Origin of the sequence: Gemmatimonas sp. (assembly GCF_044344655.1) — a bacterium.
Lineage (GTDB): Bacteria > Gemmatimonadota > Gemmatimonadetes > Gemmatimonadales > Gemmatimonadaceae > Gemmatimonas.
Genome location: NZ_JBIJCN010000001.1, coordinates 1 through 55,729 on the forward strand (window position 1 = coordinate 1; position 55,729 = coordinate 55,729).

General features: G+C 66.1%; 53 protein-coding genes and 1 riboswitch (1 of these 54 cut by a window edge). Of the genes, 22 read left to right on the forward strand and 31 right to left on the reverse strand.

Annotated elements, in window-relative coordinates:
* The 7 genes from ACIQ51_RS00005 to ACIQ51_RS00035 form a co-directional block, all read left to right on the forward strand.
* Positions 1 to 787 (forward strand): BMP family protein (locus tag ACIQ51_RS00005; protein WP_396202934.1); only part of this gene is annotated, 787 nt, incomplete at its 5' end.
* Positions 784 to 2,340, forward strand: a complete 1,557-nt coding sequence (locus ACIQ51_RS00010; protein ID WP_396202935.1) for an ABC transporter ATP-binding protein — start codon at positions 784 to 786, stop codon at positions 2,338 to 2,340. The genes ACIQ51_RS00005 and ACIQ51_RS00010, both read left to right, overlap by 4 nt.
* Complete coding sequence (locus tag ACIQ51_RS00015) at positions 2,337 to 3,461, forward strand: ABC transporter permease (protein WP_396202936.1); 1,125 nt, start codon at positions 2,337 to 2,339, stop codon at positions 3,459 to 3,461. The genes ACIQ51_RS00010 and ACIQ51_RS00015 overlap by 4 nt, the downstream gene beginning before the upstream one ends.
* A complete protein-coding gene (locus ACIQ51_RS00020; protein ID WP_396202937.1) occupies positions 3,458 to 4,336 on the forward strand; it encodes an ABC transporter permease in 879 nt (292 codons plus the stop codon). The genes ACIQ51_RS00015 and ACIQ51_RS00020 overlap by 4 nt, the downstream gene beginning before the upstream one ends.
* A gap of 10 nt (positions 4,337 to 4,346) precedes the next feature.
* Positions 4,347 to 5,603 (forward strand): MFS transporter, encoded by a 1,257-nt coding sequence (locus tag ACIQ51_RS00025; RefSeq protein WP_396202938.1) that lies wholly within the window; start codon positions 4,347 to 4,349, stop codon positions 5,601 to 5,603.
* Positions 5,604 to 5,647: 44 nt separating this feature from the next.
* Complete coding sequence (locus tag ACIQ51_RS00030; RefSeq protein ID WP_396202939.1) at positions 5,648 to 7,654, forward strand: S9 family peptidase; 2,007 nt, start codon at positions 5,648 to 5,650, stop codon at positions 7,652 to 7,654.
* Positions 7,655 to 7,685: 31 nt separating this feature from the next.
* Positions 7,686 to 8,081 carry a (deoxy)nucleoside triphosphate pyrophosphohydrolase gene (locus ACIQ51_RS00035; RefSeq protein ID WP_396202940.1) on the forward strand — a complete coding sequence of 132 codons (396 nt, stop codon included), beginning with the start codon at positions 7,686 to 7,688 and terminating at the stop codon, positions 8,079 to 8,081.
* 3 nt (positions 8,082 to 8,084) lie between these two features.
* On the opposite strand, the gene ACIQ51_RS00040 is transcribed toward ACIQ51_RS00035, so the two are convergent.
* Both ACIQ51_RS00040 and ACIQ51_RS00045 read right to left on the reverse strand, forming a co-directional pair.
* Positions 8,085 to 8,690 carry a hypothetical protein gene (locus tag ACIQ51_RS00040; protein ID WP_396202941.1) on the reverse strand — a complete coding sequence of 202 codons (606 nt, stop codon included), beginning with the start codon at positions 8,688 to 8,690 and terminating at the stop codon, positions 8,085 to 8,087.
* A gap of 155 nt (positions 8,691 to 8,845) precedes the next feature.
* Positions 8,846 to 10,183, reverse strand: coding sequence for a VWA domain-containing protein (locus ACIQ51_RS00045; RefSeq protein ID WP_396202942.1), 1,338 nt, complete (start codon positions 10,181 to 10,183; stop codon positions 8,846 to 8,848).
* A 274-nt stretch (positions 10,184 to 10,457) separates the two neighbouring features.
* On the opposite strand from ACIQ51_RS00045, the gene malQ reads away from it, so the two are divergent.
* Positions 10,458 to 11,948: a 4-alpha-glucanotransferase gene (malQ, locus tag ACIQ51_RS00050; RefSeq protein ID WP_396202943.1), complete on the forward strand. Its 1,491-nt coding sequence runs from the start codon at positions 10,458 to 10,460 to the stop codon at positions 11,946 to 11,948.
* 37 nt (positions 11,949 to 11,985) lie between these two features.
* On the opposite strand, the gene ACIQ51_RS00055 is transcribed toward malQ, so the two are convergent.
* The gene (locus ACIQ51_RS00055; protein WP_396202944.1) at positions 11,986 to 12,282 is read right to left on the reverse strand and encodes a superinfection immunity protein; all 297 of its coding nucleotides are present in this window, start codon (positions 12,280 to 12,282) and stop codon (positions 11,986 to 11,988) included.
* A gap of 113 nt (positions 12,283 to 12,395) precedes the next feature.
* Between ACIQ51_RS00055 and ACIQ51_RS00060 the strand changes: the two genes are divergently transcribed.
* Entirely contained in the window at positions 12,396 to 13,112 is a 717-nt protein-coding gene (locus ACIQ51_RS00060) for a hypothetical protein (RefSeq protein WP_396202945.1), read from the forward strand.
* Between the two features lie 126 nt (positions 13,113 to 13,238).
* Here the strand turns inward: ACIQ51_RS00060 and ACIQ51_RS00065 are convergent, their stop codons facing one another.
* A complete protein-coding gene (locus ACIQ51_RS00065; RefSeq protein WP_396202946.1) occupies positions 13,239 to 14,651 on the reverse strand; it encodes a TldD/PmbA family protein in 1,413 nt (470 codons plus the stop codon).
* Positions 14,648 to 16,279 (reverse strand): metallopeptidase TldD-related protein, encoded by a 1,632-nt coding sequence (locus ACIQ51_RS00070; RefSeq protein ID WP_396202947.1) that lies wholly within the window; start codon positions 16,277 to 16,279, stop codon positions 14,648 to 14,650. The genes ACIQ51_RS00065 and ACIQ51_RS00070 overlap by 4 nt, the downstream gene beginning before the upstream one ends.
* A 203-nt stretch (positions 16,280 to 16,482) precedes the next feature.
* On the opposite strand from ACIQ51_RS00070, the gene ACIQ51_RS00075 reads away from it, so the two are divergent.
* Entirely contained in the window at positions 16,483 to 17,928 is a 1,446-nt protein-coding gene (locus tag ACIQ51_RS00075) for a M20/M25/M40 family metallo-hydrolase (RefSeq protein ID WP_396202948.1), read from the forward strand.
* A 38-nt stretch (positions 17,929 to 17,966) separates the two neighbouring features.
* On the opposite strand, the gene ACIQ51_RS00080 is transcribed toward ACIQ51_RS00075, so the two are convergent.
* Positions 17,967 to 18,569: an ANTAR domain-containing response regulator gene (locus ACIQ51_RS00080; protein WP_396202949.1), complete on the reverse strand. Its 603-nt coding sequence runs from the start codon at positions 18,567 to 18,569 to the stop codon at positions 17,967 to 17,969.
* Positions 18,570 to 19,064: 495 nt separating this feature from the next.
* Here ACIQ51_RS00080 and ACIQ51_RS00085 point away from each other — a divergent pair, with 495 nt between their 5' ends.
* Positions 19,065 to 20,738 (forward strand): sodium:solute symporter, encoded by a 1,674-nt coding sequence (locus ACIQ51_RS00085; protein ID WP_396202950.1) that lies wholly within the window; start codon positions 19,065 to 19,067, stop codon positions 20,736 to 20,738.
* Positions 20,739 to 20,758: 20 nt separating this feature from the next.
* Here ACIQ51_RS00085 and ACIQ51_RS00090 read toward each other — a convergent pair whose 3' ends face one another.
* From ACIQ51_RS00090 to ACIQ51_RS00100, 3 genes are read right to left on the reverse strand one after another with little or no spacing between them, the layout of a single operon-like run.
* The gene (locus tag ACIQ51_RS00090; RefSeq protein ID WP_396202951.1) at positions 20,759 to 23,443 is read right to left on the reverse strand and encodes a PIG-L family deacetylase; all 2,685 of its coding nucleotides are present in this window, start codon (positions 23,441 to 23,443) and stop codon (positions 20,759 to 20,761) included.
* A 5-nt stretch (positions 23,444 to 23,448) separates the two neighbouring features.
* Positions 23,449 to 26,232 (reverse strand): 2-oxoglutarate dehydrogenase E1 component, encoded by a 2,784-nt coding sequence (locus tag ACIQ51_RS00095; protein WP_396202952.1) that lies wholly within the window; start codon positions 26,230 to 26,232, stop codon positions 23,449 to 23,451.
* 23 nt (positions 26,233 to 26,255) lie between these two features.
* Positions 26,256 to 27,563 carry a sensor histidine kinase gene (locus ACIQ51_RS00100; RefSeq protein WP_396202953.1) on the reverse strand — a complete coding sequence of 436 codons (1,308 nt, stop codon included), beginning with the start codon at positions 27,561 to 27,563 and terminating at the stop codon, positions 26,256 to 26,258.
* A gap of 38 nt (positions 27,564 to 27,601) precedes the next feature.
* On the opposite strand from ACIQ51_RS00100, the gene ACIQ51_RS00105 reads away from it, so the two are divergent.
* A complete protein-coding gene (locus ACIQ51_RS00105) occupies positions 27,602 to 27,772 on the forward strand; it encodes a DUF2256 domain-containing protein (protein WP_396202954.1) in 171 nt (56 codons plus the stop codon).
* 1 nt (position 27,773) lies between these two features.
* Here the strand turns inward: ACIQ51_RS00105 and ACIQ51_RS00110 are convergent, their stop codons facing one another.
* Both ACIQ51_RS00110 and ACIQ51_RS00115 read right to left on the reverse strand, forming a co-directional pair.
* Complete coding sequence (locus tag ACIQ51_RS00110) at positions 27,774 to 29,318, reverse strand: M20/M25/M40 family metallo-hydrolase (protein WP_396202955.1); 1,545 nt, start codon at positions 29,316 to 29,318, stop codon at positions 27,774 to 27,776.
* Positions 29,319 to 29,405: 87 nt separating this feature from the next.
* The gene (locus tag ACIQ51_RS00115) at positions 29,406 to 31,535 is read right to left on the reverse strand and encodes a TonB-dependent receptor (RefSeq protein ID WP_396202956.1); all 2,130 of its coding nucleotides are present in this window, start codon (positions 31,533 to 31,535) and stop codon (positions 29,406 to 29,408) included.
* A riboswitch (TPP riboswitch) is annotated at positions 31,528 to 31,633 on the reverse strand. It overlaps the preceding gene by 8 nt.
* 103 nt (positions 31,634 to 31,736) lie before the next feature.
* On the opposite strand from ACIQ51_RS00115, the gene pnuC reads away from it, so the two are divergent.
* The 3 genes from pnuC to ACIQ51_RS00130 are packed head-to-tail and all read left to right on the forward strand — an operon-like array spanning position 31,737 to position 33,373.
* Complete coding sequence (gene pnuC / locus ACIQ51_RS00120; protein WP_396202957.1) at positions 31,737 to 32,363, forward strand: nicotinamide riboside transporter PnuC; 627 nt, start codon at positions 31,737 to 31,739, stop codon at positions 32,361 to 32,363.
* Positions 32,360 to 32,899 carry an AAA family ATPase gene (locus ACIQ51_RS00125; RefSeq protein WP_396202958.1) on the forward strand — a complete coding sequence of 180 codons (540 nt, stop codon included), beginning with the start codon at positions 32,360 to 32,362 and terminating at the stop codon, positions 32,897 to 32,899. The genes pnuC and ACIQ51_RS00125 overlap by 4 nt, the downstream gene beginning before the upstream one ends.
* Before the next feature lie 33 nt (positions 32,900 to 32,932).
* Positions 32,933 to 33,373, forward strand: a complete 441-nt coding sequence (locus ACIQ51_RS00130; protein WP_396202959.1) for a DUF6526 family protein — start codon at positions 32,933 to 32,935, stop codon at positions 33,371 to 33,373.
* Between the two features lie 40 nt (positions 33,374 to 33,413).
* Here ACIQ51_RS00130 and ACIQ51_RS00135 read toward each other — a convergent pair whose 3' ends face one another.
* The 3 genes from ACIQ51_RS00135 to msrP form a co-directional block, all read right to left on the reverse strand.
* Entirely contained in the window at positions 33,414 to 34,784 is a 1,371-nt protein-coding gene (locus tag ACIQ51_RS00135; RefSeq protein ID WP_396202960.1) for a class I SAM-dependent RNA methyltransferase, read from the reverse strand.
* Positions 34,781 to 35,380: a sulfite oxidase heme-binding subunit YedZ gene (locus tag ACIQ51_RS00140; RefSeq protein WP_396202961.1), complete on the reverse strand. Its 600-nt coding sequence runs from the start codon at positions 35,378 to 35,380 to the stop codon at positions 34,781 to 34,783. Before ACIQ51_RS00140 ends, ACIQ51_RS00135 begins: the two co-directional genes overlap by 4 nt.
* A 76-nt stretch (positions 35,381 to 35,456) precedes the next feature.
* A complete protein-coding gene (gene msrP, locus ACIQ51_RS00145) occupies positions 35,457 to 36,383 on the reverse strand; it encodes a protein-methionine-sulfoxide reductase catalytic subunit MsrP (protein ID WP_396202962.1) in 927 nt (308 codons plus the stop codon).
* A gap of 96 nt (positions 36,384 to 36,479) precedes the next feature.
* Here msrP and ACIQ51_RS00150 point away from each other — a divergent pair, with 96 nt between their 5' ends.
* Positions 36,480 to 37,463, forward strand: coding sequence for an aldo/keto reductase (locus ACIQ51_RS00150; protein WP_396202963.1), 984 nt, complete (start codon positions 36,480 to 36,482; stop codon positions 37,461 to 37,463).
* 1 nt (position 37,464) lies between these two features.
* Here the strand turns inward: ACIQ51_RS00150 and ACIQ51_RS00155 are convergent, their stop codons facing one another.
* Genes ACIQ51_RS00155 through ACIQ51_RS00165 form a run of 3 tightly spaced genes read right to left on the reverse strand, consistent with a single transcriptional unit; the run spans position 37,465 to position 40,348 of the window.
* On the reverse strand, positions 37,465 to 38,598 hold the full coding sequence (locus ACIQ51_RS00155) for an ABC transporter permease (protein WP_396202964.1): 1,134 nt from the start codon (positions 38,596 to 38,598) through the stop codon (positions 37,465 to 37,467).
* Entirely contained in the window at positions 38,595 to 39,359 is a 765-nt protein-coding gene (locus tag ACIQ51_RS00160) for an ABC transporter ATP-binding protein (RefSeq protein WP_396202965.1), read from the reverse strand. The genes ACIQ51_RS00155 and ACIQ51_RS00160 overlap by 4 nt, the downstream gene beginning before the upstream one ends.
* Before the next feature lie 2 nt (positions 39,360 to 39,361).
* The gene (locus ACIQ51_RS00165; RefSeq protein WP_396202966.1) at positions 39,362 to 40,348 is read right to left on the reverse strand and encodes an HlyD family secretion protein; all 987 of its coding nucleotides are present in this window, start codon (positions 40,346 to 40,348) and stop codon (positions 39,362 to 39,364) included.
* Between the two features lie 96 nt (positions 40,349 to 40,444).
* On the opposite strand from ACIQ51_RS00165, the gene ACIQ51_RS00170 reads away from it, so the two are divergent.
* From ACIQ51_RS00170 to ACIQ51_RS00180, 3 genes are read left to right on the forward strand one after another with little or no spacing between them, the layout of a single operon-like run.
* The gene (locus ACIQ51_RS00170; protein ID WP_396202967.1) at positions 40,445 to 40,882 is read left to right on the forward strand and encodes a SufE family protein; all 438 of its coding nucleotides are present in this window, start codon (positions 40,445 to 40,447) and stop codon (positions 40,880 to 40,882) included.
* A 38-nt stretch (positions 40,883 to 40,920) separates the two neighbouring features.
* Positions 40,921 to 41,163: a CDGSH iron-sulfur domain-containing protein gene (locus ACIQ51_RS00175; RefSeq protein ID WP_396202968.1), complete on the forward strand. Its 243-nt coding sequence runs from the start codon at positions 40,921 to 40,923 to the stop codon at positions 41,161 to 41,163.
* Between the two features lie 9 nt (positions 41,164 to 41,172).
* Entirely contained in the window at positions 41,173 to 41,946 is a 774-nt protein-coding gene (locus ACIQ51_RS00180) for a lysophospholipid acyltransferase family protein (RefSeq protein WP_396202969.1), read from the forward strand.
* Between the two features lie 39 nt (positions 41,947 to 41,985).
* On the opposite strand, the gene ACIQ51_RS00185 is transcribed toward ACIQ51_RS00180, so the two are convergent.
* From ACIQ51_RS00185 to ACIQ51_RS00250, 14 genes are all read right to left on the reverse strand, one after another.
* A complete protein-coding gene (locus tag ACIQ51_RS00185; RefSeq protein ID WP_396202970.1) occupies positions 41,986 to 42,486 on the reverse strand; it encodes a hypothetical protein in 501 nt (166 codons plus the stop codon).
* 9 nt (positions 42,487 to 42,495) lie between these two features.
* Positions 42,496 to 43,476, reverse strand: a complete 981-nt coding sequence (locus tag ACIQ51_RS00190) for a prohibitin family protein (RefSeq protein ID WP_396202971.1) — start codon at positions 43,474 to 43,476, stop codon at positions 42,496 to 42,498.
* Positions 43,460 to 43,720 (reverse strand): hypothetical protein, encoded by a 261-nt coding sequence (locus ACIQ51_RS00195; RefSeq protein WP_396202972.1) that lies wholly within the window; start codon positions 43,718 to 43,720, stop codon positions 43,460 to 43,462. The genes ACIQ51_RS00190 and ACIQ51_RS00195 overlap by 17 nt, the downstream gene beginning before the upstream one ends.
* A gap of 172 nt (positions 43,721 to 43,892) precedes the next feature.
* The gene (locus tag ACIQ51_RS00200) at positions 43,893 to 45,275 is read right to left on the reverse strand and encodes a TIGR01777 family oxidoreductase (RefSeq protein WP_396202973.1); all 1,383 of its coding nucleotides are present in this window, start codon (positions 45,273 to 45,275) and stop codon (positions 43,893 to 43,895) included.
* Between the two features lie 10 nt (positions 45,276 to 45,285).
* Positions 45,286 to 45,972, reverse strand: coding sequence for a DNA-3-methyladenine glycosylase family protein (locus tag ACIQ51_RS00205; RefSeq protein WP_396202974.1), 687 nt, complete (start codon positions 45,970 to 45,972; stop codon positions 45,286 to 45,288).
* 8 nt (positions 45,973 to 45,980) lie between these two features.
* Positions 45,981 to 46,589, reverse strand: a complete 609-nt coding sequence (locus ACIQ51_RS00210) for a hypothetical protein (protein WP_396202975.1) — start codon at positions 46,587 to 46,589, stop codon at positions 45,981 to 45,983.
* A gap of 95 nt (positions 46,590 to 46,684) precedes the next feature.
* The gene (locus tag ACIQ51_RS00215) at positions 46,685 to 47,017 is read right to left on the reverse strand and encodes a hypothetical protein (RefSeq protein WP_396202976.1); all 333 of its coding nucleotides are present in this window, start codon (positions 47,015 to 47,017) and stop codon (positions 46,685 to 46,687) included.
* A gap of 44 nt (positions 47,018 to 47,061) precedes the next feature.
* Positions 47,062 to 47,346: a flagellar biosynthesis anti-sigma factor FlgM gene (locus ACIQ51_RS00220; RefSeq protein WP_396202977.1), complete on the reverse strand. Its 285-nt coding sequence runs from the start codon at positions 47,344 to 47,346 to the stop codon at positions 47,062 to 47,064.
* A gap of 123 nt (positions 47,347 to 47,469) precedes the next feature.
* Positions 47,470 to 47,943, reverse strand: a complete 474-nt coding sequence (locus ACIQ51_RS00225) for a hypothetical protein (RefSeq protein ID WP_396202978.1) — start codon at positions 47,941 to 47,943, stop codon at positions 47,470 to 47,472.
* A gap of 23 nt (positions 47,944 to 47,966) precedes the next feature.
* Positions 47,967 to 48,371 (reverse strand): flagellar export chaperone FliS, encoded by a 405-nt coding sequence (fliS, locus tag ACIQ51_RS00230; protein ID WP_396202979.1) that lies wholly within the window; start codon positions 48,369 to 48,371, stop codon positions 47,967 to 47,969.
* A gap of 72 nt (positions 48,372 to 48,443) precedes the next feature.
* Positions 48,444 to 50,495 carry a flagellar filament capping protein FliD gene (gene fliD / locus ACIQ51_RS00235; protein WP_396202980.1) on the reverse strand — a complete coding sequence of 684 codons (2,052 nt, stop codon included), beginning with the start codon at positions 50,493 to 50,495 and terminating at the stop codon, positions 48,444 to 48,446.
* Between the two features lie 89 nt (positions 50,496 to 50,584).
* A complete protein-coding gene (locus ACIQ51_RS00240; protein WP_396202981.1) occupies positions 50,585 to 51,436 on the reverse strand; it encodes a flagellin in 852 nt (283 codons plus the stop codon).
* Between the two features lie 90 nt (positions 51,437 to 51,526).
* On the reverse strand, positions 51,527 to 52,051 hold the full coding sequence (fliW, locus tag ACIQ51_RS00245; RefSeq protein WP_396202982.1) for a flagellar assembly protein FliW: 525 nt from the start codon (positions 52,049 to 52,051) through the stop codon (positions 51,527 to 51,529).
* Positions 52,052 to 52,056: 5 nt separating this feature from the next.
* A complete protein-coding gene (locus tag ACIQ51_RS00250; RefSeq protein WP_396202983.1) occupies positions 52,057 to 52,974 on the reverse strand; it encodes a flagellin in 918 nt (305 codons plus the stop codon).
* A gap of 308 nt (positions 52,975 to 53,282) precedes the next feature.
* Here ACIQ51_RS00250 and ACIQ51_RS00255 point away from each other — a divergent pair, with 308 nt between their 5' ends.
* The 3 genes from ACIQ51_RS00255 to flgC form a co-directional block, all read left to right on the forward strand.
* Complete coding sequence (locus ACIQ51_RS00255; protein WP_396202984.1) at positions 53,283 to 54,785, forward strand: sigma-54-dependent transcriptional regulator; 1,503 nt, start codon at positions 53,283 to 53,285, stop codon at positions 54,783 to 54,785.
* Positions 54,786 to 55,077: 292 nt separating this feature from the next.
* Positions 55,078 to 55,377 (forward strand): hypothetical protein, encoded by a 300-nt coding sequence (locus tag ACIQ51_RS00260; protein WP_396202985.1) that lies wholly within the window; start codon positions 55,078 to 55,080, stop codon positions 55,375 to 55,377.
* A gap of 65 nt (positions 55,378 to 55,442) precedes the next feature.
* On the forward strand, positions 55,443 to 55,729 hold the 5' portion of the coding sequence (flgC, locus tag ACIQ51_RS00265; RefSeq protein WP_396202986.1) for a flagellar basal body rod protein FlgC. It continues 268 nt past the right edge of the window; only the first 287 of its 555 coding nucleotides appear in the window; its start codon is at positions 55,443 to 55,445; the stop codon falls past the right edge of the window.

Below are 55,729 nucleotides of genomic sequence, written 5' to 3' on the forward strand. Positions count from 1 at the left end.
GGCTGCCGAGGGGATGGACCTCGTGATCGGCGTGGGCTTCATCTTCACCGACGACGTGCTGGCGCTCGCGAAGGAGTATCCGAACGTCCGGTTCGCCAACGTGGACATGTCGGTGCCCGTGGGCAAGGACGGCGCGCCGCTGCCACTGCCCACCAACCTGCGCGCGCTCAAGTTCCGCGAGGAGGAGGGCTCGTTCCTCGTGGGAGCGCTCGCCGCCCTGGTGGGGAAGAGCAAGAAGATCGGTTTCGTGGGTGGCATGGACATCTCCCTCATTCACAAGTTCGAGGCGGGGTATCGCGCCGGCGTGAAGCACGTGTGCCCCGACTGCGAAGTGATCGCCAACTATGCCGGTGTGACCCCCGAAGCGTTCCGGAACCCCGGGCGCGGCAAGGAAATGGCGCTGGCGATGTACAACCAGGGCGTCAACGTGATCTTCCACGCCTCCGGCTCCACGGGGCTTGGCGTGTTCGAGGCCGCGCGCACCACCGGTAAACTGGCCATCGGCGTGGATGCCGATCAGTACAACGAGGCACCGGGCTTTGTGCTGACGAGCATGGTCAAGGGGATCGATGCCTCGGTCGTGGCGGCCGTGAAAGCCGTGAAGGAGGGCACGTTCGCCGGCGGCGTCCAGCAATTCGGGCTGGCCGAACAGGGCGTGGGCTACGTGTACGACGCCAACAACACGGCGCTCATTCCGGACGCCGTGCGCGCCAAGCTCGACGCGCTCACTGCCGACATCGTGGCCAAACGCATCACCGTGCCCTCCACGCGCGAGGGGCAGCCATGACCGGCGCTGCGCAGCCCCACGCCATCCGCCTGTCTGGCGTGGTGAAGACCTTCGGCGCGGTGGTCGCCAACCGCGACGCCTCGCTGGAGGTGGGCAGGGGCGAGATCCACGCGCTCGTGGGAGAGAACGGTGCTGGCAAGAGCACGCTGATGCGCGTGCTGGCGGGGATGTACGCGCCCGATGCCGGTACCGTGGAAGTGCATGGCCGCAACGTGACGGGATGGAAGACCACCGAGGCCATCGCGGCGGGCGTGGGCATGGTGCACCAGCACTTCATGCTGGTCCCCACCCTCACGGTAGCGGAAAACGTGGTGCTGGGCACCGAGCCGCTCAAGGGGATGACGATCGATCTCCAGCGCGCGGTGATCGAGGTAGAGGCGCTCTGTCGGACGTGCGGACTGCACGTGGATCCGCGCGCGAAGATCGCTGACCTGTCGGTGGGTGAGGCGCAGCGGGTGGAGATTCTGAAGGCCCTCTACCGTGGGGCGAAGGTCCTGATCCTCGATGAACCGACGGCGGTGCTTTCGCCACCCGAGGTGCAGGAACTCTGGACCGTCCTGCGCACGCTGCGCGCCGACGGTGGTACCGTGGTCCTGATCACGCACAAGCTCGATGAAGTGATCGCCGTGTCGGACAACATCACCGTCATGCGCGCCGGCGCGACGGTCTCCCGGTTCCCTACGCAGGGGGTCACCCCGCGCGACATCGCGCGCGCGATGGTTGGGCGCGACGTGAATCTCCATCTCGACGCGATGGGTGCCGTGCACGCCGGCGCATCGCACGCACCGACGTCTGGTGCCGATCAGCGCGCGCCCGTACTGCGGGTGCAAGGGCTGCGCGTGGGCTCCGATCGCGGCACGACGGCGGTGAACGATCTGTCGTTCGAGATCCGCCCCGGGGAGATCCTCGGCATTGCCGGCGTGGAAGGGAACGGCCAGACCGAGCTGCTCGAGGCGATTGCGGGATTGCGTCGGACGCAGTCGGGGCGCATCGAGCTGGGTGCACATGACCTTACGTCGCTGCCGGTGCGAGCGCGCGCCGATCGCGGGCTGTCACACATCCCCGAGGACCGGCAGCGCCGCGGGCTCGTGCTCGACTATTCGATCGCCGACAACCTGATCCTCGGTCGCCAGCACCATTTTGTGAACAGCGGCGGGCTCGATCTCACCCGCATCGCGCAGAATGCGCGCGAACAGGTGGAGCGCTTCGACATCCGTCCCCCGATGGCGAGCCTGTCGGCCCGTGCGCTGTCGGGAGGCAACCAGCAGAAGATCGTGATCGCCCGGGAGATGGGACGCGAGTTTCAGGTCCTGCTGGCGGCGCAACCCACCCGCGGTGTGGACGTCGGTGCGATCGAGTTCATTCATTCCCAGCTGCGTGCCGCGCGTGACGCTGGCAAGGGGATTTTGCTGGTGAGTGCGGATCTGCCGGAGGTGCTGGCGTTGTCGGATCGTATTGCCGTGATGTACGGCGGACGTTTCGTGGCGGTGCTTCCGGCGGCGCAGTGCACGGCCGAGCTGCTTGGCCCCTACATGACAGGAGCCGCCGCATGAGTGGCCAGACATCGGTCAACGAGGCGCGCGTGTGGGAGGCCGTGCTTCCGCCTGTCGTGGCGCTCTGTCTCGCGGCGGTGCTTGGAGACCTGCTCATTCTGTCGTTCGGCGAATCGCCGGCGGCGGTGTACACCCTGCTCGTGAAGGGCACGTGGGGCAACGCCTACGGCATCGGCCAGGTGCTATACAAGGCGACGACGCTCACCTGCACCGGTCTTGCATTCGCGCTCGCCGGTCGCGCGGGGCTCTTCAACGTGGGCGCCGAGGGGCAGCTTGCGGCCGGCGGCTTCGGGGCCGCGTTGGTTGGCCTGTTGCTACCGTCGTCGCTGCCGGCGGTGGTGGCGATCCCCCTGTGCCTCGTCGCAGCAATGACCACCGGGGCGGCAGTGGGGGCGTTGCCGGGCGCGCTGCGCGCACGGTTCGGTGCCAGCGAAGTGATCGTGACGATCATGCTCAACTTCATCGTACTGGCGCTGCTCAATTGGATCGTGTCGACCAAACTGCACCTGCCCGAAACGCTGCGCACCCCCGACATTGCTGCGGGCAACGTGCCGCGTCTCGCCGACGCCATGGCGATGTTCCGCGGCAGTGCCGCCAACTTCACCATCGTGTTCGCGGTGCTCGCGGCGGTGGCGGCGTGGTGGTATCTGTTTCGCACGCGCGCCGGCTATGAACTGCGCGCCGTGGGGTTGCAGCCCGATGCGGCGGAATACGGCGGGGTGAAGGTGCCGCGCGTGCTCTTCGTGAGCATGGCGCTGTCTGGCGCACTCGCCGGATTGGGTGGCGTGAACTTCGTGCTGGGCTACAAGGGCTACTACGAAGAAGGCTTCGCCGGAGGTGCCGGTTTTCTCGGCATCGCGGTGGCGCTCGTGGGGCGCAACCATCCCTTGGGCATTCTGGCCGCCGCGCTGCTTTTCGCCACGCTCTCCCAGGGTGGCCTCGCGGTGAATGCGGTGGTGCCCAAGCAGCTGACCGACATCCTCACGGCCGCCGTCATCCTGTCGGTGGCTACAGCCGTGCCCGAGGTACGGGCCCAGCTGCGCGCCGCAGCGGCCGGCGTGTCGGCGTCGCTCACGCGCGCGGGCAGCGGCGCCGCGCCCAAGGGAGGGATCGAGGCATGATGCTGCTCGCGTTCATGCTGCAGGCCATCCGCATTGCGGTGCCGTATCTGCTTGCCGCCGCAGGCGGTGTGATGTCGGAACGCGTGGGTGTCATTGCATTGGGCCTCGAAGGACTCATGCTGTCGGGGGCGTTCGGGGCCGCACTCGGCAGCTACTACGGCGACAGTCCGTGGGCGGGGCTGCTCGGCGCACTCGTGGCCGGCGCGCTGATCACCACGCTGCTGGCCGTCGCGACGATCCGCTTCAAGGCCAACCAGGTGGTGGTCGGGGTGGCGATCAACCTCATCGTCGCAGCCAGCACGCGCTTCTTCCTGCGGCTCGTCTTCGACAGCTCCAGCAACTCGCCGCGCGTGCCCGGCTTCGGCGGCGAGGGTGTGGCGAATGCCATGCTGGCGAGCTTCATCAATCCCGTGGTGTGGATCGGCATCGCAGCGCTGCCGGCACTCGGCTGGGTGCTGTACCGTACGCCGTTCGGCTTGCGCGCCCGCGCCGTCGGCGAGAAGCCGGAGGCAGCGGCGTCGCTGGGCGTGGCGGTGAACGGCATGCGACTCAAGGGGCTGTATCTGGCGGGCGCCCTCGCGAGTCTCGGTGGTGCCTACCTGGCGCTCGACCAGCATCAGTTCACCGACGGCATGACGGCGGGACGCGGCTTCATCGCGCTTGCGGCCGTGATCTTCGGCCGGTGGGAGCCCGTGCGGGTGGCGGTAGCCTGCCTGCTATTCGCAGGGGCCGAGACGTTGCAGATTCAGCTCCAGGGTGCCCAGCTGGCCCCAAGCCAGTTCGTCGAGATGATCCCGTACGTACTGACGATCATTGCGCTCGCCGGCGTGGTGGGCCGCAGCGTGCCGCCCGCCGCCCTTGGCAAGACGGAATGAATTTCACCTCGTGACCGACAGCAACGCATCGACCCAGCACACGCGCGAGTCCCACGTCGACGACGGAAAGTCGGCGTTCGGCAAGCTCGTGGTACTGATGGTGACGGCGTTCATCGACATGCTCGGCCTGTTGATGATCCTGCCGCTGCTGCCGTTCTACGCGAAGAACCTCGGTGCCGGCGGTGCCGTGGTGGGGTTGCTGGTCAGTTCCTTCAGCGTGGCGCAGCTGCTCAGCGCGCCGATCTGGGGGCGCTTCAGCGATCGCTACGGCCGTCGCCCCGCGCTGATGGTGGGACTTGGCGCCAGTGCCATCGCGTACGTGGTGTTCGCGTACGCCGACAGCCTCTGGCTGCTATTCCTCTCGCGCATTGTGCAGGGCGCCGGCGGCGGCACCGTGAGCGTGATTCAAGCCTACGTGGCCGACGCCACGCGTCCTGAGGATCGGGCCAAGAGCCTTGGCTGGCTGTCGGCGGCGACGAACGCCGGCGTGGCACTCGGGCCGGTGATCGGCAGTTGGGTGCAGCTGTGGAACAAGAATACCCCCGGGCTGGTGGCGGCCGGCCTCTGTGTGGTCAACATGCTCTTCGCGTGGAAGTACCTCACGGAAGTGCGCAAGCCGCACAGCGACGGCGTGACGTCGGTGCGCAGGGGGTCACGCGAGACGGTGATGCGCGTGATCAGCCACCCCAGTGAGCCGGCGTCGCGCCTGATCCTGATCTATGCACTGGCAATCGGCGCCTTCCAGGGGACGACGGCGATTCTTGCGCTATTCCTCGCCGAGCGGTTCGGCGTGAACGAAAGCACGATCGGCTACTTCTTCATGTACATCGGCGTGTTGAGCGTGGTGGTGCGTGCGCTGATTCTGGGGCGACTCGTCGACCATGTGGGGGAGCCGCGCCTCAGCCGCGTGGGCATCGTGTTCCTCGCGGCCGGTCTCGTCGGCCTCTCCCTTGCGCCCAACCTGCCGCTGCTGGCCCTCTCGGTCGGCATGCTGCCACTCGGCACGGCCTTCACCTTCCCGTGCGTGACGGCCATGCTCTCGCGGGTTGTCAGCAGCACCGACCGTGGGCTCTACATGGGCGTGCAGCAGACCTACGGGGGTATCACGCGCGTGGCGTTTCCCGTGCTGCTGGGCGTGGCGTTCGACGCGTTCGGCCAGGCCAGCCCCTTCTGGATCAGCGCCACCGTGGTGCTCTCCACGCTGCTCATGGGGCGCGATCTCGAGAAGTATTCGCCGAGGAAGGTCCCTCAGGCTCCCGCCGTGTAGTCGTGTAGTCGTGTAGTCGTCCCCTCCACCCCTCTCGGTTGCACATGCGCGCTCACCTGCTGCTCACCGTGTGCGGATTGCTCGCACCGCTCACCGCTTCCTCGCAGCCCGCGGCCCAGCGGCCGGTGCGCCCGGCTGATCTCTTTCAGCTCCGCGACGTAGGCGCCGGACGCATATCGCCCGACGGTCAGTGGATCGCCTACACTGTCACCTCCGTGGACTCCGCGAAGGACAAGAGCGACAGCGACGTGTGGATGGTGAACTGGGAGGGCACGCGCGCACTCAAAATGGCCGGCTCGCCGGACGGTGAGAGCAACCCGCGCTGGAGCCCGGACAATCGGTACTTGTCGTTCGTCTCCGGGCGCTACGAGTCGAAGGGCGGCCAGATCTGGCTGCTCGATCGTGCCGGCGGTGAAGCGGTGCGCCTCACGAACCTGAAGGGTGGCGTAAGTGAGTACGAGTGGTCACCGGACGGCACGCGCATCGCCGTGGTCTCACACGACCCGGACCCCGAGGAGTCCAAGCCCGACTCACTCAAATCGAAGCATCCGAAACCCATCGTGATCGATCGCTACGCCTTCAAGCGTGACAACGAGGGGTACCTCGACCGTCGTCGCGATCATGTATGGATCGTCGACGTGGCCACAAAGAAGTCCGAGCAGATCACCACCGGCGACTACGACGACCGGCAGGTGCGCTGGTCGCCCGACGGCAAACGACTCGCCTTCGTGAGTGAGCGCGCCGACGGTGATCCCGATCGCTTCAACAACAGCGATCTCTTCGTAGTGGAGGCCGCGCCCGGCACAACACCGGTCAAGCTCACCACGTGGGCCGGCCCCGACGCCGGGCCCGCGTGGAGTCCCGACGGTAAGTCGATCGCGTACCTGCAGGCGAGCGAACCGCAGCTGTCGGCGTATACCCAGAACACCATCGCCGTAGTGCCGAGTACTGGTGGTGCGCCGAGACTGATCGCGGCATCGCTCGATCGCGACGTGAACCAGCTCCAGTGGACCACCGACGGCTCCGCGCTGCGGTTCCTGCTTGGCGACGACCGTGCCCAGCACCTTGCGCAGGTGGCCATCGGAAGTGGTACGGTCACGCGCCTGATTGATGGCCGCCGCGTCGTCACGTCGTTCGATGTATCGACGACGGGGCGCCTGGTGCTCAATACCGGCACCGCTCGACGTTCGGCCGAGGTGTACGCGTGGGACAGTGGGTCGCTGCGCGCGCTCACGCACGTGAACGATTCGCTCTTCGCGCAGCTCGCCGTAGCGACCACCGAAGACGTGCAGTTCAGGAACAAGGACGGCCTGACGGTTGGCGCCCTGCTGGTGAAGCCCGCGGGCTTTGATGCCACCAAGAAGTATCCGCTGCTGCTGCGTATTCATGGTGGGCCGAACGGCCAGGACCAGCACTTGTTCAACTTCGAACGCGAGGTGTTTGCGGCGCAGGGGTATGTGGTGCTCGCGGTGAACTACCGCGGCAGCAGCGGGCGTGGCCAGGCGTGGAAAAAGGCGATCTTCGCCGACTGGGGGAACAAGGAAGTGCAGGATCTGCTGGCCGGCGTGGATCACGTACTGACGCTCGGCTTTGTAGATCCCAACCGACTTGGCATCGGCGGCTGGAGCTACGGCGGCATCCTTACCGACTACACGATCGCCACCACCACCCGCTTCAAAGCGGCCACGAGCGGCGCCGGCAGTGCCCTGCAGACGTCGATGTACGGGACCGACCAGTACATCTACCAGTACGAGAACGAACTGGGGGCGCCGTGGAAGAACCCGAAGCTGTGGGAAAGACTGAGCTACCCCTTCTACAAGGCCGATCGCATTACCACGCCCACGCTGTTCCTCGGTGGAGAGAAGGACTTCAACGTGCCGATCAGCGGGGGTGAGCAGATGTATCAGGCGCTCAAGTCACTCAACGTGCCCACGCAGATGGTGGTGTATCCTGGGCAGTTCCACGGGATCTCGCGGCCCAGCTTTCGTCTGGATCTGCTGGACCGCTATCTCGGGTGGTACAACCGCTATCTCATGGGCGTGACGCAGTGAACGCGGCACCGCGCGTCGGGCGCGTACGGGTATGACCGCCACGCCCATTCGCGTGGTGGCGGCGGTGGTGTCTCGAGGCGAGACCGCCGTGGAGTACCTGATCTGTCAAAGGCCACGGCACAAGCAGCACGGTGGCCTCTGGGAGTTTCCCGGCGGGAAGTGCGAACCGGGCGAATCGGATCTGGCGGCCACCCAGCGCGAACTGCGGGAGGAGCTCGGGGTAACGGTCACGGGCGTCGCCGCACCGTTGATGATCACGCGGGAATCAGGCTCGCGTTACGAGATTGTGTTCATCCCCACGAGCATCGACGGCAACCCGACGTGTCACGAGCATGAAGCGCTGCAGTGGTGTACGGCCCAGGCACTGCCGGCGTTGCCGTTGGCGCCCAGCGACCGCGCCTTCGCGGAGTGGCTGGTCTCGCGCTAAGCGTCAGCGGGGGCGCGCGAAAAGGCGAACGCCAGCGCGCACACCGATTTCCGTGAGCGTGACGGGACGGATGGTTGGGGCGAGGCCATCCGCGCGCCAGCTTTCGAACTGCACGCGACCGTAGGTCGCCGCTGCTTCGAGCGCGATGCGTGCCCCCGGAAACCACATCCCACCGGCGGCGCCCCAGGCGCCCACGTCCTGCGATGTGAGTGCAGGCCCGTTGTCGGTGAGTGAAAACTTCCGAATCGACAGGCCGCCCTCCACGAAGGGCCGGAGTGGACGGCCCGCGTAGCCGAGGTAGCGCACCCCCATGTCGACGTTGCGCACGGAATAGTCGGCGTCATCCACACGCGGTGTACTACGTGACAACGCGATGAGCATACTGAACCGCGGGGTGACCCCGTAGGCCACCTCGATCCGCGGGACGATCTCGGTGACCGTCCCGGAGGTTCCGTCGGTCTCACTGGTGGCGCGCGCCAGGCCGGCGCTGGCAGCGACACTGAGTCCCGTCGTCGACGGACGCAGCCCCTGCGCTGGCAGGGGAGCGGCCATTGCCGCGAGCAGACACGAAAGACCGACCGGTAGTACGCGGATGGATGGCGAGCGCATACCGGAACTTATCCCCAGCCGCCGGCCGCTACCAGCGACAGGGGCGACTGGGGGCGCGCCGAACACCGGCGCCCGCACAGGCATTCGCCGCGAGAATTCGAAGCATTCGGAACAAGCATTCAACGGCATTCACATCATTGTCGTGCACTCGCCGCTCACTCGCCGCGCCGGCGGCGCAGTTTTTCGTCGTATGAGGCCTTGCCACGCCGGGTGTTGTAGCTGCGCTGCATCTGGTATTTCGCGTCGAGTTCACTGAAGGTGCCGTCCCGGTACTTCTCGGAGAGATCGTCGAAGTCTTCGGCGATGCTCTGGAGGACAGCGGCGTATTCGTCTGCCGTGAAGTTCGGCGATTCAGCAAGCGTACGACGCTGTTCACGCATCACTTGCTGGGCTTCGTGCGCGCGCCCTTCGCGCTGGAGTCTCGCCGCGTCTTCGCGCGCCCGTGCCGCACGCGCGAGCAGCACGGCCTGCTCGACTTCCGGACGCATGGACTGCTGGCCCTCGAGTGACGACGCGATGGGGAGATGCAGCGTCCGATGTTCCACACTCCCCGTCGGGGTGATCACGTCGGCCGTGAGTGTCAGCACCGCGATCGGACTGCCGGCCGCCTTCCGCGCATCGAGCTGCTCCTGCGGAATGGACAGTTCCAGGAGCAGGGGTTTGGGCTCTGCCGCGTACAGATCGCCCAGGTCGAAGGCGAATGCGCCTGGCGTAGGCTGCGACGTGGGCCATCCCGAGTGCACGGCGAGGATCTGCACGGCATCGCTCAGCGTGATGGTGGCTGTGAGCCCCTGTGCGCAGATGGAGAGGAGGTTACCGAGTTCCTCGGCCAGCACGTCCTGCGACTGGTCCGCGTGTTCGATGTACCAGGCATTGCCGCCACCGGCGTCGGCCATCATCCGTAGCAGGTGATCGTCATAGCGTTCACCGATCCCGACCGTGGTGGTGGAAATACCCATGTGGCGGGCAGCGCGGGTCAACTCAACGAGGATGGAGGGGTCGGTGATGCCGGCCGTGGCGCACCCATCGGTGAGCAGCACAATGCGGCGGGAGGAGCCCGGCAGCGTCCCGATCATCGCGAGGGCTGCCTGCATGTGCTCACGACCACGCAGCCACCCACCACTGAGGTTGGTGCGGCCACGCACATCGAGGGCGTGCAAGGCGGCACTCAGCGCATGATGGCGGGCACGGCGATCGGGAGCCGCGATGGTTTCCACGAGGTCATCGAAGGCGACCACCGATACCACGTCATCCGGGTGGAGGCGTTCGGCGGTGCGTGCGGCGGCCACGCGGGCGGCCTTGATTCGATCACCGGCCATGGACCCGCTGCGATCGATGACGAACGACAGTGCGATCGGCGCGCGGTTACTGACCGGTGCGAGGCCGGAGACGGTCAGCAGCGCCCTGACGACGACGCCGGAGGCACTCTCGGCGGGGGCCTGTGGGAATGATGAGCCAATCGGGTGATGATCAACCTGCAGTACGGCATCCATGCATTGTCTCCGCGTTGGAGGTGTGCAGAGAAGGTCGTGCCAGGGTCTGACAATTCGCGCAGCCCGCGCAGCGTCGTAACGTGTTGCCCTGTAGCGACTTGTCGGATTTTCTTCGGTATGACACTGCTTAAGGGCCCGGCCAGCGAAACGCATGGGGGAGCCCCGCATCCACGCGCACGGGTCTGGTCGACCGGTCCCTCAGCACCGGCGCCAGGTGCTGGCGCCAAATGGCTCCACCGGCAACTTTGCGGATTCCTGCTGTTTCCTTCGGTTCATGCGGAGATCCGCCCCGCCCCCGCACATGCAGTTCCCCCGCGCAGCAGGATTGCTGCTGCATCCCACCTCGCTTCCCGGCAATGGCGGCATTGGCGACTTCGGTCCCGATGCGCATCGCTTCGTGCAATGGCTCGCCGATGCGGGGCTCAAGATCTGGCAGGTGCTTCCGCTTGGCCCTACGGGCTACGGAGATTCCCCCTATCAAGGCTTTTCCGCCTTCGCGGGTAATCCGCTGCTCATCCACGTGCCAGGATGGAGCGCCGAGCAGCAACCGACCCACGCCGTCGATTTCGGCGAAGTGATTCCGGCCAAACACGCGGCGCTCGCCGCGTGGCTCGACACGATGCCATTCGATGCCCCCGTCGAGCAGTTCGTGCACGAGCAGCATCACTGGCTCCCCGACTACGCACTGTTCATGGCGCTCAAGCAGGCGCACGGCGGCGTAGAGTGGACGCAGTGGGAGCGTGGCGCGGCCCAGCGAAATCCCGCCGCGCTCACTGCATGGCGCGCGCGCCTCCGCGCGGACATCGAGCGAATCTACAAGCAGCAGTATGTCTTTTTCGGCCAGTACCATGCCCTGCACCGCGCCTGTAGAGCGCTCGGCATCACGCTGATGGGCGACGTGCCCATCTACGTGGCCCATGACTCGGCCGACGTATGGGCCAACCCCACACAATTCCAGTTGAACGCCGATGGCACGTTACGCGTGCAAGCTGGTGTGCCTCCCGATTACTTCAGCAAGACGGGACAGCTGTGGGGCAATCCGCTCTACGACTGGGCACGCATGAAGTCGAATGGCTATGCGTGGTGGATTCAGCGCATGCGCGCCGCGCTCGAGCTCTTCGACATGGTCCGCCTCGATCACTTCCGCGGCTTCGAGGCCTATTGGGAAATTCCGGGCGACGCCCGGACCGCCGTCAACGGCCACTGGGTGAAGGGGCCCGGTGCCCCGCTGTTCGAGGCGCTCACCCGCGCGCTCGGTCCGCTGCCCATCGTCGCGGAAAATCTCGGGCTGATCACTCCCGAGGTAGAGTCACTGCGCGAGCAGTTCCGCTACCCGGGTATGGCGATCCTGCAGTTCGCCTTCAACGAACAGGGATCGACCTTCATCCCGCATCGCTACGATCGTGACCTCGTGGTGTACACGGGCACGCACGACAACGACACCACGATGGGGTGGTGGCAATCGACCGGTGAAGGCGACTCCACCCGTTCTGCCGAGACGGTGTTGCGGGAGCGGGCGTTTGCCCAACGCTACCTCGCGACCGATGGCCGTGACATACACTGGGTACTGATTCGGACGGCGCTCGCGTCGGTCGCGAACACCGTACTCTTTCCCATGCAGGACGTCCTCGGACTCGGCAGCGCGGACCGCATGAATTTACCGGGGCGCCAGAAGGGCAACTGGGGCTTCCGCGTTACCTGGGCGCAACTGACACCCGAAGTCACCGACCGCCTGCACGAGCTCACCTCCACCTACGAGCGCTGAGTGGTGCCGAAGCGCGCCAATGGCCAGCTCGAGCGGCCTAGGGTGCTTCCGCCCCGGAGGAATCGGTGTCGGGTGCTTCGTAGGCCCACACCATCAGCATGGCAGCAATCCAGCCGAGAATCGTCCAGCCGGTGAACAGGTTCACCACGGTGACCTTCACCTTGCGGCGCTTGCCACCTGCCCACGCCAGCATGGTGGGAAGGAAGTAGAGCAGCACGAGGCCGATCCCGATCACGATTCCCTTGGGGATGCCCCCGCCGGTGTAGCGGGCGGGCGGCTCTGCCTGCGGAATGATCACAGCAAAGGCGGGCAGGAAGGAGGGGCGCGGGATCATGCCCGTAATATAGATGCCGTGGATTGGGCGACGGGATGCGGTTCGTCGCGCGAGGTGTGATCTTCCGTTGTCCCGCAATGTTCCACTTCACCGTGCCGTGTCCGGAGCCTCGCATGTCATCAGCCCCCCGTCGTGCATTTCTCAAGCAGGCAGGACTAGGCGCCGCATCGTTGATGGCCCTTCCTGCGCTCGCCCGGGCGGAGCGCGCACCAGGTAAGGGCAGCCCCGCCGAGGTGCTGCACGACGCCATAGGCGAGTGGGAAGACGAGCAGCAAGTGGAGCAATGGGACACCTCGTGGACCAAGCGCATCACCGGGAAGCACAAGGCCATGTTCGACATCCCCGAGATCGAGGGGGGCGTCGGGGTACTGCGCTCTGGGATCTGGCAGCGGCAGTTCGCTGACGTCCTCAAGACGCAGCCCGGTGATCTCTCGAGTGTGATGGTGATTCGACACAGCGGCATCTTCCTGGCCATGAACCAGGACTTCTGGACCACATACGAAGTGGGTAAGCAACGAAAGCTCAAGGGCGACGACGGAAAGACCATGACGTACAACCCGGTACTTCCAGCGCCTGGCACAGAAGCACCACCCACCCTCCGCGGCTACCTGCTCGACAAGCAACTCGAGAATGGAGCAATTGCGCTCGGCTGCGGCCTCGCCTATCGCTCGGTCGTGGCCATGGTCCAGAAGAAAGACAAGCTCGACGCCGCTGACGCCCGCCAAAAGGCCAACAGCATGTTGGTGCCCGGGGTGATCATGCAGCCCAGTGGCATCTTCGCCAACGTGATGGCCGAAGAGGCGGGGTGCGTGTTCGTGTACGCGGTGTGAGCAGAGTAGCTGAACGGTCCTGAGGTACAACACGGCACCAAGTCAACACGGCACCCAAGTCAAAACTTGAGTGCCGTGTTGTCTTGATGCCGTGATGCGGACCCTGGACGCTACTGCCGTCGGTGCTTACACCGCGTCCGACAGACTCGAGAAGGTGAAGTCGCGGACCTTGATCGCCGGCATGTACACGGCGCCGCCGGCACCGAGATTCTCGCTCGCATTGATGCGGACAGATGGCCCGAGCGCCTCGAGATTGTTGAGGAAGAAGATCGGGCTCTCATTGAAGCGGAAATTCTTGATGGGGCGCGTTACCTTGCCGTTCTCGATGAGGAAGGTGCCGTCGCGCGTGAGGCCCGTGTAAAGAATAGTGCGTGCATCGACCGGGCGGATGTACCAGAAGCGGGTGACCAGTACGCCGCGCTCCGTGCCCTTCACCATGTCGGCGATGTTCGACGTGCCCCCCATCATGCGCAGTGCTCGCCCAGCACCGCGGAAACCACCACCACCGGAACGCGTGGGAGCCACACCCTGCTTCTGTGCCCAGTAGCGATCGTAGTTGAGGTTCTTTACTACACCGTTTTCGATCCACACGACCTTCTCGAGCGGCAGCCCATCATCATCGTAGCCGCCGCCGGTGCTCGGACTATCGTTCGGATCGGTGAGCAGCGTGACGCGCTCGTCGACCACCTTGAGACCGATCTTGTTGCCACCACCGGGCTTCGTGAAGAATGAGCGGCCTTCGTCGGCCGCACGCGCCTGCATGGCGCCGGCGATCAGCTGCACGAGATTGCCCGTGGCCGTGGGCTCGAGAATCGTGGTGTAGCGCCCCGGTTCGATCGCGACCGGATTGCGCGAGTCCCGCGCCTTTTGCACGGCGGTGGCGGCCAGTGTGGCGGGGTCAAGATCGGCGAAGCTGTTGCCGTCGCTGCACGCCCAGCCAGAACCGGTGCCGTCTGGTGAACGCACGGTGCTCGTCATCGTGACCGATGAACTCGAGTCGTATGCGAACAACCCCTTGCTGTTGGCCAGCGCCGACGCGCCAGCGCGGCACTCGATAAAGCCCGTGGCGATCAGGTCGTTTTTCCGCGCCAGCTCGGTCACGATCTTCGCTGCCGCCGCGCGTTCACTGGGCGTGGGGAGCGACAGCACTCGCTCCCGGAGGGGCGGGTAGCTCTGCGCCTCGAGCTCCGGCATGCGCTCCGGATTGGGTGGCACCAGCTTCGCAATCTCGTACGCCTGCTTCGCGGCCGCCGCGAGCGACGCCTCGTCGAGACGGTTCGTGTTCACGCTCGCGGCCCGATTGCCGTCGAACGCCGTGATCGTGACTTGCGTGTCCTGATTCTCGCCCGACGTGGTGACCTGATTGAGCGCAAAGCGTGTGTCGGCGCGGGCGGCACTATTGATCGTCACGCGCGTCTCAGGCGCGGGTGAGTTGCGCAGCGCGCGCTGGGCGATTTCCTGCGCCTCGGCGCGGGACAGAATGGCGGCCGGCGCAAAGAGCGAACGGGGTGCGCGAGCATCGCTTCCGAACGCGCTCATGCCGTCCTCCCGGTGTTGATGATGTTGACCTGCTGGAAGAGCGACGGCACGCAGCCGTGGCTGACAGAGTTGGACTGCCCCGGCTGCCCCTTGGCGTCGCCGAACGCACCGCCGAGGTGATAGCTGCGCGGGCCACCGATCGCCTTGAGCGACTTCCAGAACTCCGGGGTGCGGAACTGGTAGGCCACGTCCTTGAGCTGCCCCACGATCTTGCCCCCCTTCACCTCGTAGAACACCTGCCCGGCAAATTGGCCGTTGTAGCGCTGCTGATCGATGGAGAACGACCCGTCGCCCACGATCGCGATCCCCTTGTCCATTTTCGCGATCATGCTCTCCCACGTGTCGTCATTGTTGCCGGGGACCATACTCACATTGGGCATGCGCTGGAACTGCACGTCGGCCCAGCTCTGCGCGTACGAGCAGCCGTAGCTGCGCACAGGCTTGCCCACGCTCTGGTAGTAGTCGCTCATGAGCGTGGCCTGCTCGCGCGTGGTCTGGTAGTCGACGAACATGCCGTTCTTGATGATATCGAACTTGACGGGTTTCACGGCCTCGTCGTCCCAGCCGATCGCGCCGAGTGAGCCTTTCTGCTCACGGTCGCCCACGATGTTGAGCAGGTCGGTGCCGATACGCAGCTTGCCCAACACGTCCTTGGGCGGTGCGATGAAGCTCGTGCCGGCGTAGTTGGCCTCGAAGCCGAGCGCACGATCGAGCTCGGTGGGGTGCGCGATCACCTCGTGCACTGTGAGCCACAGGTTGCTCGGGTGCAGCAGCAGATCGTAGCGCCCTGGCTCCACCGGCTTCGCACTCAGCTTCTGCACCGCGAGCTCCGCCCAGCGCGGCGCGTGTTCCGCCAGCTTGCTGTTCACCACGTGCTCGTAGCCAAGCCCCATGGGCGCAATCTCGTTCCCCTGCACCGACTGGAAGTCGCGGAAATCTGGGCTTACCGCCGTCACCGTCATGCTGGGCGACGTGCGATAGATCGTCTGCACGATGTAGGAGCCGTCGCTCGTCATGAGCGACTTCTCTTCGCGCAGGAAGAACATGCTCGAGTTCACGTTCCGGATACCCTTCACCTTGAGCGCCGCTTCGTTGGCGGCGAGCAGGTACCCCACCTTGTCGGTGATCGCCACGGTGAACGGGTCGATCTCGATGGGGCTCTTCCACTCGCCCACCTGATTACCGGGCGTGGGCGCGAGCACCACGGGGCGCAGCTGCGACGCCCGGTTGGCACGCGCCTGCTCCAGCGCCGCCTTCGCGGCAGTGGCCACGCTGTCCTTGTCGAGACGGCTGGTGGCCGCGAAGCCCCACGCACCGTCCACGAGAGTGCGCACGCCGAGCCCGTAGGTGTCGGTGTCGCTCACGCCCTGCACGATCCGGTCGCGGGTGTTCACGTTTTGCTGGCGGCGCGCCGCCACGCGCACGTCGGCGTACGAGGCCCCCCCGGACTTGGCCGTATCGATGGCCACCTGCATGAGCGCCTTGATGACCGGGTCATCAGCGCGGGGGAGGTCGTCGGACGGCAGGACGATGCGGCCGGTATCGGCCAGCAGCGGGCTCGTCGCCACGAGGGAACCGGCGGCGACGGTCGCGCCTGCCTTGAGGAAGTCACGACGGGAGCGTGTCATGATCTGGACATGGGGCTTGGGACCCGGAGGGAGAACCGCGGAACTATGCGGGAGGGGCACGACGAGCAGCGCCGACCAGGCCGGCACGGCATCCGGTAACGTACGTCGCGGACACGTGGCGTGTTGAGGCGGACGGCTCAGCAGCACCCGCCACCAGCACGTATCGTTCAGCGACCTGCCGTCTCACCCTGACCTCGCCGTCCATGCGCCACACGCTGCCCCTCGCCCTCGTCCTCGCGGCCGCCGTTAGCTCAGATGCCGCCGCCCAGCCAACACTCCGCCCCGCCCCGGGTGCGCCCACCACGCTCACGCCGCAGCAGGCGGCTGCGCGCGAGATCTACAGGGAAATGGTGGAAATCAACACCGCCGATTCCGTGGGCTCGGTGACGAAGTCCGCCGAAGCGGTCGCGGCCCGCTTCCGCGCCGCCGGCTTCCCCGCGAACGACATCCATCTCTTGGGTCCGGACGATGCCCCGGCCAAGAAGAACCTGGTCATCCGCTACCGGGGCAAGACTCGCGGCAAGGCGATCCTGCTGCTCGCGCACCTCGACGTGGTGCAGGCCAAGCGCAGCGACTGGGCCACCGACCCCTTCGTCATGCGAGAGGAGAGCGGCTACTTCCTTGGCCGTGGCGTGGCCGACGACAAGAGCATGGCCGCGATCCTCACCGCCAACCTGTTGCGTTACAAGCAGGAGGGGTGGGTGCCCGATCGTGACCTCATTCTGGCACTGACCGCCGACGAGGAAGGGGGTCGCTCGAATGGCGTGAGCTGGCTGATCGCGAATCATCGCGACCTGATCGACGCCGAGTACGCGATCAACGAGGGCGGCGGCGGCACGTTGGGCCCTGACGACCAACCGCTCTTCCACAGCATTCAGGCGGCGGAGAAGGTGTACACCGACTTCACGCTCACCGTGCGCAACACCGGCGGGCACTCGAGCGTACCGCGCCGGGACAACGCGATCTATTCGCTCGCGGCGGCGCTCCTCAAGATCCAGAACTATACCTTCCCCGTTGAACTGAACGACGTGACCCGTCCGTTCTTCGAACAGACGGCCAAGGTGGAGATGCCCTCGCTCGGCGCGGCGATGCGCGCGCTGTCGGCCAACCCGGCTGACACGGCGGCGGCCCGCATCATCAGCACCGACCCGCGCTACGCCAGCATGCTGCGCACCACCTGCGTGGCCACGATGCTCGAAGGCGGCCACGCGCCCAACGCGCTGCCGCAATTCGTGAAGGCCAACGTGAACTGCCGCATTGCGCCCACCAGCAAGACGTCGCAGGTGAAGAGTGCACTCGAGCGGGTCGTGAACGACACGGCGGTCAAGATCACCGCCGATGCGAGCGATCGAACGGACGGCGCGCCCGCCGCGATCAACCCCACGCTACTGCAGGCTACGACTGCACTCACGAAGACGATGTTCGGGGGCATCCCCGTGATTCCCACGATGAGCACGGGCGCGACCGATGGTTATCGGCTGCGCAATGCCGGCATTCCCACCTACGGCGTAAGCGGCATCTTCTCGGCGCCCGGCGAGACCAACGCGCATGGCCGCGACGAGAAGCTCCGCATCAAGGCGTTCTACGACGGCCTCGATTTTCTGTACCAGCTCGTGAAGCAGGTGTCGACCGCCAAGCCGATCTCCTGAACGGCGTGTGGGGATGCGCCCGGGGTGGAGCCATTGCGTTACGCCTTCATCCCGGGTTCGCTCCCGATCACGGCCTTGGCGATGTCGACCATGCGCACACTGCGATCCTGCGATGAGCGCTGCATGATGCGATAGGCCTCCTGCTCGCTGCTGCCGGTGCGACGCATGAGCATGCCCTTGGCCCGCTCGATCAGCTTGCGCGCTTCGAGCTGCGCTTGGGCCTCCACCGCCTCGCGGCGCGCGGCCAGCAGTTCACGTGCGCGCATCACGGCCAAGCGCAGCGTGGCGTCGAGCGTGGTCGCTGGCGTGGGCTTGGACAGCAGTGCCACGGCCGACGAGCGCAGCACGTCGGCCGTGGAGAGCGTCAGTGACAGGTCCCCGGTGATCAGCACCACGGCTGTACCCGGCAAGGCCTTGGCGATTTCCTCGGCCGCCTGCACACCGGTTGCCCCTGGCATGTGCATGTCGAGCAGCACCGCATCGGGGGTATACTGCTGCGCCTTGGCGATGGCATCGTTCCCACTGTCGACCTCAGCCACCACCATATGGCCGAGTGCGCCGAGAAGATCGACGAGGGTGGAGCGCTCGAGCGCATTGTCTTCGGCGACGAGAACGCGAATGGTCGACGGCAGTTCCGACATGAGATAGCCAAGGGATGAGCCGCGAGGGTGACCGCCGCGGCTGGCGCCGGGGATGACGCGAGGACCGCCCGAGGATGACCCCGCCCCGGACGCTGGAGTCGTCCGCCGGAACGGCCGGGGGATCCCGACCGGGGATCCCGACCGGGGATCCCGACAGGGCCGCCGGCGTCGATCCCCGACGATATGGCCGCGGTGGCACCGAGTCGACGGGAAATCCCGTACACGATGGCGGGGTCCAGCCCAGACGAGGGACGGGCGCGGGACGCTGGTCGCGTTAGTGGCCACGTGGGGGCGAAACTAGTTTTCCCGATAACAGAAACCCGTTGGCGTGGGAGGCGCGGCACGCGCCGCGCATCGCACGGCAACGATTTCCCACCTAGGTTCCGACCATGTCGCACTTCAAGCAGACCCTGATCCGGGTGCTCGTCATCCAGGGGGTCACCCTCACGCTGCTGTGGCTGCTCCAGTCACGGTACGCCTCGTGACCCGCTGAGCATGCATTGGATCAATTGGGTGATCGTGGCGGTGTACCTCGTGGTGGTGATCCTCGACGGACTGCGCCGTACGCGTGGCACCAGGAACATCGAGGGATACTTCCTCGCCTCCCGCAGCCTTCCCTGGTGGGCGGTGGGGCTCAGCGTGATGGCCACGCAGCTCTCGGCCATCACCCTGATCGGCACCACCGGGCAGGGGGCGACCGACGGGCTCCGCTTCGTCCAGTTCTACTTCGGGCTGCCGATCGCGATGGTGCTGCTGGGCGTCACGCTGGTGCCGTTCCTCCACGGCGCCAAGGTGTACACCGCATATGAGTATCTCGAACGCCGCTTCGACCCCAAGACACGCTCGCTCACCAGCCTGCTGTTTCTGCTGTCACGCGGCATGTCGGCCGGCACGATCATCGCCGCACCGAGCGTGGTGCTCAGCGCGATCTTCGGCTGGGACCTCGCCTGGTGCGTACTGCTGATTGGGGTGCCCACGATCATCTATACGGTCCTCGGTGGCGTGGAGGCGGTCGCGTGGGCCGACGTGAAGCAGATGGTGGTGATCGTCGGCGCGCTCTTCGCATTGGTCGCGGTACTGATCTGGCGGCTGCCCGTGCCGGTCGACGACGCCTTCCGCATTGCCGGCGCGACGGGGCGGCTCAAGGTGTTCGACTTCTCCTTCTCCCTCACGGAGACGTACACCTTCTGGAGCGGCATCCTCGGCGGCACGTTCCTCATGCTGAGCTACTTTGGCACCGACCAGAGTCAGGTGCAGCGCTACCTGGCCGCGCGGTCGGTCGACGAGGCGCGCAGCTCGCTGCTCATGAGCGCGTACTGGAAGATCCCGCTGCAGGCGCTGATCCTCATCATCGGCGTGCTGGTGTTCCTGTTCTACACCTTCTCGCCGGCGCCCATGCTGTACAATCCGCGCCACGACGCGCAGCTGCGCGAGCAGCAGCCGGCGGCGTACGCGGAGCTCGAGGCGCGCTACACGGCGGCCTTGGCGGGGCGTGATCAGGCGGCGCGCGACGCGAGTACCATCCGCGGCTCGGCACCATTGGTGGCATTCAAGACGCAGAACGATGCGGTCGAGTCGGTCCGCAAGGAGGCGCTCGCTGCTGCCGCGAAGGCCACGGGCGAAAGTTCACGCGACGTGAACTACATCATCCCGCGCCTCGTGCTCGATCACCTGCCCCTTGGCTTCGCTGGCGTGTTCCTCGCGGCGGTGCTGGCGGCGGCCATGTCGAGCATCGCGGCAGAGCTCAACTCACTCGCCACGGCGAGTGTGGTGGACTTCTACCAGCGCTGGTATCGCCCCGAGGGGAGCGACGCACACTTCCTCATGGCGGGACGCGTCGCCACGGCGATCTGGGGGATGTTCGCGATGGTGGTGGCTACCTACGCCGCCACCCTCGGCTCACTGATCGAAGTCGTGAACCGCTTCGGGTCGTTCTTCTACGGCTCGATTCTTGGCGTGTTCCTGCTGGCCATGTGGAAGCGCAGCCATGCGCGTGGCGCCTTTGTGGGGCTCATCGCCGGCATGAGTGCCGTGGCCGCGGTGTCGTTCGGCATGCCGGAGGTGAGCTTCCTCTGGCACAACGTGATCGGCGCGGTGGTGGTGTTCGTGGTGGGTGCGGTGCTGTCGCTGGGGGGAGGGGCAGGATCGCCCGCGTCGGCAGACGCGTAGGCCGACAGCGACGCACGCCTCTACATCTTCGGCGCCACCGCCAGCGGCGCTCCGTTCACCAAATTCGCCAGCAGCCGCGCCGCACCGGGCACGCCGGCGGGGAGCTGCCGGAAGAGCGCGAGCGTGACGTACACGTAGCGGCCCTTTCCGACCGGCGCCACCAGCAGGCCACCGTCGTTCGCCGGCTCGTCGGGATCGTTCATGCGCAGCAGCGGCAGGTAGCGCCGGTCGAAGCTGGCCGGCATGTACGTGCTGCGCTCCTGCACCCACCCGGCCCAGTCTGGGGGGCCGATGCGGTTGGGAACTGTGAGCAGCGGATGCGTGGGCGCCAATACCGTTGCCGGCGCCGTTTCCATGGTCACCCGCGCCGCGCGTGGCGCCCACTGCATGGGGTAGGGCAGCACCCCCGCCAGTGCATTCATGTTCTGCGCCCCGTACTGCACCACCAGCGTACCACCACGATTGGCGTACTCCAGCAGACGCGGGTTCTGCCGCACCAGCGCGTCGTGCGTTTCATATGCGCGCGGACCCACCACGATGCTGGTGAAGCGCAAGAGATCGGTGCTGCCCACCATCGTGGGCTCGATCTTCTCCACGGCAATATCGAGCTGCTCGAGCGCCTCGATCCCCTTGTCGCCCATACCGGCGATGTACCCCACCCGCGCCCGCGGTGGCGTTTTCACACTGACCGCCGACAGATACATCCCCGACGCGCCGTACAACCGCATCGGCGCGATGTGGTCGTACGAGATCAGGTACGCCCCGTTGGTGCTCATCGTGCCGTCGTGCAGCGCCAGCGCCGCCAGCTGCAGCTGCCCTTCCTTCACCATCCCGCGTACGCGGAAGGTCACGATCGCGCTCCCTTCCGCGCCCAGCGTGCGCGTGCGCTCGGTGCTGTCGGCCTTGAGGCCGTCGGGCAGCTCCAGCCGCACCGTGACCTTCGCGTCGTGCGGATAGCTCGACGCAATGCGCACCGGAATGAACCGCTCCACCGGCACGCCGGCACGGATGTACTCCATGCTGTTGGCCAGGTTGATCGTGATGCCAGGCACGGCGCTGACCGGGAGCTGCTGATCACCCTTGATCGGATCGGCGTAGCGGTACACCACCGGGGCGGTGATCTGCACACTCTGCCCGGCAATCTCGAGGCGCGCCTGCACGAGCGTAGCCCGCTGGGCCTGCTGCTGTGCCTCGTTGCGTGCATCGATCGACGCCTGGAACCAGTCGTTCCCCTTGCGGCCGTACGCACGCCACCACGGGCTGTCGGAGGCGAACGCCACGGCCCAACGGTCAAGCGTGGCCGCGCTGTCGGGGGCGATGGTCCGCTCGCCCGTTTCCCCCGGCCGCAGCCCCAGCCCAGCCACACTCGCGTTGCGCAACACCACGGGCACCGTGCCGCGATTGAACACCGTAATGCTCACCGGCAGCGAGTCGTTCACCTCCACCTTCACCGGCTCACGCACCGGCAGCGTGGCCCGCGGCGCCGTGGCCTCGACGACGACGCCACTGGCCAGCACCAACGCCTGCTCGGCCCGCGCAATCGTAGTACTCAACGCATCCCACACCGTCGGCGGGGCCTCATTCGGGGATCGCGTGGACAGACTCGAGGGCGCACCGGGGCGACCCGTAATGAGAATCCCCGGGCCGCTGCGATACACGCTGCGCGCCGCGCGGAACTGGCGCAGCGCCTGCGCGATGAGGGGCACCGTGGGCGATGGATCCTGCGCGCGGTACATGGCGCGCGCCTCGTGTACCGTGCGCAGCGCAGAGTCCAGCACCGCCTGCGCGGCAGACGGCAATAGGGCACGCAGCGGCGCCCACGTGGTGTCGATGCCGTCGAACAACGCCCGCTCGTCGCGGGCATTCGCCGGACCGGTACGAGCAGCTTCGCGCGTGAGATACCCCCAGATCACCCCCTTCCGCTGCAGCACACCGAAGCCCTGGCTCTTGTGCTGCGAGCGGCTGTCAGCCGCAATCTCGTAGTAGCTGCGCCCCAGCAGTGGATCGTACTCGCCGGTGTTCACGCGCAGCGTGGCGCTGTCGGGCAGTTGGCGCGCACTGCGGTAGAACTTCTGCGGCGTCCACGGCAGGCCGAAGTCCTTGACCGGATAGCGTACCGTGTCGCCGGCCAGGTCATAGGCCTCGCGCGCCAGCAGCCCGCTCACCTGATGATGTCCGTGCCCGTCACGCGGCGTGCCGCTGAAGAAGCCGATCATCACGTGCGGTCGGAACGCACGCACCACGCGGACCACATCGCCCAGGATCGTATCCTTGGGCCAGTGCTGATACGTCTCTTCGGCGTTCTTGCTGAAGCCGAAGTCGTAGGCGCGCGTGAAGTACTGCGTCCCCCCGTCGATGCGGCGCGCACTCAGCAACTCCTGCGTGCGAATGGCCCCCAGCGCTTCGCCCAGTTCGTTGCCGATGAGATTCTGTCCGCCGTCCCCACGCGTGAGCGACAGATAGGCCGTCTCCACATGCCGGCCGCGCGCGAGCCACGCGATGATCGGCGTGTCTTCGTCGTCGGGGTGGGCAGCAACGGTGAGCACACGGGTCGTGGTACCAATGCCGGCCAGCGCCGAACCGAGGGCGGCCGCGCCGCGTTCGGGGACCGCTTGGGCACCGAGTGGGATGGCCGGAACGACGAGCGCCGCGGCAATGGCCGCGGCGCTGATCGCTCGCGTCGTCGTGAGCGCGAGAGGAGGCATCGATGTCAGTGCGTTGCCGTCAAGGCGGGGCGTCCTTCCGGGACCTCGCCGGTATCCATCACCATGGCTACGATGCGCGCCTGTTCGGTCTGATGCGCATCGGCAAAGCCTTCGGCCGGGCTGGCCCGTTCGGGACGCCCCACGTAGCGCACGCCGACCGCGGCACCGGCACTCGCCCGCAACCGTGGCTGCACGTAGGTCCAGGCGCCCTGGTTCTTGGGCTCTTCCTGCGCCCACACCACCTGCTCCACGGCCGGGTACTTGTCCATGATCCGCTGGATCTCCTCGTGCGGCCACGGATACAGCTCTTCCACGCGCACCAGCGCCACCTGCGGATTGCGGGACGGCGAGAGTGCGAGATCGTAGTACAGCTTGCCCGTGCAGAACACGATGCGGCGCACATCGTCGCGGTGCTGCGATGCGATCGGATCGTCGATCACACTCTGGAAGCCGCCGTTCACGAGGTCGTCGAGCTTCGACGCCGCCTGAGGCAATCGGAGCAGCGACTTGGGCTGCATGCAGATCAGCGGGCGGCGATGCTTGCGCAGCGCCTGACGCCGCAGCAGGTGGAAGTACTGGGCCGGCGTGCTGCAGTACGCCACGGTCATGTTCCCCTCGGCGCACAGCTGCAGGAAACGCTCGAGACGCGCGCTCGAATGCTCCGGCCCCTGCCCTTCGTAGCCGTGCGGCAGCAGCATCACGAGCCCGCTGTCCTGCCCCCACTTGGCGCGGTCGGCCACGATGAACTGGTCGATGATCGGCTGCGCCACGTTCACGAAGTCACCGAACTGCGCTTCCCAGAGCGTGAGCGTGTCGGTGGCGATCACACTGTAGCCGTACTCGAACGCCAGCACCGCGGTCTCGGAGAGCGCCGAGTTGTACACCTCGAAGGCGCCCTTCGCGCCCGGGAGGTTGGCGAGCGGCGCGTACTTGCGACCGGTGTTTACGTCGTTGAGCACCGAGTGACGGTGCGAGAACGTGCCGCGCTCCGCGTCCTGTCCGGTGATGCGCACCGACATGCCGTCGAGGAGCAGCGAGCCGAACGCCAATGCTTCTGCGTGGCCCCACTCGATGCCACCCTGTTCGCCCATCGTCTCACGACGGCGCTCGAGCTGCTTGGCGAGCCGCGGATTGGCGGCGAAGTCGGCGGGCCACTGCAGCAGCGACTCGTTGATGAAGTGCAGCCGCTCCGGTGCCATACCGGTGGTCACACTCTTCGGCGTCACGGTCGTTTCCGCGGGCCATGGCGCGTGCTTCTCGCTGCCGAGCAGCGACTGCTTGAAGCGCGCATGAATGTCGGCGTAGCGCTGCGACACGTCCCGTTCCACCGCGGCCGCCTCATCGGCGCTCAGCACGCCCTCGGCCACGAGGCGGCTGGCCCACACCTGCGGCACCGTGGGGTGCTTGCGGATAGCCGCCGTGCGCGTGGGCTGCGTGTACATCGGCTCGTCGCCTTCGTTGTGGCCGTGACGACGATAGCCCACGAGGTCGATCAGCACGTCCTTCTTGAACGTGGCGCGGTACGCGCACGCGAGACGCATGGCGATGATGCACGCTTCGGCATCGTCAGCGTTCACGTGGAAGATCGGGATCTCGAAGCCCTTCGCGAGGTCCGACGAGTAGTGCGTGGAGCGCGCATCGGTGGGATCGGTGGTGAAGCCCACCTGGTTGTTCACAATGATGTGAATCGTGCCACCGGTGCGGTACGCATTGAGGTGCGAGATGTTGAGCGTCTCGGCCACGATGCCCTCGCCGGGGAACGCGGCATCCCCGTGAATGGCGACCGGCACCACCACGTGCTCGTTGCGCGCCCCCGGCGTGCCAGGCTCGCGCTGCAGCGCGCGCACCACGCCTTCGATGACGGGGTTCACCACTTCGAGGTGCGACGGATTGGGCATGAGGCGTAGCTTCACTTCGCGACCGTCCACGAAGCGCGCGCCATTGTAGCCCATGTGGTACTTCACGTCGCCGGTGGCGTTTTCGTCAGCGGCATCGTGATGCCCCTCAAACTCGGCGAAGAGCGCCTCGAACGGCTTGCCCATCACATTGGTGAGCACGTTCAGGCGGCCACGGTGCGCCATACCGATCACGACTTCGGTCGCGCCCTCACGACCGAGGGCGTCGATCATCGCGTCGAGCATCGGCACGAGCGTGTCGGTGCCTTCCACGGAGAAGCGCTTGTAGCCCTGGTACGCACGACCGAGGAAGCGCTCGAGGCCATCGACCTCATTGAGGCGCTTGAGCACCTGCTTCCGTTCGTCGGCGGTGAGCGGTCGGGTGAGCACCCCATCACGGAACGCCGTACGGAACCAGTTGCGCTCCTCATTCACCTCGAGGTGCCATACTTCGCAGCCCACCCGACCGGAATACACGCTGCGCTTGCGATCGATCACGTCCTTCGCGGTGGCGAAGCGGTCGTCGCCCAATGCCGCACCTGGGATGGCGAGCAGATCAGCGTCGGTGAGGCCGTGAAACTCGGGGCTCAACTCGTCGGCGCCCGGAGGCGGCGTCCCCAGCGGATCAAGTTGCACCGCATAGTGCCCGTACATGCGGATGGCTTGCTGCAGCGAGGCCGCCGCGGCGACCTTCGCGAGCAACGCCGTGTCCATCGTGGACGACGGCGCCGCGTGACTCGCCGGGGCAGACCCCGCCGCGCTGCCGGCAAAGAGAGACTCCGCCATGCGGAAGTACTGGCGCCACGTTTCGTCGACGCTGCCCGGATCGCGACGGTACTTCTCGAACTGCTCGGCGAAGACACCGTCGTTGAATACGCTCGAAATGGCTGACATAAACACGAAATCTAGCGTGGGGATCAGTGATTTTGTGGCAAGACTAGCGTGAAGATGGACCCTTCACCGGGGCGCGAGACAAGCTCGATGCGGCCGCCGAGGATCGTCGCCAGACGGCGCGCGATATAGAGACCCAGACCCGTACCGCGGGCACGACGGGTGACCGAGTCTTCCAGCTGCGAGAAGGGGCGGAACAGCCGCTGCATGTCGGGCGCGGCGATCCCCACACCCGTATCGCGCACGGCGAAACGGACCGTGGCGCCACCGTCGGCGTTTGGTGAGCCCCGCGACACACGCACCGTCACGCCACCCTCCTCGGTGAACTTGATCGCGTTCTGGCAGAGATTGAGCAGGATCTGTCGCACCCGGGCTTCGTCTGTGAGCAACACGGGCAACGCCGGCTCGAGGTCGATCAGGAACGCGATCCCCTTTTCGCGCGCCATTGGCTCGAGGAAGGGGTGCAGGGAGTCGAGCAGTTCGTCGAGACGGACCGGCCCCCGCCGCGCCGTGAGACGGTCGGCCTCCAGCGACGCGAACGTGAGGATGTCTTCGATCAGACTGCCGAGATGACGCCCCACCGTACGAAGCCGCACAATCACCTCGCGCTGCTCGACCGTGAGCGGGCCGAGGATCTCGTCCTCCAGTAGCTCCCCATACCCCTCCAGCGCGGTCAGCGGCGTGCGCAGTTCGTGGGAGAGCGTGGCGAGGAGACTGGTCTTAGCGGCGTCGGCGCTCCGCGCCTCCTCCAGCAGGCGGGCCTTCCACAGGGCGAGCGCCGCGAGATCGGTCATGACCCCGAGGCGTTCCTCGTCCGCCTCGTCGAAGCGCGGGTGGCCGGCATCACGGGTAATGGCCAGCACCCCGAAAAGCTGCTGATTGGCGAGAAGGGGCAGGAGCAGGACAGGGCCGACCCCGAGGGTGGGGAGCAGCTCGGCGAAAAACGGCGAGCTCTGCGACGGGTCGCTGATGGACAGCGTACGGTGCTCCCGCGCCGCGCGCTCGGTGAAGGTGTCAACGAGCGGGAAGGTGAGCCCGAGCATACTCGACACTTTCCCCGAAGCGGCGATAAATACGCCATCATCATCACTTACTCGAGCCACTACAGAGCCACTAGCACCTCCTCGAACCATTGAGAGGCTGCAAAGCGTCTCCAGCACCTTCTGCGAATCCGTCTCCGCCGCCAGCGCCCGGGCCACGGAGCGCAGGGTGCCGAGCTCCTCGGTCTTGCGGTAGTCGGAGTAGAGCAGGTCCTGATTGCTGGCCGGAAAGTCGGCGGGGTCAATGGCGGGGTGCGACCCGGTATTTCGCGGCGGCGGCGGCGGTGCGTGCATCCGGGAACAGTGCACCGGCTCGCGCGCCTTGGGGAGCCATGGCCCCTCAGCGAAAGACCGGCAAGCAGCCCGGCTCGGTCAACGGACACCCCGACAAACTCTGCGCCCGCTGCGGGCGCCCCTTTTCATGGCGCAAGAAGTGGGAGCGCGACTGGGACAGCGTGCGCTACTGCTCCGACAAGTGCCGCATGGGGAAGTCGGCGGGGTAGCTCACATCCGCGACGCCGGCCACTCCTTCCCCAGCCCCGTCATCAGCTCCGTCATGAGGGCGATGCCGTCCCACAGATTGCCCACGCGGAGATTCTCGTTCGGGGCGTGCTGACTGTTGTCGGCATTCACCGTGGGCACCGTGATTACCGTCGCGCCAAGCTGCTCGACGAAGTGAAAGAGCGGCAGTGATCCGCCCAGGATGGGGAGCGTGAACGGCTCGCGACCATAGCTGCGCGTCATGAGCCGCTTCACTGCCTGTACACTCGGTGTTTCGCTGGCCACACGTACCGCCGTGTACCCGCTGTCGTACTGCACCAGCACCAGCCTGGAGCGATCGGTGCTGCGCGCCGACACGGTCGGGTCGCGTGTGATCGTGTACCCCTGCTGCGTGAGATGCTGCTCGAGCAGGGAGCGGATACGCGCCGGCTGCTGATTGGGCACCAGCCGAAAGTCGATGCTCACGCTGGCGCTGGTGGGCACGGCGTTACTCGCGCCGCCACCCACGTTGCCCGCCCGAATGCCACGGATGTTGAGCGCCGGCTGCATGATGCGCTCACCGAGGGCGGCGTTGTCGGCCTCGGTGCGGGCGAGCCCGAGCGACGCGCGCACGCTGTCGTCGGTGGCACTCACCGCGCGCGCGAGGGCCCGATCTGCCGCACTCGGGGCGGGGACGTCGTCGTAGAACCCCGGCAGGCGGATCCGTCCGTCGTTATCGCGGATGCTCGCGATGAAGGTCGCCACACTCACCGCGGGATTGGGGGCCCAGTTGCCGTAGTGGCCGCTGTGCAGTGCGCGATTGGGACCGTAGAAGGTGAGCTCCGCACCCATCACGCCGCGCACACCCAGCACCAGCTGCGGTGCCCCGCTCACATGCACCGGGCCGTCGAAGAAAAGCCACGCGTCGGCGGTGAGCTTCTCCTTGTGCGTGCGGAGAATGTCGCCAAGGTGGTTGGACCCGGCCTCCTCTTCGCCTTCGAGGAAGAACTTGATGTTCACGCTCGCCTGCTTGCGCAGCGCCTTCATGGCGTCGAGCGCCGCGAGCATCGCCACGATCGGTCCCTTGTCATCGCTGGCCGACCGGGCGCGGATGCGCACGTTGGGATCGACGGTGTCACCGCGGGCCGGCAGCGACACCGGCTCGACCGCCACACTGTTGCGGTAGCGGCTGAGCTGCGGCGCGAAGGGCTCCACGTCCCAGCTCCCGCCGGCCACCGGCTGCCCGTCGTAGTGGGCGTAGAACACCACGGTGCGCGTGGCCCCCGGCGCTCTGAGTTCTCCGAACAGCGCGGGACTGCCACCCGTCGGCGCGCGCAGCGGCGTGAGGGCTACCCCGCGCTGCGCGAACGCGTTCGTGAGGAACACCACGTTCTTCGCGATGTCGTCCTGATTGCTCGCCACGTTGGGGATGGCGAGCATCGCGAAGGCCTCATCGAGGATCTCGCGTTCGTGGGCCTTGCGCCACGCGTCGACCTGCGGGCGAAGGGGCTGGGCAGTCGCGAGCGAGAACGGCGCGACGAGGAGGGCGGCAAGGAGAGTTCTACGCATGCTTCACGCTACGTCCGCGCTGCGCGACAGACCAGAGCAAAAAGCTCGTCGGTTTCTCCGTGCCTCCCCACCTCCGTGCCTGCCGGCTCAGAAGTCGTACGCCGCCGTCAGGAACAGCGCGCGCGCGGGCAGAATGAAATAGCGCACGCGACCGCTGCTGCTTACGGCCCCGCTGCCGAACTTGCGCGTGTCGCCGAGGTTCTGCCCACGCAGCGTGAACGTGGTGCGCCCCAGATTCAGGCGCGCCGTCGCGTCCAGCGTGTAGTAGTCGGGGAGCACGCGGTCCGGGCTGCTCGTGTTGTCGAGGAAGGCGCGACTCTGATAGCGCCCCTCGAGGCCGACCATCAGGCGCTGTACGGGGGTGACCTCAATGCGATGTGCCGACAGGAAGCGCGGTGTGAGCAGCGGCTCCACGTTGCGGCGCACCACCGGCGTACCACGCGAGCTGTCGGTGAACTGCTGGATGCGATTCGTGCTCCACGTGGCGTTGCCCGCCAGCACCACACGATCGATACCCCGGTAGGCCCAGTCGACCTCGAGGCCACGGCGGTAGCTGCTTCCCACGTTGCGCCGCAGGATCGCCCCGCTGGCCGTGGGCGCACCGATCCGCGCGATATCGTTGCGGAAGTCCATGCTGTACACGTTGGCCGCCACGTCGAACGTGCGCCGCGTCAGGTTGATCCCCGCCTCGAAGTCCCGCAGCTGCTCCGGCTTCACCCGGGTGAAGTCGCCGAACGCCACCACGTTGTCGGCATTGAGGTCGTCCTCACCGCCGAATAGATCGTTGCGCGCCGGCTCGCGGCTCGTGATGCCGTAGCTGGTATACGCCGACAGCCCGCGCCCCAGCGCGTAGGTCACCCCGGCCTTGGGGTTGAAGAACATCCAGTCGATACCGCGCTCATCGATCCCCGCGTTCTCCGACGGCGCGTAGCGGAACCTAGCCCAGCGCCCCTGCAGATCGGTGAACCAGGTGGCCTTCCCCGCCACGTACGACAGCTTGACGAAACCGCTCGCATCCTGCTTGTGCCCGGTGTTGTCGTACAGCTCCGTCTCCGGCTGGAAATAGCCACGGTGCGCGCGCTGGTACGTGTTGGCGTTCACCCCGGTGTTGATGGTGAGCGCGCCGCGCTCCACGTTGTACACGCTGGTCACACCGTACCAGGTGTGCGCGAGATTGAAGCGGTAGCGGTCCGGCAGCTCGAAATAGTCGTAGTTGCCGCGCGCCGAATTGCGGTACACGGTGGTGTTGAGGGCGCCGCCGTTCGCGAGGGCCCGCGACCAGGCCAGCGAGACCATCTGCTGGCCGAACTTGTCGCGCTCATCCGGGGCGAGCGGATTGAAGCGCCAGTTTTTCGCGAGCTGCTCGCGCGTGCCCCCCACATAGCTCAACGTATCGGCCAGCAGCCCCACGAGGGTTGTGAGCTTCACGATGTTCTTCTCACCGAACCACCCGGCCCCGAGGAAGGCTGAGCGCCCCATCACGCCGCTGTGATCACGGTACCCGTTGGTGCGGAGCGCACTCACGCGACCGTAGGCCGCGAACTTGCTGCCGGTGAGCCCCGTATTGAAGCTGGCGGTGGCGCGCTGTGCACCGAAACTGCCCAGCTGGAACTGCACGTCGCCGCCTGCGTTCTGGCGTGCCACCGGCACCGTCTCGAAATTGATGCTGCCGGCGTACGACGCGGTACCGGCGGTGCTGGTGCCCACACCACGCTGCACCTGCACGCTCTGCACATTGCTCAAGAGGTCCGCAAAGTTCGCGAAATAGAGAACCTGGTCCTCCATGTCGTTGAGCGGCACGCCGTCGATCGTGATGTTGATGCGTGTCTGATCGAGACCGCGCAAACGCAGGTAGCTGTAGCCCCACTGCGTGCCCGTTTCGGTGTGCGCCACGAGGCTCGGGGCCACGTTCATCAGCAGCATCGGCACGTCCTGCCCGAAATGCCGCTGCGTGAGTGCGGCCCGTTCGATGGTCTTCTGCGAAATCGGCGCGGTACTCCCGGCACGAATGGCCTGCACCGTGACGCCTTCAATCTTGCGAGCTGCGCTGTCGGCTCGCGCCGAGTCGGCACGGGTCTGAGCGCGAAGTACCGCGCCTGGGAGCAGGAGTGCCGAGGTGATTGCGGCGGCACAGAACACGGAGGACCGGACAGGGCGCGCGCTGGCACCCTCCGGTCGCGACACGCGTGCACGACGCGTGAAGATGCGACGAGACATCGATGGGACTCCCTACGCCGGTGCGAGCCGGATCAGGTTCTACGGGTGTTCTCTCAGCCAGACGCACACCAGCGGCGCCGGCACCCCGGTCATGTGCGGCAGAAGCTAATCACCGGATCCGCATCCCTGTAGCCCCTTGGCACCCGACGGCCCTCATCGTGCAGATCACCTGAATCCCCTCACCCGGTTAGCTTCACGCCCATGGCCGGTCTCTTGGATCCATTCTGCTCCTGGCTCTCCGCCCACGGTTCGTCGTGCGCGGAGCTGTTCGGCTTCGTCACCGGCGTGGCCAACGTGTGGCTGGTGACGCGCCAGAGCATCTGGAGCTGGCCGCTCGGCGTGCTCAATGCGCTGTTCTACGTGGTCGTGTTCGCCCGCACGGGGCTCTACAGCGATACGGGCCTCCAGGTGGTGTATTTCTCCCTGTCGCTGTACGGCTGGTGGCACTGGAGGCGCGGCGGCCCCGCTCACGCCCCAGTGGTCGTCACCCGCACGCCCCCCCGTCTGGCCTCACGCCTCGCGATCATCACCCTGTGCACGTGGATCGCGCTCGCGGTGATCACCTCGCGCATCCCCGGCGCGGCACTCCCCTGGCTTGATGCCATCCTGGTGGCCACGAGCCTCGTCGCCCAGTGGATGATGACGCGCAAGCTGCTCGAGAACTGGTTGCTCTGGATCGCGGTGGATGTGGTCTATATCGGCCTCTTCGCACATCGCGGGCTGCCGCTTACCGCCATCCTCTACGCGATATTCCTTGGCCTCGCCACCCTCGGCTATGTGGAGTGGCGCCGCGCGACCCTTCCCCCATCGGCCGCGCCAGACGCATGACACGCCTTACCCGCGTGGTCGTCATCGGATCGGAGAGCACGGGAAAGACCATACTGACCGACCGCCTGGCGTCGCACTTCGGCGTGCTCTGGACCCCCGAGTTCGTGCGGGGCTATGCCGAGCAGAAGGGCGCGCCGATCGTCGACAGCGACCAGTGGCCCATCGCCGTGGGGCAGATGGCCGCGCAGGATGAAGCGGAGGTCCGCGCCCGCGCGGCAGGCCATCAGCTGCTGCTCCACGACACGGACCTGGTGAGTACCGTGGTGTACGGCCACCACTATCACGGTCAATGCCTGCCGGCGATAGAAGAAGAGGCCCGCCGTCGGCTGGCCAATCAGTACCTGCTGCTCGACATCGATGTGCCATGGGTCCCCGATCCAGTCCGCGACCGTGGGTATCGCCGGCAGGAGTTGCATGCGCTGTTTGAAGGAACGCTCCGCCTGTTTCGGGCACCGTTCACTGTCATCCGCGGTTCGTGGGATGATCGCTTTTCCCTCGCCAGAACCGTGATCGAGTCAGCACTCGGCATGGTCTGACCCCTCGTCGCCACCCACGCCCAGCACATCACCATGGCCCGCACGCCGCAGACATTCGCGAATCACGCGCAGTACACCCCGCTGTTTCACTACTTCACCAGTCCACTCGCGCTGATCTTCCTTGTCTGGAGCATCACGCGCTTCTTCAAGGATCCGTCGTACGACACCGGCTACCTCCTCGTGGGGGCACTCACGATGTTCGGGGTGGTATCGGTTTCGCGGCTGTCACCCCTGCGCGCGCAGGACCGTGTCATCCGCCTCGAGGAGCAGCTGCGCTATCAGCGTGTGCTGCCCGCCGCGCTGGCGGAGAAGGCGATGACCACGTTCTCGCCGCGTCACTACATCGCCCTGCGCTTTGCCAGTGACGCCGAGCTGGCCGGCCTCGTGGAGATGGTCATCGCCAACCCCGCGATGAAGGGGAAGGCCATCAAGCAGCAGGTGAAGACTTGGCGGGCGGATTACTTCCGCCTGTGAGTCACCGAGTGGGCGACCGGTTCGTCTCGTCCGCTGCGCATCAGCGGGCACGCGGGGCCACGGTCGCCAGCAGTTCCACCGGCAGCCCACCATTGGCCGTGCGGAGGGCGGTCTCCAGCTGGAGTCGCAACTGGCCGGCCAATGCACGATCGGGTGGCACCAGCATCGCCAGTCGCCAGCCGCGCCCACCGGCACGTAGCACGTCGCCCAGTCTTGCGTAGAGCCCCCGCAGGTCGGCGCCACCGCTGACCCGCTGACCGTACGGGGGGTTAGTCAGCAGGACACCCCGATCACCAACCAGGGCGAGATCCGTGTCGGACAGGGCGCCCTGCTCGAACATGAGATCGTCGAGCACACCGGCACGGGCCGCATTGGCCCGCGCCGCCTCGATGGCTCCGGCGTCACGGTCACGCAGCACGATGGGCACACCCGCGCGCGGCTTCACACGCGCTCGCGCGGCATCGCGCACGGCGGCATAGGCCGCAACCGGCGCATCCGGCCACTGCTCCAGGGCATAACTGCGTGATAACCCCGGCGCGATGTCGCGGGCGCGCAGGGCCGCTTCAATGCCGATGGTTCCCGATCCACAGAACGGATCCACCAATGGCACATCGCCGTGCCAGGGCAGTGCGGCCAACATGCCCGCCGCGAGCGTCTCGCGCAGCGGCGCCTTGGCCACTGCCAATCGCCAGCCGCGTCGATGAAGCAGCGGACCCGAACTATCAGCGCTGATCGTGCAGCGGTCGTGTTCGAAGCGCACCACGATGAGCTGCGTCGGCACCTCGTGCTCATCGTCGTCCTCATCGTCGCGCGCGCGTTCCACCACCCGCACACCCGTGACGGCACCCACGATGCCTCGCCCCACACGCTCGGCGACCGCATCGGAGTGGTACAGCCGCGACTTCTTGCAGGTCACGCGCAAACGCACCGATGCGCCCGGCGGTACCACACGCCCCCACGCTACCCGGGCCGCCGCTTTCTCCAACGTCGCAAAATCCCGCGCCTCGAAGCTGGCGAGGCGTACGAGCACGCGACTGGCCAAGCGCGTCCAGCAATTGAGCGTGAAGAGCTCGCGTAATGTGAGATCAAGCGCTACGCCAGCTGGCGTGACCTCACGCGGCGTGAGCCCCAGTGCCACGCACTCGGCAGCGATCAAGGGTGCGAACCCCGGGGCGGCGACCGCGAAGACATCGAGCGCGGGTGGCGGCGTCCGCGGCGTCCGCGGCGTCCCGGCCTTCCCTGCAATCGCGTGCGCCAGCACTGGTTTCTTCCCGCCCTTGTCGATGGAGCCCACGCACGCCTTGTCGCTCTTGAGGAGATCGATCGGATAGCACTGCAGACAGCTCAGGGAAGAATAACGGCTGCCGAGATCAACGGTGGACAGCGAGGGCAGTACCCCACAGCCGCTCACCTCGTGGAGGATCCCGTCTCGGCCGAGGGCACGCGCACACTCGCCCGCGGCGTGGGGCGCCACACCACGCGGACGGCCAGCAGCAGCGCCGCGATCCCCCCGTAGATCACCGGCTCGGTGATGTCCTTTTTCACGGCCCACACGAAGTGCAGGCAGGCCGCGATCACCGACACGTAGACCAGGGAATGCAGCCGGTTCCAGCGAGCGCCGCCGAGCGTGCGGATGCTCGCCTTGGTGGACGTGAGCGCCAGGGGGAGCATGAGCAAAAACGCTCCCATGCCGAGCGTGATATAGAGATGCTCGAGGATGTCCTTCGTGATCTCCTGCCAGTCGAAGAACCAGTCGAGCACCGTGTACACGCTCAGATGACCGATCGCCCAGAAGAAGGCGGCCAGCCCCAGAAAACGCCGCTGGGCCACCAGCCATCCCCAGCCGGTAAACCGCATGAGGGGGGTGACGGCGAGCGAGGCGAGGAGAAAGCGCAGGGCCCATTCACCCGTCAGTCGCTCCAGCTTGTCGATCGGATCGGCACCGAGTTGATCGAGCAGAAGCTGTGCAACGAGCACGGGGGCCGGCAGGACCACCAGCAACCACATCGCCGGCCGGATGAATCGACGGATGGCGCGCTCTATGCCCGGCTGTTGCTCGTTCAGAACTGCCTCACCTGGTGAATTAATAGTTGCGACGCAGATCCATGCCGCTGTACAGCGACGCGACCTGATCGGCATAGCCGTTGAACGGTAGCGTGCTGCGGCGGATGAACTCACCGATACGACGTTCCTTTGCCTGACTCCAGCGCGGGTGATCCACAGCCGGATTCACGTTGGCATAGAAGCCGTATTCGCTCGGATTGGCGTCGTTCCAGGTGGTGTTGGGCATACGATCCGTGAAGCGGAGCTTCACGATGCTCTTGATGCCCTTGAAGCCGTACTTCCACGGCACCACCAGCCGCAGGGGGGCCCCATTCTGGTTGGGCAGCTGCGACTTGCCGTACATGCCGGTGGCCAGGAGCGCGAGCGGGTGCATGGCTTCGTCCATGCGCAGCCCTTCCTTGTAGGGCCACGGCAGGACGGGGCTGCGCTGTCCGGGCATGCGTCGCGGATCGAAGAGCGTGGTGAACTCCACGAACTTCGCGCTCGGCAGCGGCTCCACACGGTTGATCACGTCGCGCAACTGTACGCCACGCCACGGGATGACCATCGACCAGGCTTCCACGCAGCGCATGCGATACACGCGGTCCTGCAGCGCAAGCTTCCCCACCAGCTCCTCGTACGAATAGGCGCGCGGCTTCTTCACCAGCCCCTCGACCTGGACCGTCCAGGGCATCGGCTTGAAGTCCTTCGCGAGCTCCTTCGGCTCCTCCTTGTCGGTGCCGAACTCGTAGAAGTTGTTGTAGCTCGTCGCGTCGTCTTCGGGGGTGATCTTGTCGTCCTGCGTCCCCCCCGTTCCCGTGCCGGCCATGGCCTGCAGCGCCGCCGGCGTGAGCACGGTCCCGAGCGCGAGGGCGCCGGCCGTGCCCATGAACTGGCGGCGGTTCTGGTAGGTCTGTTCCGGAGTGATCTCGGACGACGGGATATCGTCGGGGCGACGGATGAGCATGAGGCGTGACCTGGTTCGGTTTGCGGACAGGGACCACATATTTTAGCGCTGAGAGCAACCCGTAGTTCCCAGAACCACCCCCAAACCACGAATTCCATGCGTTTTACGTCGCTCGGCAGCACGGGGATGTCCGTTTCGCGCCTCTGCCTGGGGTGCATGAGCTACGGCACCTCCGCGTGGCGGCCTTGGGTGCTCGACGAGGACGCAGCCCGTCCCTTCTTCCGGCGGGCCATCGAGGCGGGCATCAACTTCTTCGATACCGCCGACATGTACTCGCTGGGGGTGAGCGAGGAGGTGACCGGGCGAGCTCTCCGGGAGTTCGGGCGCCTCGAGGAGCTCGTGATCGCCACCAAGGTGTATTGGCCCATGGGTGAAGGGCCCAACCTGCGCGGGCTCTCCCGCAAGCACGTGGTGCAGGCGTGCGAAGCCAGTCTGCGGCGGCTGGGGGTGGAGACGATCGACCTGTATCAGATCCATCGGTTCGATGCCAATACGCCGATCGAGGAGACCCTCGCTGCCCTCGATCACCTCGTGCAGAGCGGCAAGGTACGCTACATCGGCGCCAGCTCGGGCTATGCCTGGCAGTTCGCACAGGCGCTGAGCGCCAGCGAACGACAGGGCTGGGCGCGCTTCGTGACCATGCAGAATCACTACAACCTCCTCTACCGTGAGGAGGAACGGGAAATGAATCCCCTGTGCGAGAAGGAGGGGATCGGGCTCATGCCGTGGTCGCCGCTCGCCCGCGGACTGCTCGCCGGCTCGCGCAGCGGTGTGGCCGACCGCAGTGCCTCCACCCGCGCCGCGACCGATGCCTATGGGCATACCCTCTACGACGATCAGAGCAACTGGAGTATCGTTGACGCCGTACGCGACATCGCCACAGCACGCCGTGTGCCCATGGCGCAGGTGGCGCTGGCGTGGCTGCTCACCAAACCGGCCGTCGCCGCGCCCATTGTGGGCGCGACCACGCTGTCGCAGCTCGAGGACGCCCTTGGCGCGGTGGAGCTCGCGCTCACCGCCGAGGAGATCGGCCGACTGGAAGCACCATATCGCCCGCAGCCGGTGCGCGGGATTCTCTGAATCAGTCCAGTGTTTTCGAAAAACGTCTCACGCTGACCACGAACAACACACTCGCCAGCACCACGAGTGCGCCGAGCTGCTGCCAGAGGTCGCGGACACCCACCCCCTTGAGCAGCACGCCGCGCAGAATATCGAGGAAGTACGTGAGCGGCAGCAGTAAACCGAGCCACTGGGCTGGCTCCGGCATCGCGGCGCGCGGAAAGATATAGCCACTCAGCAGGATGTTGGGGAGCATGAAGAAAAACCCGAGTTGCATCGCCTGCGCCTGACTGCGCGCCACGGTGGAGATGAGCAGTCCTACACCCAGCGAGGCCACGATGAACACGAGCGCCAGTCCGTAAAGCAGCAGCAGGCTGCCGCGCACGGGGATACCGAAGAACGTCACGCCAAGCAGCAGGATCACCGACATCTGCACGTATCCCACCAGCACGAACGGCAGCAGCTTGCCCAGCATCAGGCTCACCTTGCCGATGGGGGTGACGATGAGCTGCTCCAGCGTGCCCCGCTCCCGTTCGCGCACGATCGCGGTACTGGTGATGAGCGTCATGGTGATCGTGAGCAGGATTCCGACGATGCCCGGCACGATGAACACGGCGCTTTTCTGCGCCGGGTTGTACCACGGTCGCACACGGATCTCCACCGGCGCGCGCAACTGGTAGCGCTGCGCGAGCAGTTGCGCCCCGCGTGCCTGCGCCGCCAGCTGAGCGCCCGCGATGGCGGCACCACTCGACTGCGGATCGGCGGCATCGATGAGCAGCTGGGCCACGCCCGTGTGCCCGCCGCGGATGTTGCGCTGATAGTCCGGTGGAATGACCAGCGCCACGCGTGCGGCGCCGCGCTCGATCCAGCGCGTCGCCGCAGCACGGTCGGCGACACGCGCACGTATGGTGAAGTTGTCGGTGTTCTGCAGCACCTGGACGAGCGCGCGGCTTTCGCTGGTGCGCGACTCGTCCACCACGACCGTCGGCAGCTTGCGCACGTCGGTCTGGATGGCATATCCGAAGAGCACCAGCTGAATGGCTGGCAGCCCGGTCATCAGGGCAAAAGTGAGGCGATCACGCCCCAGCTGGAGAAATTCCTTCCACAGCATCGGCCATACCGTCCAGCGACGCACCGCGTTGATCGCGCCGCTCATGATCGGCCCGCGGCGACAGGCATCGCCGCTTCGTCGCGCTGCTGGAGCATTACGAACACATCCTCTACCGTGCGCGCCCCGAATTGCTGCACGACCTCCGCCGGCGTGCCGATGCCGATCAGATGCCCGCGCGAGAGAAACGCGAGACGCTGACAGCGTTCGGCTTCGTCCATGTAGTGCGTTGTCACCAGCACGGTGGTCCCCTGCTGCGCCAGCTCGTAGATCGTTTCCCAGAACGTCCGACGCGCCGCGGGATCCACACCGGCCGTGGGCTCGTCGAGGAACACGAGATCGGGGCGATGCGCCGTTGCACAGGCGAGAGCGAGCCGTTGCTTCCAGCCGCCGCTCAACGTCCCGGCCCGCTGATCGAGCCGCTCCACCAGCCGCAGGGCGTCGGTATGCTCGGCCAGCCGCTCGTCACGGTCCCGCCCCACCAGCCCGTACACCGACGCATAGAATCGGAGATTCTCCCGCACGGTCAGCTCGTCGTACAACCCGTACCGCTGCGACATGTATCCGATGCGGCGGCGTACCTGCTCCGACTGCGTGGTGATGTCGTAGCCCGCCACCTCGGCGGTGCCGCTCGTCGGCAGGACGAGCCCACACAGCATGCGGATGGTCGTGGTCTTCCCCGAGCCGTTGGGACCGAGAAGCCCGAACACCTCCCCGCGCGCAATCTCGAGATCGAGCGCCTGGACCGCGACGAGGTCGCCGAAGCGCTTGTGCAGCGCACGCGTGCGCACGACGGGGGCCGCGGTCATCGTCAGCGCGCCGTTGCCAACGGTGGCGATGGCGCTGCCGGCAGGGTGACCGTGATGGGCACGCCGGCCCGCAGCCGGCCGCGGTCATCGGCGAATTCCACGCGCACACCGAACAGCAGGTCCTCGCGCTCCTGCTCGGTCAGCGCCACACGCGGCGTGAACTCGGCCTTCGAGGCGATAGCCGTGACGCGCCCGCGGAACGTGGTGGTGTCGCCGTCCAGATGCGCCACGAGGGTATCGCCGGGCCGAATGCGGGGCAGCAGGTGGTGCGACAGGTAGATCCGCGCCCACGGACGGGATGGTTGCCCCACGGTGACCGCACTCTGACCGGCCGCGAGGACCTCGCCCGGCTCCACGTTGCGGCTCGACACCACCCCGTTCACCGGCGACACCAGCACCAGGTCGTTCGCGGTAGCCCTCCACCCCTCGGCTGCAGCCTCGGCACCGCGCGCCTCCGCCTGGGCGGCCGCACGCCGTTCGGAGCGAGCACCGTCCCGGACCAGCCGTAGCGCCTCGGCCGCACCAGCACGGCGACCGGCCGCGGCACGCGCCGCCGACCGCGCAGCGTCCAGTGTGGCTCGGCTCACGTCGCCTCGGGCGGCCAGCGGCTCGAACCGGGCGAGGTCGGCGGCTGCGCGCTCGGCGTCGGCGGTGGCAGCGGACAGCTCCGCCTCTGCGCGGGCGATCTCGGCCGGGCGCGAACCGCGAGAGAGCTCACGGGCCGCCTCCGCGGCCGCAGCGGCGCGGGCTTCCGCTTGGGCCATGCTCGCCGTCAGCGTGGGCGTCCCGAGAAGGGCGAGCGTGTCGCCGACGCGGACGGCGTCCCCCTCCTGCACCAGCACGCGCACCGCGCGCGCCGCCTGCAGCGGCCCCACGTCAACCTCAACCATTTCCAAGGTGCCCACCGCCGTCGACACCTCGTCCGAGGTGCGGCAGGCCGCGAGGAGCGTCAGCACCCCCACTGCGGCGCATGGGAAACGTTTCGTCATCCGGTCAATGAAGCATGCGGGACCGGATGACGGCAAATGGGCCTTCCCCTACAACGGGGGCCTGCCGCTCGCCATGACCTGCTAGCTTTCGAGGCCATGCCTGAATCCACCGACGGCCTGCCACCCGCTCTTGCCCGCACCCTGCGGCAGTTTCGCATGCTCGGGCGGGAAGACAAGATGCAGGCGCTGCTGTCCTGGTCGAAGAAACTCGAACCACTCCCCGAGCGGTTCGCCGCCCTCGATCGCGCCGAATTCACGGTGCCCGAGTGCCAGACGCGCGTCGACATCTTTCCCGAGGTCCGCGCCGACGGCACGATGCACTTCTATGCCGATGTGAATGCGAGGCAGTCGCCCACCGTGGCCGCCGTCCTCGCCATCACGTTTGCCGGCGTGAACGATCAGCCCCCAGCCACGGCCCTCGCACTCCCCGCCGATTTCGTGCGCCTCCTCATGCAGGACATCGGCCTAGGAGCCCGGGAGAGTGGCCTCAACGCCATGATCGCCCGGCTCAAGCGGTACGCCGCAGCAGCATGAATGCCGCTGCACTCCTTCACCCCTCACCAACCCGACCCATGTCCATCACCATCACGGTCCGCAAGAATGGCTCACTCGGCATCAGCGCCGAAGACGCCGCCCAGATCGTCCTCGTCGATGCCGACGGCAACGTGATCCCGCCGCGTGCCGAAGGACGCCCCATGTCGCTCTGTCGCTGCGGCCACTCCGCCGTCAAGCCCTTCTGCGACGGCGCACACAAGGCGCACGGGTTCATCGATCCCGCTGATCCGATGGACAATCCCGCGCTGCCGCAGGGCTGAGGACACGCGATGCTGGGTACGGTGCTGAACTGGTGGGCGTGGGTGGAGACGGTGCTCACAGTAATCCTCGGGACGCCCGTGGTGGCCATCGTCTTTCTCTTCACGGCGCCATTCGACAAGGGGCGCTACGCGGCGGGACGCATGTTCCGCATCGTGGGCGTCACGGCCATGCGCCTCAACGGACTTTGGCGGTTCCGTGTGCGTGGCCACCTCACCGACCCGCGTCGCCCGTACGTCGTGGTCGCCAATCACGAGTCGTATGCCGACGTGTTCCTCATCAGCTGCTTTCCGTGGGAGATGAAGTGGCTGAGCAAGGACACCATGTTCAAGATCCCTTGCATGGGCTGGATGATGCAGATGGCCGGCGACATTCGACTCGTGCGGGGCGACCGTGACAGCACGCTCAACGCCATCGCGCAGTGTCGCGATCGGCTCGCCAAGAAGGTGAGCGTGATGATCTTTCCCGAGGGCACCCGCTCCAAGACCCAGGAGATGCTGCCCTTCAAGGACGGGGCCTTCCGTTTGGCCATCGAGTGCCAGGCCCCGATCCTGCCCATCGCCGTGGCGGGCACACGCAACGCCATGGCGAAGGGCACCTTCCGGTTCCTCCGCGCCAACGCCGTGGCCCAGGTGCTCGAGCCGATCGACACCACCGGCATGACGCTCGACGACGTCGCGCAACTCAAAGCCACGGCGCGCGAGCGCATCGAACAGGGGCGCCGCGCACTGGCAGCGGAACTCGGCATCACCATGCCGCCGCGGGCGTCGGCGGCACCGGCGTAGCCTCCACCTCCTCCGTGACGCTGCGTGCGGTCCCCGACCTTAGCGCGCAGGCGGTAGCAGACGTGCGTGCCAGCTATCGCGCGCGGGTTTCTCGAAGGCCGTGCGCCACGCGATGGCGGTGGTGATCGCCGTGTCGAATACCGGCGTGTCACTCGATACGGCGCCGTCGGCCGCGAGCGCACGAAAGACCGGACGCGTGACGGATTGCACCGTGCCCGAGGCGTCCCGCCAGTAGACGGCGCCGTTCCCCACGAGCGTCGTGCCGATCACGCCCTCGTGCGCGCGCAGCGCGCTGAACATCGCATCGATCGAACACCCGGAAGCATCGGTTGCGGCCTCGTTCACCCCGATGGCAAGAAATCGGTCGTCGCGCCAGTCGCGCGCGCAGACAAGCGGGACGCCGTGCGCCCTCCAACCATCGAGCTCCCGGTCCACCCGCTCCAACAACGACTGCGCGGCGGCCCCCATGACGGGAGTCGCCGCGCTGAAGACCCACAGGCGCGCCGCATCGGGCAGCGCCTCGAAGTTCACGCGAGGCATACGCGAAACTTACGGATTCTTGCCGGCTCCCGGCAGTTGCATCATCGGCATGGCGCCGCCGGTCACCTGTGGCATCTGTCCATTCCACCGCTTCGCCATCTCGTACTGCACGAGCGTGTTGGTGACACTACGCGACAGCAGGTCGTTGGCCTTCGCCTGCGCCTCGGCCTCGGTGAGGATCGCCTTGGCCCGCCCCGCCGCCTTGATGCTGTCACCCTGCGCCTGGAAGGTGTTCTTCTGCAACTCGTTCTGCGCCGTGAGCGCCTGCTGCTGCATCACGTTCTTGAGGCTGATGGCATCCATCACCGCCTTGGGGGCACGGAATTCATTGAGCGTGAACTGCTTCACATCAATGCCGTAGGGGTCCAGTCGCTGCTGCAACTGGGCCTGCGTGCGCGTGACCACCTCGGCCTTCTTCGGGCCGAGGATGGCGGCAATTTCCTCATTGCCCACGACTTCCTGCAGCGACTGACGAATCGCCTGCTTGATGAAACCGTGCGCGATCGTCTGCACATCGGTCCGGAACGTCTGGTAGAGCGCCGGCACCCGTGTCCCGTCGAGCTCAAAGGACATCGACACATCCAGCGAGAGCGGCTGGCCTTCCACCGAGTTCACATTGATCTCGTCGTTGCGCGGCGATCCCTCGGTGCTGTCACGCGTGAGTACCAACGTTTGCATGAACGTTGGGTACTCCTGAATCGCCGTGAAGAGCGGATTGCGGAAATGGAAACCCGGGCCAAGCGGCTTAGGGTCCACCCCGCCGCCTGCGCGGTTGATCACGATGCCCACATGCCCCGGCTCGATGTAGGTGACCGTGGGACGCAGCAGCAGGATGGCGGCCAGCAGGGCGACCGCAACGATGCCAAGGCGCTTGAACGCACCACCGGCACCACTACCGCCACCGCCATCGCTGCCTCGCAGCGAATTGCGCATGGAACTGCCGATCGAACTCCGGAGACCTTCGAACGTTTCGTCAATCGAGGTGGCCATGGACAGCTTCCTGGTAGCAATGAGGACAGAGCGGTTCACCGGCGGACAGTCGCACGAGATCCTGCTCGCGCTGCAGCCCGTGGATGGGACACGTGAGTTCCGCCTGCTTGTCGATGCGCTTGCGATTGGCCGACTGGCGAAGTCGACGGCCAAGCGGGGTGATACCCAGCGCCGTAACGAAAAGGGCCCCCACCACCGCCAGCAGGGCGACGAAGAGGACACTTTCGAGGATGATCACGTTCATGTGTACGGAACCTACGATTCAGCGCAGGAAAAGTGTCAATGTGCCACGTGCACCCCGGGACGCGCCCGCGTTCCGGCGCTCAGACCGGGGCGAGGTTCTGAGCGTATCCTCGTACAGGACAAGCAGATAAGCGTGACTTCCCGGGGCCGGAGACCGGGCCAGTCGGGGCGACCTATCGCTGCGGCTCGCCGAGTTCGAAGCGCAGCATCTGCTCGAGCGTGGGCAACCGCCACTCGAAGCCGGCACGCTGCAGCACCGTGGGCACCACCCGCTGACTTGCCAGCACCGTCGACTCCGCCATTTCGCTCCCCAGCGCGAGCTTGAGGGCGAAGGCCGGCGCCGCGGCGAACGCCGGACGCGAGAGGACCCGACTGAGTACCCGGGTGAAGTCCGCGTTCGTCACCGGTTCCGGTGCCACGAGATTAACGGGCCCACGGATATCGTCGCGCATGAGGCAGAAGTGCATCGCCCCGATGTGATCATCCAGTGCAATCGGGCTCGTCCACTGGTCACCCGAGCCGAGGGTGCCACCGAGCCCGAGCTTGAACAGCGGCACCTGCTTGGCCAAAGCACCGCCGGCAGCACCTTGCACGATCCCGGTGCGCAGGTGCACCACACGAATGCCAGCGCGCTCGGCGGGCGCGGTGGCGCCTTCCCACGACCGCCCCACATCCGCGAGATAGTCCGTGCCGAACGGGCTCTGCTCGTCGAGCACCTCATCGCCGCGGGAGCCGTACACACCGATCGCCGATCCGCTGAGTAGCACCGCCGGCTTCTTCGTGAGCTGCGCCAGTGTGTGCGACAGCAGCGACGTGCCCTCCACACGGCTGTCGCGTATGGCCCGGCGGTGTTCGGGGGTCCAGCGTTCGGCGATGGAGGCGCCGGCGAGATGCACCACCGCATCAATCCCCTCGAGCGCGCGCGGATCGAGCTGTCTACGATGCGGATCCCACGACACATCGACCACACCAGGGCGCACGGCACCGCGCCCGATGCGTACGATGTCGTGCCCGCCGGTGCTGAGGAATGCGGCCAGCTGCGATCCGATGAAGCCACTCGCGCCGGTGATCGCCACGCGCAGCCGCGGGCGATCCGCGAAGGTGGTATGTCGCTCGAGATCACCAACCGTCACGGCATGCCGATAGGCGAACACGCGGGCGAGGGTGCTGCGCGCGAAGCCACCACCGACGGCATTGCCCAAGCGCCCGAGCGGCAGTTCGTACACGATGTGGTCATCCAGCACACTGGCGGATGACCCATCGGCTTCGAAGCCGTGCGTATGGATCCATGAGGTGAACGGCCCCTCGAGCAGCACATCGCGGAACTGGCGGTTCTCGATGTAATCGCGATGCTCGAGCGTCCACGTGGTGGGCACGGGACCGGCGTGCACCCGCAACACTACCCGCGCGCCATCACGGATGCCGCCGACCTGTGAGACCACCTCAGGACGGTCCCACGGCGGAGACAGCCGCAGAAAGGCGCCCGCCCGCTCATGCCAGGCAAATAGGGTCTCCACCGGCACCGGTACTCGAACACGCTGACGAAACTCGGGCATTGCTTCCTCGTTACCAGCCGGCGGCATCCTCGAGATCGAGGACGCGCCAGCAATACCAACTGGCAACGCTTGCCCACGGACGCCAGTTCCGCGCGATCTTCGTGAGGCGCGTCGCGTCGGGCAGGGCGCGCGTTCGGTAGATGCGCTGTGCGCCCTTTCGCACCCCGAGATCCAGAACGGGGAGCACGTCGGGACGCCCCAGCCGGAACATCAGGAACATCTGGGCCGTCCACGGCCCGATGCCGCGCACCTGTACAAGGGCGTCGACGATCTCCTGATCGCTCATCCGGTCGAACGCCTGCAGCGGGAGGCGCTCGTCGATGACATGCTCGGCGAGATCGCGGACCGCCCGCACTTTGGCGGTCGACAGGCCGCACGCACGCAGCGCCTCCTCCGAGGCGTTCAGGACCGCGCGCGGGTCGGGGGACGACGCCGAGGCGGAGTGCGCACCCTTGGCCGTTGGGGTCTCCACGACCAGCGCGGTGAACCGCCCGTGGATGGTGGCCGCAGCGGTGCCCGAGAGCTGCTGATAGATGATGTTGCGCGCGAGATGTCCGAAGTGGGTGCCCTCACGGCGCGGCAACATCGTGCAGGGACCGACCTGTTCGATGACGGCACCCATGCGGGGATCGCTCGCCGCCAGCGCGGCCTGCGCCTCGTCGAGACGCGTGCGGGAGAGCGTGACGGCGCGATCCATGCGCTCCACTACATCGTGGAGGAGAACATGATGTGCGCCTTGGGCGTGCCGGGAAGCATCAGCCACGGCTTCGTATCCGACGGCGTGGTGCTGAGCCCCGTGGACGCCGCCGTGGCAAAGGGCACGTACACCACAAAGAGCGCCCGCCCGTTCTTCACGCTGTTGGTGGCCGCATCGTAACTGCCCTTGGGAGCGAAGATCTGATAGAGCGCGGCCGGCTGCGTGGGCATCTTGAGCTTGCCGGACTTCACCTCGGCGAAGCGGGCCGTATCCACCTGTGCTCCCTTCACGCCCTCCGCGCGCAGCGAACGACCGCGGGCCATGAACGGCTCCATCGTATCGGCGTAACACGACACATGGAACTGCTCCTCGGCGGGATCATCGGCCAGACAGAGCATCCCGTTCTTCACGGGCTTCAGTAGTTCAAGCCGGCCAGCCGTGCGATAGCCCATCACCCCGGCCCCTTCCCGCATCTCCTTCGGCAGGGCCAGAACGGCCGACGCGGTCTGTTCCGCAACCGACGGGACAGTCTGCCCCTCCAGGCCTGTCGCCATGGCGACGAGACCCACCAGCGCCAGCAATGGAGCCTTGGCATATCTGACCATCTGAATCCCCATGAAGTAGTTGCCAGATCCCGGCTGCCGTGCCGGCCCTGAGGCTTCTCGCCCGTGCGCCCGAGAACCATCCCGGGCGACGGTGCATGATGGGTATTCTACGGTCGATCTACCCTCGCCCACAAATGCGGTGGTGAAGCCAGGCCCGTGAGATGCAGGGCGCCCATGATGCGAGAGAGCTCGTCGCGCAGGGCGCCACGGGTGTCGGCGGCGCGGTCACGATCGGGGGTCTCCGCCGCGTCGATCGTATCGAGGTCGTCGATCATCCGCGTGGCGCGATCGCACGCATCCAGGATGCTCAGCGCGGCGTGATCCGTGGCCGAGGGGTCCGCGGCATTACGCATGTCGGTCAGACCGGTGATGCCCTGATCGACCAGGCGTAGCGCCGCCTCTGATTCGTACAGCACTTCACGTACTCTGGGATTGGGCATGGTCCAGGCCTACGCCGGAATGGAGCGGGCGCGGTGGCTAGCGCCTACAGATCACCGCGGGAAAGGATCCGACGGGCGACCTGGTCGACAAGGTCGAGCGTCATATAAGCGCCGTTGAGCACCTTTTGACGGAGCTCCGCGACCCGCTCGGGGTCGAGCATGTCCCGCTGCTCGGCACTCAGGCGACGGGCTTCTGCAGAGAGCTGGACGGTATCCGATCTGACCGGTCGAGCGGCCACGGCCTCGGAAACGTCCGGCGCGGGACGCTGGACAGCGGGGGGGCTGCCGGGCTTCGGGCGCAGGGAATCGATGTATCCGCTGATCTTCATGGGGGTTCCTCCTCCTCACTGGGGACTATCGGCACGTCGGCCCACAACTTTACCGGCCGATTCTTTCCGTTTGGATAGCGTCGAGCCGTTGATGTCGGGCATCAGGGCGACCTTGAGAATGCCTCAGCGCACCCGGTCCATCAGGGGGGCGCCGGTCGGCGTGCCGTAGGCCACGCTGGCGGTCGATGAGCGCTGCACGGCATCGAGCTCGGCGCGGATTGCTTCCCGGCGGCGGCCAATTGTGGCGGCCAGCTCCACGGTGATGTGGTGCGACGTGGCTACGGCCCCACAAACCTCAGCGACGACCGCCTCGGCCGCATCCATGTGCCGGTCAGCCTCGGGAACGGGAGCGCTGCCGGCGGGGGGAAGTTCGAGGCGTAACGTGTTGAGTTGCTCGGTCAGATCCTGCAGCATCACCGTGCGCTGCTCGAGCAACACGAACAGCTGGTGATCGTCGGTACCCGACGTGATCTCGACCTCGATCTCCCGGGCGATCGCATCGGCCTTAGCACACAGCACGAGCGCACCCGTGGCCGCGCGCAGGCGGCTCGCATGGGACGTCAGGAGCGAAGGCGAGGAGCCTCCCGGTCGAGCCATCAACGGCGTGTGCGGGCTGCGGTTCACGCGGTCTTGAGCTGCACCTTGTCGGTCGAAAGCTGTTGCGCTGCACCAACGAACCCCTCGCGCAGCTGCATGGCAATACTCACCAGCTTCCGCATCGAAACCACGTCCCCGCGCTGGCCGATATCCACCAGCTCATAGAGCATGAACTGGTACAGGTCGGCGAGGCGCTGGGCGAGCACGCCGCCCTTCTCGACGTCGATCGTCGCCAGCAACTCGGTCACGAGATCGCGGGCACGGCGGAGGGCAACGACCCGGAGCTCGATGTCCTTGCGCTCCATGGCAATGCGGGCACGTTCGAGATTCACCACCAACTGCTCGAACACAATGACCACGAGCTTGTGTGGTGAAGCGGCCTGGATTTCCATTTCGCGATAGCTCGATGACTGCGTCGCGTATGACATGGCGGCGTCTTGGCTGAGGGGAGAGATCGACGGGACGAATGCATGTGCATCACGCCCATGGTGCAGTATCGGCTAGCGATCGTTCGCCTGAAGTCCCTTGGTGCTCGCCAGCAGCGATCCACTTTGCTGATTCAGACGCACCATGGCCTGCTCCATGCGCGTGTACTGTTGGATGAGCTGTTCGCGACGGAGGCCAAGCTTTTTCTGAGCATCTCCTTCACGGCGCCGGAGCGAGATCGTGCTCTCCGTGATGGTGGTGAGCTGCGCACTAATCACCCCGGTGCCGAACGTCGTTGCCGCGTCGGTCGACTGCACAAAGGCAGTGCCAATGCCGGTAAGCCCGAAGAGCGACTCGACTTCGCCTGGCTTTTCGGCCAACGCCGTCTTGAATGTCTCTTCGTTGACCATGAGCCGGCCATTGCGATCGAGCTCCAACCCGGCGCTGACTGCCGTAGTGTAGGTGCCGTTCGCGGTGACCTGTAGCCGGAGCGATGCGGTGAACCGATCCACCACGCGCCGCAGGCTGCTGTCGGCATACAGCGGCGCATCCGTCACGCGCTGCTCGTCGAAAAACGCGCGGATGGCATTGTAGGAATCGCGAAACGCCTTCACCGCATCGGTCGCCCCCTTCACATCGCGCTCAATTGTGACATCGATCGCGGTTCCCGGCTCGGCCGCGAGCAGGCTGACATTGACGCCCGGGATGGCATCGGCGATCACGTTCGTCGACCGCGCCATCTCGTGCCCATTCACGCGAATGATTGCATCACGCCCTGCGTGCAGCTCGCGGCTATGCCCAACGACCGACGTGGTGATCGGTCCCAAGGTCCCTGTGGAGCCGTCGGCTCGTACGATGCCCAGACTGAGCGACAGACGTGAGGCGCCAGCCGTGTCGTCTGTAAGGCGTATTCGCCCATCAGGACCGATCGCTGCGGTTGCGGTTCGCGCTCCGGCACCGAAGCCATCCCTGGCATCATTAATGCGGTCGAGCAGCGTTTGGACGGTGTCGCTCTCCGCGACGATCAGGCCGAAAGCGACCGGCGTGCCGTCGCCGCGGGTCCCGCGAATGTTGATGGCGTCCCCCACATGCAGCGCGGTCGATGCCGAGCCGACCGTGAGGCCCGTCAGCACGGAGGACGGCGTGGCGTGGGCCGCTTCGCTGAGCGTGAAGGCCGACGACTGCACCGTATGACCGACAGCACCAGCGGCTCCGGCGGCAAAGCCAAGGGCGTCGATCAAGGGCTGCGAATTCGCGTCACGGTCCACGGCGCTCACATTACCGTCAACCACCAACCGGAATCGCGTTTGGTTGCCGAACGGCTCCGACTGCACCGAGGCCGAGCCGCCGGCAGCATTGATCTTGGCGGCTATCGTGGATAGCGACTCGGTGGCCAGATCGGCCGTAATGAGCACATGCCCCACCCGGATCTGTGCCGGCTGTGGGAACACCGACATCCCCATCGCCGCCGCCGCCGATATCGTCGAAGACGTAATGGGCTTGGTGCGTGAATCGAGAAATCCGAGTTCGCGCGCCAGGCCACCAGCCCCGTCGACGAGGGTCACGCCCACCGATCCTGCGGTGTTGGCGCTGATGACGAGGCGGCCGCTCGCCCCACCTTCACTCACAATGGAGGCGGTCACACCGGCATTCGCCGTGTTGATCTTGGCGCGGATGCTCGCGAGCGAATCCGCTGCCTCCACGCTGATGGCGGTGCCATTTATCGCGAAGGTGCCCGCCAGGTTTTGGGCAGCCGTCGTATCGGCGGTAGAGCGCCCGGCCAATGTGGCGACATCCGCCAGCTGGAGGACCTCCACGCGAAGTCGGCCGGCTGTCGCACCAGACGTAGCGGTGGCCGACAGCAGTGTCCGTGACGTCGACGGACTGGGGGGGACGGACGCGATGAAGCCACCAAGGCCAGGGCGTCGGAGCGCCCGCGCGTTGGTGTTCAGCGTTTCCACGAGTTGCTGCAGCGTCGACCACGCATCTCTTTGCTTGCCGCGTGCGTTGATCCGTTCGGTTATCGGGGTGACCGTGCGGGCTTCCAGGGCCTTGATCGTCGAATCGACGATGTCGCTCCACTGCATCCCGCTACTCAGTCCCCCGATGTTCATGGAGCTGCTCATCGTTCCATCCTGCCCTTGCATCTAAGGCCAGTCCCCGGGACCAGCGGTGAGGCGGGCCCCGGGGAATCTCACGTCAGGAGAAATCAGACTCAGCGGAGTAGCTGGAGAACACCCTGGCTGCCCTGGTTCGCCTGCGACAGCATGGCCTGCGCCGCCTGCGTGAGAATGTTGTTGCGGGTGAACGTGGCCATTTCCTCGGCCATATCAACATCACGGATGGTGGACTCAGCCGCCCGAACGTTTACCACTGCCGACTTGAGATTCTGCACCGTGTAGTCAAGCACATTCTGACCAGCGCCGATGTTCGAGAGAACTTCGTTGACGGCATCGAGCGCGGTGTCGGCATCGGCCAATGTCGACGTACCGCTCAACGGGGTTTGGGTGAGCGTCGCCGTGACCGCAACCTGGTTGACCGACGCACCGTCACCATCACCAACCTGAAACGAGAGCGCCGCAAATACCGCCATTCCCTGGAACGTGGCCGCACTCTGGATGCGGCTTGCTTCGGTGGCCAACGACGCGATTTCGGCGTTGATCGTGGTGGTCGTGCTCGTGCTCGACGTGGCGTTCAGCTTCTGCGTGATCAGCTCTTTCTGACGCTCAATGATGCGCTGAATGGTCTGGGCCGCACCTTCCGCGATCTGGAGCATCGCGTTGCCCTGCTCGGCATTCGCCGCCGCCTGGCTGAGCGAACGGCTCTGCGTGCGCAGCTTGCTGGCAACAGCCAGCCCTGCAGCATCGTCGGCAGCGCGAGAAATCCGCAGACCCGAGCTGAGCTTCCGCATGCTATTCTCGGTCGCGATGTTATTGACGAACGCGTTACGCGATGCGGTGAGTGCGCCGACGTTGGTGTTGATACGCATGGTGGAATCCTCCGTGATGTGAAGATCGAGGCGTCCGTGCCTCCCTCCGCGTCCGACGTCCGGATCGCGGTCGAACATCAGTCTCGGAGTGCCCCCGGAGAACTTGAGCGCCGTGCGTGTTTTGCTGGAGCAAGTGGCCCGCCGTCTCACCGCGTTCCCGCGGATCAGTCATCCTTCAGGCGTCTCGGAGTTCGGGGCACCCGTCGACCCGCATCCCATGGGCGGCATTAACGCGTACAGCGCAAGGTTCACTGGCTCGACCAGCCCGTAGCGCTCATCTCGATTCATCACCTGCTGCACCTTGCGCGCAGCAAGGTTGAACACGAGCGGTGCACGGAAATTGCCGCTGGCCTGTTCGTTCCATGCGGCCGGCATGACCAGCAGCACCAGCACCAAGGCATCTCGCTCGTCGTGGAGTGAGAGTGCCTCTCGCTCGGTCTCGTTCAGGTCCACCGCATAATCAGCGATGACCACAAACGGATCGGCGAGTACGAACGTCGTGGGTGTTCCATCGGTGGCAATCAGCCACCAGAGCCCCCGTCGCGCTGCGGGCAGAAGCGCATATGCTGAATGACTGAACCCCAGAAGCGGTGTACTGAGGTGCATCACCGCGTCGGATGGCACCTCGATGCGGCCAAGTGGATGCGCGATCGTGATCGTGCCCGAACCAGCGTGTACGAATGCGGGACGCATTTGCATCAGAGATAGTTGGCCAGACTGAGACCGAGGATGCGCGATGTCGCACTCATGGCCGCCTGATAGAGCGTCTGTTTGCCCACGAGATCCACCATCGCCTTATCGATCTCCGTGTCGCGAAGGTCGGCACGGTAGGTCTGCAGGGTCAATTCGAGTGCATCGAGACTGTTCTTCGCGTCCTGCATTTCGTTGACGCGAGCGCCCAGTGTTCCAACGAGCGCCTGAACATTGTCATTGGCAGCGTTCAGCCGGCCGGTCACCAGGCGAATGGCATTGGGATCGTTTGCACCAAGCGCATCGGACAGCGCACGCAATGCGGCGAGCGTGTCGGTATCGAGGAAGACTTCGGTGGCATTGTGGTTCGGGACGATGAATCGCCCGTCACCAATCTCGAGCGAGGGTGATCCCGATGGATTCACCGGGTTGCCGCTCACGTCAGTAAGGGCCGAGGCGCTGCCGCTTACGGGTATCGGTGAGTGGAGTGGAGGCTCACTCCCTCGGTTCCCGCCGAACAGGAACTGGCCGGCAAACCGGGTGTTGCCAAGCGATGTGGTGAGGCTGATCAGCTGATCGACTTCGTGTTTCGTGATCAGGCGCGACGAGGCATTGGCCGTAGCGGACGATTGGCTGATCCCGAGCTCTACCGCACGCGTCAATACATTCGTCAACTGATTGAGAGCGTTTTCCTCCGCCTCGGCGCGCGCAATGCCCATGGTCGCATTGCGCCGGAACTGAGTAATCGCACGCATTGACCCGCCAATGCGTACCAGTTCACTGCCGCTTGTAGCGTTGTCGGACAGTGTCCGCAGGCGTACGCCAGTCGCGATATCGTCACGTAGACGGTCGACATGCTGCAGCCCCTGCTGTAGATGCAGTCGACTACGCGCGGTGATGATGTTGTTGGTGACTCGCACGGACACCTTGGATGAACATTGAACGGCACCACCGGTAGCGGCACCACCAACTCATAAGTATCGGACTCGGCGGCCAGCGCCTTAACCGTAAGCGAAGCGACTGCTGAGCCAGTCAGCATCCTGCACGGTGTGGGTTCTAGCTGACTCTTCAATAGAGATGTTACGCCAGCGGACCTTTAGCGTTTTCTTGATGATGCAGTTATTGTTGCCGCTAATGTGCTCGTGCTCTGTACGCGCGATTGTTATTGGCGTTACGGGAGCGGCAGAATTCTTACACCGCCGGGAGATCCTGGCCGTCACCCCTCCCAGCCGAAATGGCTACGATTCTTTACGTCGACGACGAAGTCGCCGTCGGCCTGATCCTTGAGGACACCCTCGCGGCAGCTGGCCATACTCCAGTGGGCGCTCGGAGTGTCCCCGAGGCGCTCCTCATCCTGGAGCGGGGCGGCATCGACCTCATCATTTCCGACTATCGGATGCCGGGGCTCACGGGGCTCGAGTTCATCCAGCTCATCACCCGCGAGGGGTACGACCTCCCGCTCATCATGCTCACCGGGCATGCGAGTATCGAACACGCCGTGGCCAGCATCAAGGCGGGCGCGATCGACTACATCACGAAGCCGGTTCGTCCTCAACAGCTTGAGCTCGCCGTGGATCAGGCGCTCGAGTTCGTTCGCCTTCGCCGCGAGAACGAGGCCCTCCGCAAGGAGGTCTCGCAGTTTCGCAATGAGCGACAGATCATCGGCGACTCACCGACCATCCGCCGGATCCTGCAGACCGTCAGCATGGCCGCGCCCACCCGCGCCACCGTGCTCCTGCAAGGCGAGTCCGGGACAGGTAAGGAGCTCTTTGCGCGCGCCATTCACGACCAGTCCGAGCGCCGTGACAAACCATTCATCAAACTCAACTGCGCAGCCCTCCCCGAAGGGCTCGTAGAATCAGCACTCTTCGGCCACGAAAAGGGCGCCTTCACCGGGGCGATCAAGCGGGTCGAGGGCGCCTTCGAGCGCGCCAACCGTGGGACGCTACTGCTCGACGAAATCTCGGAGATGCGCCTCGATCTCCAGGCCAAGCTCCTCCGCGTGCTGCAGGAGCAGGAGTTTGAGCGCGTGGGGGGCACGTCACCCATCAAGGTGGATGTCCGTATCGTCGCCACCACCAACCGTGACCTGGCAATGGAGGCCGACCACGGGACGTTCCGGCAGGATCTCTACTATAGACTGTCCACAATTCCGGTTCTCATTCCACCGCTACGCGAGCGCCCGGAAGATATCCCGGTGCTGGCGCTGCGGTTTGCCATGCGGGTATCTGCCGAGTTGGGTAAGAAGATCGAAGGACTGTCGGAGGATGCCCTCGAGGCGCTTCAGGCCTACCCGTGGCCCGGCAATGTGCGGGAGCTGCAGCATGTGATCGAGCGTGCGGTGATCCTCACACCGGACCCCATCATCCAGCCGCACTGCCTCGAGGGTACCCGGTTCGGCCTCGCTCACTCGCTCGGCGCCCCCAACATGCGCCCGCGAGCATTTGTCGCCCCGAGTTTTGGTGCAGCACCGGCGCTCGCGGTCGCGGCCGCGGGGATACACAGTACAGCCGACTTCAGTGATCATTGCGTGGCATCCGCATTCGATCCTATCGGGAATGGCACCGGCATCGCCCTGAGTTCGTTCAATGTCGCCGACGCCGAGCGGGTACTGATTCAGCATGCGCTGCAGGCGGCCGAGCACAACCGCACGAGGGCGGCCGAGCTCTTGGGGATCAGCGTGCGAACGCTGCGCAACAAGCTGAACGGCCCCAGCAGGGACTCCGACGAGGAATAGGAGCGCGGGGGTCGCAGGAATCCGCCATCCGGAACGTGTGTTCCCGTCAGTCCGGCCACGGCGAGCGATCCACACGGCAACTTGGGTCACCACACGACCGGCAGAAGTTTCCGTTTTCTCGAGGTTGGTCGGGTTCGGCACTTCCTGCCGCCTTCACCTCCTGCCGCCAGATGCTCCGTATCTTCCGCTGAATCAATGATTTGAATGGGTACGCCGGCCATCTCGGCCGTGTGGCCCGCCCGTTGCTTTTGGCCGTACCGGATTCAATCGCCCTTCCCTTCCGGTACTCCAGATGCTCTTCGGACTCATCGATCGCGTTACCTCGGCCCCGCAGCTCAAGGCGTCGCTCGACCAGAGTATCGAGCGGTCGCGCGGCATCGCGGATCGGGTCTCCAAGGCCACCCTGCAGAACGGGGATGGGTTCGCTTTGGAAGCCACAGTCGGCCGCACCCAAGCTGAGGTGAACCCGGTCAACGTAGAAGACGAAATGGTAGCGCTTGCTGACGAACAGCTCCGCTTCCTCGCGACGTCTCGGCTCCTCGAAAAGACCTACGCCAGCCTCCGCACGGCCATCAGGGGTCAGGGCGCCTGATGACACTCAATCCGCTTCGTCAACCAGCGCTGCTGCCAATTCCCGGACCGCAGATCGTGCGGCCCATGTTCAGAAGTATGGGCATCGCGGCAAGCGGTATCGCCGCCCAACGCCAGCGCATGGAAGTGATCGCGCAGAACATCGCCAACGCCGACGTCACCCGCGGCACCGATGGCCAGCCGTACAAGCGCCGCGAGCTCGTACTCGAGACGGCGACTGCGCAGACGGCGCTCTTCGCCTCTGACAACCTGGCCCCGCAATCCATGGGGTCGAACGCCGCCCGTGGCGTGTTCGGCTCACCGGCCCTCGACGTGCCGCTCAGCGAGGATGGACCCAGGCCGATCGCGGTACC

Excerpts from the sequence above, each read along its gene's own strand:
- ACIQ51_RS00010 (WP_396202935.1), top strand. The coding sequence starts at position 784 with ATGACCGGCGCTGCGCAGCCCCACGCCATCCGCCTGTCTGGCGTGGTG.
- ACIQ51_RS00015 (WP_396202936.1), top strand. The coding sequence starts at position 2,337 with ATGAGTGGCCAGACATCGGTCAACGAGGCGCGCGTGTGGGAGGCCGTG.
- ACIQ51_RS00020 (WP_396202937.1), top strand. The coding sequence starts at position 3,458 with ATGATGCTGCTCGCGTTCATGCTGCAGGCCATCCGCATTGCGGTGCCG.
- ACIQ51_RS00030 (WP_396202939.1), top strand. The coding sequence starts at position 5,648 with ATGCGCGCTCACCTGCTGCTCACCGTGTGCGGATTGCTCGCACCGCTC.
- ACIQ51_RS00035 (WP_396202940.1), top strand. The coding sequence starts at position 7,686 with ATGACCGCCACGCCCATTCGCGTGGTGGCGGCGGTGGTGTCTCGAGGC.
- ACIQ51_RS00040 (WP_396202941.1), bottom strand. The coding sequence starts at position 8,690 with ATGCGCTCGCCATCCATCCGCGTACTACCGGTCGGTCTTTCGTGTCTG.
- ACIQ51_RS00045 (WP_396202942.1), bottom strand. The coding sequence starts at position 10,183 with ATGGATGCCGTACTGCAGGTTGATCATCACCCGATTGGCTCATCATTC.
- malQ (WP_396202943.1), top strand. The coding sequence starts at position 10,458 with ATGCGGAGATCCGCCCCGCCCCCGCACATGCAGTTCCCCCGCGCAGCA.
- ACIQ51_RS00055 (WP_396202944.1), bottom strand. The coding sequence starts at position 12,282 with ATGATCCCGCGCCCCTCCTTCCTGCCCGCCTTTGCTGTGATCATTCCG.
- ACIQ51_RS00060 (WP_396202945.1), top strand. The coding sequence starts at position 12,396 with ATGTCATCAGCCCCCCGTCGTGCATTTCTCAAGCAGGCAGGACTAGGC.
- ACIQ51_RS00065 (WP_396202946.1), bottom strand. The coding sequence starts at position 14,651 with ATGAGCGCGTTCGGAAGCGATGCTCGCGCACCCCGTTCGCTCTTTGCG.
- ACIQ51_RS00070 (WP_396202947.1), bottom strand. The coding sequence starts at position 16,279 with ATGACACGCTCCCGTCGTGACTTCCTCAAGGCAGGCGCGACCGTCGCC.
- ACIQ51_RS00075 (WP_396202948.1), top strand. The coding sequence starts at position 16,483 with ATGCGCCACACGCTGCCCCTCGCCCTCGTCCTCGCGGCCGCCGTTAGC.
- ACIQ51_RS00080 (WP_396202949.1), bottom strand. The coding sequence starts at position 18,569 with ATGTCGGAACTGCCGTCGACCATTCGCGTTCTCGTCGCCGAAGACAAT.
- ACIQ51_RS00085 (WP_396202950.1), top strand. The coding sequence starts at position 19,065 with ATGCATTGGATCAATTGGGTGATCGTGGCGGTGTACCTCGTGGTGGTG.
- ACIQ51_RS00090 (WP_396202951.1), bottom strand. The coding sequence starts at position 23,443 with ATGCCTCCTCTCGCGCTCACGACGACGCGAGCGATCAGCGCCGCGGCC.
- ACIQ51_RS00095 (WP_396202952.1), bottom strand. The coding sequence starts at position 26,232 with ATGTCAGCCATTTCGAGCGTATTCAACGACGGTGTCTTCGCCGAGCAG.
- ACIQ51_RS00100 (WP_396202953.1), bottom strand. The coding sequence starts at position 27,563 with ATGCACGCACCGCCGCCGCCGCCGCGAAATACCGGGTCGCACCCCGCC.
- ACIQ51_RS00105 (WP_396202954.1), top strand. The coding sequence starts at position 27,602 with ATGGCCCCTCAGCGAAAGACCGGCAAGCAGCCCGGCTCGGTCAACGGA.
- ACIQ51_RS00110 (WP_396202955.1), bottom strand. The coding sequence starts at position 29,318 with ATGCGTAGAACTCTCCTTGCCGCCCTCCTCGTCGCGCCGTTCTCGCTC.
- ACIQ51_RS00115 (WP_396202956.1), bottom strand. The coding sequence starts at position 31,535 with ATGTCTCGTCGCATCTTCACGCGTCGTGCACGCGTGTCGCGACCGGAG.
- pnuC (WP_396202957.1), top strand. The coding sequence starts at position 31,737 with ATGGCCGGTCTCTTGGATCCATTCTGCTCCTGGCTCTCCGCCCACGGT.
- ACIQ51_RS00125 (WP_396202958.1), top strand. The coding sequence starts at position 32,360 with ATGACACGCCTTACCCGCGTGGTCGTCATCGGATCGGAGAGCACGGGA.
- ACIQ51_RS00130 (WP_396202959.1), top strand. The coding sequence starts at position 32,933 with ATGGCCCGCACGCCGCAGACATTCGCGAATCACGCGCAGTACACCCCG.
- ACIQ51_RS00140 (WP_396202961.1), bottom strand. The coding sequence starts at position 35,380 with ATGTGGTTGCTGGTGGTCCTGCCGGCCCCCGTGCTCGTTGCACAGCTT.
- msrP (WP_396202962.1), bottom strand. The coding sequence starts at position 36,383 with ATGCTCATCCGTCGCCCCGACGATATCCCGTCGTCCGAGATCACTCCG.
- ACIQ51_RS00150 (WP_396202963.1), top strand. The coding sequence starts at position 36,480 with ATGCGTTTTACGTCGCTCGGCAGCACGGGGATGTCCGTTTCGCGCCTC.
- ACIQ51_RS00155 (WP_396202964.1), bottom strand. The coding sequence starts at position 38,598 with ATGAGCGGCGCGATCAACGCGGTGCGTCGCTGGACGGTATGGCCGATG.
- ACIQ51_RS00160 (WP_396202965.1), bottom strand. The coding sequence starts at position 39,359 with ATGACCGCGGCCCCCGTCGTGCGCACGCGTGCGCTGCACAAGCGCTTC.
- ACIQ51_RS00165 (WP_396202966.1), bottom strand. The coding sequence starts at position 40,348 with ATGACGAAACGTTTCCCATGCGCCGCAGTGGGGGTGCTGACGCTCCTC.
- ACIQ51_RS00170 (WP_396202967.1), top strand. The coding sequence starts at position 40,445 with ATGCCTGAATCCACCGACGGCCTGCCACCCGCTCTTGCCCGCACCCTG.
- ACIQ51_RS00175 (WP_396202968.1), top strand. The coding sequence starts at position 40,921 with ATGTCCATCACCATCACGGTCCGCAAGAATGGCTCACTCGGCATCAGC.
- ACIQ51_RS00180 (WP_396202969.1), top strand. The coding sequence starts at position 41,173 with ATGCTGGGTACGGTGCTGAACTGGTGGGCGTGGGTGGAGACGGTGCTC.
- ACIQ51_RS00185 (WP_396202970.1), bottom strand. The coding sequence starts at position 42,486 with ATGCCTCGCGTGAACTTCGAGGCGCTGCCCGATGCGGCGCGCCTGTGG.
- ACIQ51_RS00190 (WP_396202971.1), bottom strand. The coding sequence starts at position 43,476 with ATGGCCACCTCGATTGACGAAACGTTCGAAGGTCTCCGGAGTTCGATC.
- ACIQ51_RS00195 (WP_396202972.1), bottom strand. The coding sequence starts at position 43,720 with ATGAACGTGATCATCCTCGAAAGTGTCCTCTTCGTCGCCCTGCTGGCG.
- ACIQ51_RS00200 (WP_396202973.1), bottom strand. The coding sequence starts at position 45,275 with ATGCCCGAGTTTCGTCAGCGTGTTCGAGTACCGGTGCCGGTGGAGACC.
- ACIQ51_RS00205 (WP_396202974.1), bottom strand. The coding sequence starts at position 45,972 with ATGGATCGCGCCGTCACGCTCTCCCGCACGCGTCTCGACGAGGCGCAG.
- ACIQ51_RS00210 (WP_396202975.1), bottom strand. The coding sequence starts at position 46,589 with ATGGGGATTCAGATGGTCAGATATGCCAAGGCTCCATTGCTGGCGCTG.
- ACIQ51_RS00215 (WP_396202976.1), bottom strand. The coding sequence starts at position 47,017 with ATGCCCAATCCCAGAGTACGTGAAGTGCTGTACGAATCAGAGGCGGCG.
- ACIQ51_RS00220 (WP_396202977.1), bottom strand. The coding sequence starts at position 47,346 with ATGAAGATCAGCGGATACATCGATTCCCTGCGCCCGAAGCCCGGCAGC.
- ACIQ51_RS00225 (WP_396202978.1), bottom strand. The coding sequence starts at position 47,943 with ATGGCTCGACCGGGAGGCTCCTCGCCTTCGCTCCTGACGTCCCATGCG.
- fliS (WP_396202979.1), bottom strand. The coding sequence starts at position 48,371 with ATGTCATACGCGACGCAGTCATCGAGCTATCGCGAAATGGAAATCCAG.
- fliD (WP_396202980.1), bottom strand. The coding sequence starts at position 50,495 with ATGAGCAGCTCCATGAACATCGGGGGACTGAGTAGCGGGATGCAGTGG.
- ACIQ51_RS00240 (WP_396202981.1), bottom strand. The coding sequence starts at position 51,436 with ATGTTCGACCGCGATCCGGACGTCGGACGCGGAGGGAGGCACGGACGC.
- fliW (WP_396202982.1), bottom strand. The coding sequence starts at position 52,051 with ATGCGTCCCGCATTCGTACACGCTGGTTCGGGCACGATCACGATCGCG.
- ACIQ51_RS00255 (WP_396202984.1), top strand. The coding sequence starts at position 53,283 with ATGGCTACGATTCTTTACGTCGACGACGAAGTCGCCGTCGGCCTGATC.
- ACIQ51_RS00260 (WP_396202985.1), top strand. The coding sequence starts at position 55,078 with ATGCTCTTCGGACTCATCGATCGCGTTACCTCGGCCCCGCAGCTCAAG.